The organism is Arthrobacter sp. ES3-54 (genome assembly GCF_029504395.1).
Lineage (GTDB): Bacteria > Actinomycetota > Actinomycetes > Actinomycetales > Micrococcaceae > Arthrobacter.
Genome location: NZ_JAQFIF010000013.1, coordinates 1 through 57,463, shown reverse-complemented (window position 1 = coordinate 57,463; position 57,463 = coordinate 1). Strand labels below are relative to the sequence as shown.

52 protein-coding genes, 1 tRNA gene and 2 riboswitches (2 of these 55 running past the window's edge) are annotated in these 57,463 nt (G+C 66.8%); of the genes, 21 read left to right on the top strand and 32 right to left on the bottom strand.

Features of this window, described 5'->3' with window-relative positions; all coding sequences use genetic code 11:
- On the top strand, positions 1–3 hold the final stretch of the coding sequence (locus M2428_RS18115; RefSeq protein WP_277527345.1) for a metalloregulator ArsR/SmtB family transcription factor. It extends 360 nt beyond the left edge of the window; only the last 3 of its 363 coding nucleotides appear in the window; its start codon lies beyond the left edge, outside the window; its stop codon occupies positions 1–3.
- Positions 1–482: the 3' portion of an SRPBCC family protein gene (locus M2428_RS18110; RefSeq protein WP_277527344.1), read on the top strand. It extends 1 nt beyond the left edge of the window; the window shows 482 of its 483 coding nt (coding positions 2–483); only part of the start codon is in view: it crosses the left edge, with 2 bases visible at positions 1–2; it ends in the stop codon at positions 480–482. Before M2428_RS18115 ends, M2428_RS18110 begins: the two co-directional genes overlap by 4 nt.
- A 177-nt stretch (positions 483–659) precedes the next feature.
- On the opposite strand, the gene sucD is transcribed toward M2428_RS18110, so the two are convergent.
- From sucD to M2428_RS18090, 4 genes are all read right to left on the bottom strand, one after another.
- The gene (gene sucD, locus M2428_RS18105; RefSeq protein ID WP_018776033.1) at positions 660–1,562 is read right to left on the bottom strand and encodes a succinate--CoA ligase subunit alpha; all 903 of its coding nucleotides are present in this window, start codon (positions 1,560–1,562) and stop codon (positions 660–662) included.
- 12 nt (positions 1,563–1,574) lie between these two features.
- Entirely contained in the window at positions 1,575–2,744 is a 1,170-nt protein-coding gene (gene sucC / locus M2428_RS18100) for an ADP-forming succinate--CoA ligase subunit beta (protein ID WP_277527343.1), read from the bottom strand.
- A gap of 391 nt (positions 2,745–3,135) precedes the next feature.
- Entirely contained in the window at positions 3,136–5,676 is a 2,541-nt protein-coding gene (pcrA, locus tag M2428_RS18095) for a DNA helicase PcrA (protein WP_277527342.1), read from the bottom strand.
- A 687-nt stretch (positions 5,677–6,363) separates the two neighbouring features.
- Complete coding sequence (locus M2428_RS18090) at positions 6,364–7,221, bottom strand: inositol monophosphatase family protein (protein WP_277527341.1); 858 nt, start codon at positions 7,219–7,221, stop codon at positions 6,364–6,366.
- Positions 7,222–7,412: 191 nt separating this feature from the next.
- On the opposite strand from M2428_RS18090, the gene M2428_RS18085 reads away from it, so the two are divergent.
- Positions 7,413–8,063: a hypothetical protein gene (locus M2428_RS18085; RefSeq protein ID WP_277527340.1), complete on the top strand. Its 651-nt coding sequence runs from the start codon at positions 7,413–7,415 to the stop codon at positions 8,061–8,063.
- A gap of 419 nt (positions 8,064–8,482) precedes the next feature.
- Here M2428_RS18085 and M2428_RS18080 read toward each other — a convergent pair whose 3' ends face one another.
- Positions 8,483–9,505, bottom strand: a complete 1,023-nt coding sequence (locus M2428_RS18080; protein WP_277527339.1) for a hypothetical protein — start codon at positions 9,503–9,505, stop codon at positions 8,483–8,485.
- 217 nt (positions 9,506–9,722) lie between these two features.
- On the opposite strand from M2428_RS18080, the gene M2428_RS18075 reads away from it, so the two are divergent.
- Positions 9,723–9,872 (top strand): hypothetical protein, encoded by a 150-nt coding sequence (locus M2428_RS18075; protein WP_277527338.1) that lies wholly within the window; start codon positions 9,723–9,725, stop codon positions 9,870–9,872.
- A gap of 93 nt (positions 9,873–9,965) precedes the next feature.
- On the opposite strand, the gene M2428_RS18070 is transcribed toward M2428_RS18075, so the two are convergent.
- Genes M2428_RS18070 through M2428_RS18060 form a run of 3 tightly spaced genes read right to left on the bottom strand, consistent with a single transcriptional unit; the run spans position 9,966 to position 14,036 of the window.
- Positions 9,966–11,504: an EAL domain-containing protein gene (locus tag M2428_RS18070; protein WP_277527337.1), complete on the bottom strand. Its 1,539-nt coding sequence runs from the start codon at positions 11,502–11,504 to the stop codon at positions 9,966–9,968.
- Positions 11,488–12,006: a hypothetical protein gene (locus tag M2428_RS18065; protein ID WP_277527336.1), complete on the bottom strand. Its 519-nt coding sequence runs from the start codon at positions 12,004–12,006 to the stop codon at positions 11,488–11,490. Before M2428_RS18065 ends, M2428_RS18070 begins: the two co-directional genes overlap by 17 nt.
- Entirely contained in the window at positions 12,003–14,036 is a 2,034-nt protein-coding gene (locus M2428_RS18060) for a glycosyltransferase family 2 protein (RefSeq protein WP_277527335.1), read from the bottom strand. The genes M2428_RS18065 and M2428_RS18060 overlap by 4 nt, the downstream gene beginning before the upstream one ends.
- A 519-nt stretch (positions 14,037–14,555) precedes the next feature.
- Here M2428_RS18060 and M2428_RS18055 point away from each other — a divergent pair.
- On the top strand, positions 14,556–16,163 hold the full coding sequence (locus M2428_RS18055; RefSeq protein WP_277527334.1) for a chitinase: 1,608 nt from the start codon (positions 14,556–14,558) through the stop codon (positions 16,161–16,163).
- Between the two features lie 38 nt (positions 16,164–16,201).
- Here M2428_RS18055 and M2428_RS18050 read toward each other — a convergent pair whose 3' ends face one another.
- Entirely contained in the window at positions 16,202–17,041 is an 840-nt protein-coding gene (locus M2428_RS18050) for a DUF998 domain-containing protein (protein WP_277527333.1), read from the bottom strand.
- An 87-nt stretch (positions 17,042–17,128) separates the two neighbouring features.
- On the opposite strand from M2428_RS18050, the gene M2428_RS18045 reads away from it, so the two are divergent.
- From M2428_RS18045 to M2428_RS18035, 3 genes are all read left to right on the top strand, one after another.
- A tRNA-Arg gene (locus M2428_RS18045) sits at positions 17,129–17,201 on the top strand.
- A 1-nt stretch (position 17,202) separates the two neighbouring features.
- Positions 17,203–17,787 carry a DUF6314 family protein gene (locus M2428_RS18040; protein ID WP_277527332.1) on the top strand — a complete coding sequence of 195 codons (585 nt, stop codon included), beginning with the start codon at positions 17,203–17,205 and terminating at the stop codon, positions 17,785–17,787.
- On the top strand, positions 17,784–18,194 hold the full coding sequence (locus tag M2428_RS18035) for an NUDIX domain-containing protein (RefSeq protein ID WP_277527331.1): 411 nt from the start codon (positions 17,784–17,786) through the stop codon (positions 18,192–18,194). The genes M2428_RS18040 and M2428_RS18035 overlap by 4 nt, the downstream gene beginning before the upstream one ends.
- Before the next feature lie 81 nt (positions 18,195–18,275).
- On the opposite strand, the gene M2428_RS18030 is transcribed toward M2428_RS18035, so the two are convergent.
- Positions 18,276–20,186, bottom strand: coding sequence for an ABC transporter ATP-binding protein (locus M2428_RS18030; RefSeq protein WP_277527330.1), 1,911 nt, complete (start codon positions 20,184–20,186; stop codon positions 18,276–18,278).
- A complete protein-coding gene (locus M2428_RS18025) occupies positions 20,183–21,850 on the bottom strand; it encodes an ABC-F family ATP-binding cassette domain-containing protein (protein WP_277527329.1) in 1,668 nt (555 codons plus the stop codon). Before M2428_RS18025 ends, M2428_RS18030 begins: the two co-directional genes overlap by 4 nt.
- A 277-nt stretch (positions 21,851–22,127) precedes the next feature.
- Here M2428_RS18025 and M2428_RS18020 point away from each other — a divergent pair, with 277 nt between their 5' ends.
- The 3 genes from M2428_RS18020 to M2428_RS18010 are packed head-to-tail and all read left to right on the top strand — an operon-like array spanning position 22,128 to position 24,387.
- The gene (locus M2428_RS18020) at positions 22,128–22,874 is read left to right on the top strand and encodes a hypothetical protein (protein ID WP_277527328.1); all 747 of its coding nucleotides are present in this window, start codon (positions 22,128–22,130) and stop codon (positions 22,872–22,874) included.
- Positions 22,871–23,602: a hypothetical protein gene (locus M2428_RS18015; RefSeq protein WP_277527327.1), complete on the top strand. Its 732-nt coding sequence runs from the start codon at positions 22,871–22,873 to the stop codon at positions 23,600–23,602. Before M2428_RS18020 ends, M2428_RS18015 begins: the two co-directional genes overlap by 4 nt.
- A gap of 41 nt (positions 23,603–23,643) precedes the next feature.
- Complete coding sequence (locus tag M2428_RS18010; RefSeq protein ID WP_277527326.1) at positions 23,644–24,387, top strand: hypothetical protein; 744 nt, start codon at positions 23,644–23,646, stop codon at positions 24,385–24,387.
- A 244-nt stretch (positions 24,388–24,631) separates the two neighbouring features.
- On the opposite strand, the gene M2428_RS18005 is transcribed toward M2428_RS18010, so the two are convergent.
- From M2428_RS18005 to M2428_RS17965, 9 genes are all read right to left on the bottom strand, one after another.
- The gene (locus M2428_RS18005; RefSeq protein ID WP_277527325.1) at positions 24,632–27,667 is read right to left on the bottom strand and encodes a glycoside hydrolase family 38 C-terminal domain-containing protein; all 3,036 of its coding nucleotides are present in this window, start codon (positions 27,665–27,667) and stop codon (positions 24,632–24,634) included.
- Between the two features lie 89 nt (positions 27,668–27,756).
- The gene (gene fdhD, locus M2428_RS18000; RefSeq protein ID WP_277527324.1) at positions 27,757–28,629 is read right to left on the bottom strand and encodes a formate dehydrogenase accessory sulfurtransferase FdhD; all 873 of its coding nucleotides are present in this window, start codon (positions 28,627–28,629) and stop codon (positions 27,757–27,759) included.
- 122 nt (positions 28,630–28,751) lie between these two features.
- The gene (locus M2428_RS17995; protein WP_277527323.1) at positions 28,752–30,374 is read right to left on the bottom strand and encodes a molybdopterin-binding protein; all 1,623 of its coding nucleotides are present in this window, start codon (positions 30,372–30,374) and stop codon (positions 28,752–28,754) included.
- Positions 30,371–30,658 (bottom strand): DUF6457 domain-containing protein, encoded by a 288-nt coding sequence (locus M2428_RS17990; protein ID WP_091563988.1) that lies wholly within the window; start codon positions 30,656–30,658, stop codon positions 30,371–30,373. The genes M2428_RS17995 and M2428_RS17990 overlap by 4 nt, the downstream gene beginning before the upstream one ends.
- 21 nt (positions 30,659–30,679) lie before the next feature.
- Positions 30,680–31,381 (bottom strand): NTP transferase domain-containing protein, encoded by a 702-nt coding sequence (locus tag M2428_RS17985; RefSeq protein WP_277527322.1) that lies wholly within the window; start codon positions 31,379–31,381, stop codon positions 30,680–30,682.
- Between the two features lie 73 nt (positions 31,382–31,454).
- Positions 31,455–31,955 carry an HNH endonuclease gene (locus tag M2428_RS17980; protein WP_277527321.1) on the bottom strand — a complete coding sequence of 167 codons (501 nt, stop codon included), beginning with the start codon at positions 31,953–31,955 and terminating at the stop codon, positions 31,455–31,457.
- Between the two features lie 219 nt (positions 31,956–32,174).
- Positions 32,175–32,933, bottom strand: coding sequence for an NlpC/P60 family protein (locus M2428_RS17975; RefSeq protein ID WP_277527320.1), 759 nt, complete (start codon positions 32,931–32,933; stop codon positions 32,175–32,177).
- Positions 32,934–33,228: 295 nt separating this feature from the next.
- A riboswitch (cyclic di-AMP (ydaO/yuaA leader) is annotated at positions 33,229–33,412 on the bottom strand.
- Positions 33,413–33,534: 122 nt separating this feature from the next.
- Complete coding sequence (locus M2428_RS17970; RefSeq protein ID WP_277527319.1) at positions 33,535–34,356, bottom strand: M23 family metallopeptidase; 822 nt, start codon at positions 34,354–34,356, stop codon at positions 33,535–33,537.
- A 4-nt stretch (positions 34,357–34,360) separates the two neighbouring features.
- Positions 34,361–34,573: riboswitch (cyclic di-AMP (ydaO/yuaA leader) on the bottom strand.
- Between the two features lie 150 nt (positions 34,574–34,723).
- Positions 34,724–35,419 (bottom strand): metal-dependent transcriptional regulator, encoded by a 696-nt coding sequence (locus M2428_RS17965; protein WP_277527318.1) that lies wholly within the window; start codon positions 35,417–35,419, stop codon positions 34,724–34,726.
- 346 nt (positions 35,420–35,765) lie between these two features.
- Here M2428_RS17965 and serC point away from each other — a divergent pair, with 346 nt between their 5' ends.
- Entirely contained in the window at positions 35,766–36,893 is a 1,128-nt protein-coding gene (gene serC / locus M2428_RS17960) for a phosphoserine transaminase (RefSeq protein ID WP_277527317.1), read from the top strand.
- 65 nt (positions 36,894–36,958) lie between these two features.
- Here the strand turns inward: serC and M2428_RS17955 are convergent, their stop codons facing one another.
- From M2428_RS17955 to M2428_RS17945, 3 genes are all read right to left on the bottom strand, one after another.
- Complete coding sequence (locus M2428_RS17955) at positions 36,959–37,639, bottom strand: MFS transporter (protein WP_277527374.1); 681 nt, start codon at positions 37,637–37,639, stop codon at positions 36,959–36,961.
- A gap of 63 nt (positions 37,640–37,702) precedes the next feature.
- Complete coding sequence (locus tag M2428_RS17950; protein ID WP_277527316.1) at positions 37,703–38,302, bottom strand: DUF3027 domain-containing protein; 600 nt, start codon at positions 38,300–38,302, stop codon at positions 37,703–37,705.
- 8 nt (positions 38,303–38,310) lie between these two features.
- Positions 38,311–38,694 (bottom strand): cold shock domain-containing protein, encoded by a 384-nt coding sequence (locus tag M2428_RS17945; RefSeq protein WP_090582694.1) that lies wholly within the window; start codon positions 38,692–38,694, stop codon positions 38,311–38,313.
- Between the two features lie 177 nt (positions 38,695–38,871).
- Here M2428_RS17945 and M2428_RS17940 point away from each other — a divergent pair, with 177 nt between their 5' ends.
- The 6 genes from M2428_RS17940 to M2428_RS17915 all read left to right on the top strand — a co-directional run bounded on the left by M2428_RS17940 (position 38,872) and on the right by M2428_RS17915 (position 46,005).
- Positions 38,872–39,105, top strand: coding sequence for a hypothetical protein (locus tag M2428_RS17940; RefSeq protein WP_277527315.1), 234 nt, complete (start codon positions 38,872–38,874; stop codon positions 39,103–39,105).
- A 10-nt stretch (positions 39,106–39,115) separates the two neighbouring features.
- Positions 39,116–41,611 (top strand): helicase-associated domain-containing protein, encoded by a 2,496-nt coding sequence (locus M2428_RS17935; RefSeq protein ID WP_277527314.1) that lies wholly within the window; start codon positions 39,116–39,118, stop codon positions 41,609–41,611.
- Positions 41,608–43,254, top strand: coding sequence for a DNA repair helicase XPB (locus M2428_RS17930; protein ID WP_277527313.1), 1,647 nt, complete (start codon positions 41,608–41,610; stop codon positions 43,252–43,254). Before M2428_RS17935 ends, M2428_RS17930 begins: the two co-directional genes overlap by 4 nt.
- Positions 43,255–43,355: 101 nt before the next feature.
- Complete coding sequence (locus tag M2428_RS17925) at positions 43,356–44,066, top strand: response regulator transcription factor (RefSeq protein WP_277527312.1); 711 nt, start codon at positions 43,356–43,358, stop codon at positions 44,064–44,066.
- Between the two features lie 2 nt (positions 44,067–44,068).
- Complete coding sequence (locus M2428_RS17920; protein ID WP_277527311.1) at positions 44,069–45,535, top strand: ATP-binding protein; 1,467 nt, start codon at positions 44,069–44,071, stop codon at positions 45,533–45,535.
- A gap of 182 nt (positions 45,536–45,717) precedes the next feature.
- On the top strand, positions 45,718–46,005 hold the full coding sequence (locus M2428_RS17915) for a WXG100 family type VII secretion target (protein ID WP_277527310.1): 288 nt from the start codon (positions 45,718–45,720) through the stop codon (positions 46,003–46,005).
- A gap of 13 nt (positions 46,006–46,018) precedes the next feature.
- Here the strand turns inward: M2428_RS17915 and M2428_RS17910 are convergent, their stop codons facing one another.
- The 6 genes from M2428_RS17910 to M2428_RS17885 all read right to left on the bottom strand — a co-directional run bounded on the left by M2428_RS17910 (position 46,019) and on the right by M2428_RS17885 (position 51,868).
- Positions 46,019–47,089 carry an RNase H family protein gene (locus tag M2428_RS17910; protein ID WP_277527309.1) on the bottom strand — a complete coding sequence of 357 codons (1,071 nt, stop codon included), beginning with the start codon at positions 47,087–47,089 and terminating at the stop codon, positions 46,019–46,021.
- Between the two features lie 144 nt (positions 47,090–47,233).
- On the bottom strand, positions 47,234–48,871 hold the full coding sequence (groL, locus tag M2428_RS17905) for a chaperonin GroEL (protein ID WP_277527308.1): 1,638 nt from the start codon (positions 48,869–48,871) through the stop codon (positions 47,234–47,236).
- Between the two features lie 295 nt (positions 48,872–49,166).
- Entirely contained in the window at positions 49,167–50,447 is a 1,281-nt protein-coding gene (locus tag M2428_RS17900; RefSeq protein WP_277527307.1) for an ABC transporter substrate-binding protein, read from the bottom strand.
- A 59-nt stretch (positions 50,448–50,506) separates the two neighbouring features.
- The gene (locus M2428_RS17895; protein WP_277527306.1) at positions 50,507–50,710 is read right to left on the bottom strand and encodes a cold-shock protein; all 204 of its coding nucleotides are present in this window, start codon (positions 50,708–50,710) and stop codon (positions 50,507–50,509) included.
- A gap of 159 nt (positions 50,711–50,869) precedes the next feature.
- The gene (locus M2428_RS17890; protein ID WP_277527305.1) at positions 50,870–51,511 is read right to left on the bottom strand and encodes a LytR C-terminal domain-containing protein; all 642 of its coding nucleotides are present in this window, start codon (positions 51,509–51,511) and stop codon (positions 50,870–50,872) included.
- 93 nt (positions 51,512–51,604) lie between these two features.
- Positions 51,605–51,868, bottom strand: a complete 264-nt coding sequence (locus M2428_RS17885; protein ID WP_277527373.1) for a DUF3263 domain-containing protein — start codon at positions 51,866–51,868, stop codon at positions 51,605–51,607.
- Positions 51,869–52,077: 209 nt separating this feature from the next.
- Between M2428_RS17885 and M2428_RS17880 the strand changes: the two genes are divergently transcribed.
- Positions 52,078–52,875 carry a uracil-DNA glycosylase gene (locus M2428_RS17880; RefSeq protein ID WP_277527304.1) on the top strand — a complete coding sequence of 266 codons (798 nt, stop codon included), beginning with the start codon at positions 52,078–52,080 and terminating at the stop codon, positions 52,873–52,875.
- Positions 52,876–52,925: 50 nt separating this feature from the next.
- Positions 52,926–53,765, top strand: a complete 840-nt coding sequence (locus tag M2428_RS17875; RefSeq protein ID WP_277527303.1) for a siderophore-interacting protein — start codon at positions 52,926–52,928, stop codon at positions 53,763–53,765.
- Between the two features lie 182 nt (positions 53,766–53,947).
- Here M2428_RS17875 and M2428_RS17870 read toward each other — a convergent pair whose 3' ends face one another.
- Both M2428_RS17870 and M2428_RS17865 read right to left on the bottom strand, forming a co-directional pair.
- On the bottom strand, positions 53,948–55,444 hold the full coding sequence (locus M2428_RS17870) for a threonine/serine exporter family protein (RefSeq protein WP_277527302.1): 1,497 nt from the start codon (positions 55,442–55,444) through the stop codon (positions 53,948–53,950).
- 60 nt (positions 55,445–55,504) lie between these two features.
- On the bottom strand, positions 55,505–56,578 hold the full coding sequence (locus M2428_RS17865) for a peptidoglycan bridge formation glycyltransferase FemA/FemB family protein (RefSeq protein ID WP_277527301.1): 1,074 nt from the start codon (positions 56,576–56,578) through the stop codon (positions 55,505–55,507).
- 114 nt (positions 56,579–56,692) lie between these two features.
- Between M2428_RS17865 and M2428_RS17860 the strand changes: the two genes are divergently transcribed.
- Positions 56,693–57,259, top strand: coding sequence for a TspO/MBR family protein (locus tag M2428_RS17860; protein WP_277527300.1), 567 nt, complete (start codon positions 56,693–56,695; stop codon positions 57,257–57,259).
- Between the two features lie 30 nt (positions 57,260–57,289).
- Here the strand turns inward: M2428_RS17860 and M2428_RS17855 are convergent.
- The coding region (locus tag M2428_RS17855) for an L-serine ammonia-lyase, iron-sulfur-dependent, subunit alpha (protein WP_277527372.1) at positions 57,290–57,463 on the bottom strand (174 nt) is incomplete at its 5' end.

Genomic DNA, 57,463 nt, shown 5'->3' with positions numbered 1-57,463 from the left:
TGAGCAACGCACTGACACTGACAGTCGCCGAGGGTCTGCCCTTCATCGATTACGAGCGGGAATTCGAGTTTCCCGTGTCCGAGGTCTTCCGGGCGCACAAGGACCCGGAGCTCATCGCCCAGTGGCTCGGGCCGCGGCGGTTGACCATGACCATTGACCACTACGACTTCAGGACCGGCGGCAGCTACCGCTACACCCACCTCGACCCGGACGGCACCTCGTACGGCTTCAACGGCGTGTTCCACACCGTCCGCGAGAACGACTTCGCCATCCAGACCTTCGAGTTCGACGGCTACCCCGACGTGGTGAGCATTGAGTACCTCACCTTCGAGGACCTCGGCAATGGACGGAGCCGGATCCGTGGCCATTCCGTCTACCCCACACAGGAAGCACGCGACGGCATGGCGCAGTCCGGCATGGAGGGCGGCATGACGGAAGGCTACGAGCGGCTGGATGAGCTGCTCAGCGGCGCGAAGGTCTAGGGCACACCGGACCGGACTCAAAGACTCAAAAAGTGCGACGGCGGCAGGCCGCCTGCCGCCGTCGTACTTAACGAAGCACGCTTTAACGAAGCAACGCGGGGTCACTCCGCATCCGTCCCACCGAGTGGAATGGAGGCAAGTGACCCCGCGTTGCTGTGATGCTGTTTTGCTGCGGACCTAGAGGGTCGCGAAGACCTCGCGCAGGAGCTTGGCGGTCTCGGACGGCGTCTTGCCGACCTTGACGCCGGCAGCCTCGAGGGCTTCCTTCTTGGCCTGGGCGGTGCCCGCGGAACCCGAGACGATGGCGCCTGCGTGGCCCATGGTCTTGCCTTCCGGGGCGGTGAAGCCGGCCACGTAGCCAACAACCGGCTTCGTGACGTGCGCCTTGATGTAGTCGGCGGCACGCTCTTCGGCGTCGCCACCGATTTCGCCGATCATGACGATCGCCTTGGTCTCCGGGTCAGCCTCGAAGGCCTCGAGGGCATCGATGTGGGTGGTGCCGATGACCGGGTCGCCGCCGATGCCGATGGCGGTGGAGAAGCCGAGGTCGCGCAGTTCGTACATCATCTGGTAAGTCAAGGTGCCCGACTTGGAGACGAGGCCGATGGGGCCCTTGCCCGTGATGTTCGCCGGGGTGATGCCGACGAGGGCCTCACCCGGGGTGATGATGCCGGGGCAGTTCGGTCCGATGATGCGGGTGACCTGCTTGCCGTTGGCGTCGACCTTGGACTGGGCCAGTGCCCAGAACTCGGCGGAGTCCTGGACCGGCACGCCTTCGGTGATGACCACGACGAGGCCGATGCCGGCCTCGATGGCTTCCACGACGGCGTCCTTGGTGAATGCCGGCGGCACGAAGACGATGGAAACGTCAGCGCCGGTTTCCGCCATGGCTTCCTTGACCGTGCCGAAAACGGTGATCTCGGTGTCGCCGTGCAGGACCGTGGTGCCGGCCTTACGGGCATTGACGCCGCCAACAACGTTGGTGCCGGCCTTGAGCATCAGGGCGGTGTGCTTGGTGCCTTCGCCGCCGGTGATGCCCTGGACGATGACCTTGGAGTCCTTGTTCAGATAAATAGACATAGTCGAGTCCCTCTACTTCGCTGCGTTGGCGAGCTCGGCAGCCTTGTCGGCGCCCTCGTCCATGGTGGCGGCCAGAGTAACCAGCGGGTGGTTGGCCTCGGCCAGGATGCGGCGGCCTTCCTCAACGTTGTTGCCGTCGAGGCGGACTACCAGCGGCTTGTTCGCGGAGTGGCCCAGCTCGGCCAGTGCACCGACGATGCCCTTGGCGACGGCGTCACAGGCGGTGATGCCGCCGAAGACGTTGACGAAGACGGACTTGACCTGCGGGTCGCCCAGGATGACGTCGAGGCCTGCTGCCATGACCTCGGCAGAAGCTCCACCGCCGATGTCCAGGAAGTTGGCGGGCTTGACGTTGCCGTGGTTCTCGCCGGCATAAGCAACGACGTCGAGGGTGGACATGACCAGGCCGGCACCGTTACCGATGATGCCGACTTCGCCGTCCAGCTTGACGTAGTTGAGGTCCTGCGCCTTGGCCTTGGCCTCGAGGGGGTCAGCAGCGTCCTTGTCTTCAAGGTGAGCGTGCTTGGGGTGACGGAAGTCGGCGTTCTCATCGAGGGAGACCTTGCCGTCGAGGGCAACGATGTCGCCCGCGCCGGTCAGGACCAGCGGGTTGACCTCCACCAGGGTGGCGTCTTCCTTCTTGAAAACGTCCCAGAGCTTCAGGATTACGCTGGCGACCTTGCCGCGCAGTTCCTCGGCGAAGCCCGCAGCGGCGACGATTTCGTCGGCCTTGGCCTGGTCGATGCCTACGGCCGGGTCGATCGCGATCTTGGCAAGGGCCTCGGGGCGCTCAACGGCGAGCTGCTCGATTTCCATGCCGCCTTCAACCGAGCACATGGCCAGGTAGTTGCGGTTGGCCCGATCCAGAAGAACGGAGAAGTAGTATTCCTCGGCGATGTCTGCGCCCTGGGCGATCATCACCCGGTGGACGGTGTGGCCCTTGATGTCCATCCCGAGGATGTTGGTGGAGTGTTCAAACGCTTCGTCAGCGGTCTTCGCGACCTTGACGCCGCCGGCCTTGCCGCGGCCTCCGGCCTTGACCTGCGCCTTTACGACAGTTACGCCGCCGATTTTCTCGGCAGCTGCCTTTGCTTCTTCAGGGGTGTGCGCCACGATGCCAGCAAGCACGGGTACACCGTGCGCCTCGAACATATCGCGCGCCTGATATTCAAACAGGTCCACGGTTTAGTGTCCTTCTACGTCGAAGTAGTTTCTGTACAGCCGGACCCCACGTACTCGCGGTTACCGGGCTGCGGAATAAACGCACCCTGCGACAAGCTTGGAAACGAGCCACACGGCGCAATGCTCCTCTGGGAACTCTAGTCCTTCGATCGGACCAGCCCGTTCCAGAGTACCGGTTATGTGAGTAAGGACACTATTCTATGGAGCGTAGAAAAACCGCTAGATTACGGGGTTTTTGGGGTGTCCGACGGCGTGGAGGAGGCCTGCGCGGCCGTGGCAGATGCGCTTTCGTAATGTACGCGGAAGCAGGCGGCGCCGGCAGCGTGGCGTGCCAGCGCGGACCCGTCTCCCGGGTCCGCTCCCTCCGCTATGCGGCGAGCTGCGCTGCCAGCTAGGCGTCCAGCTTGGTCAGCGGCGCGTAGCGCAGCAGCAGCCGCTTCTCGCCGACGTCGAACTTCACCTTGGCCACCGTTTTGTCCCCGGCGCCCTCCACCGCCAGGACAGTGCCGTTGCCGAAGGCCGTGTGGTTGACCTTGTCCCCCACGCTGACGGCGACGACTTCCTTCTGCGGCTGGACCCTGTTCTTGGCCACCGCGGCGGGTACCTCGGCGTTGAAGCCCGCGGACGGGCCGGCACCGGCGCCGCGGGCGGTCCCGGCACCCCAGAACGATCCGCCGTACCGGCTGGAGCCGATCCCGGCACCGCTCCCCCAGCCCCCGCTCTGGCGACTGGCGCCTTCCCGCTTCCATTCGACGAGCTCGGCCGGGATCTCCTCGATGAACTGGCTCGCCGGGTTGTACTGGCTCTGGCCCCACATGCTGCGCACCTCAGAGCGGGTCAGGTACAGCCGCTTCCGGGCCCGGGTCAGGCCCACATAAGCCAGCCGGCGCTCCTCGGCCAGTTCCTTGGGATCCGTGGCCGAGCGCTGGTGCGGGAATAGCCCGTGCTCCATGCCGGTGAGGAACACGACCGGGAATTCCAGGCCCTTGGCGGTGTGCAGGGTCATCAGGGTGACCACGCCGAGCCGCTTGGCTTCGGCGACGGCGGCCGCCAGGTCTTCAGCGTCACCGCCAGGCGCGTCCGGGATCTGGTCGGCGTCGGCCACGAGGGAGACCTGCTCCAGGAAGGCCCCGAGCGAGCCTTCGGGGTTATCGCGCTCGTATTCCCGGACGACCGCAACCAACTCGGCGAGGTTCTCCACCCGCGATTCGTCCTGCGGGTCCGTGCTGGAACGCAGCCCGGCGAGGTAGCCGGTCTGTTCCAGTACGGCTTCCAGTGCCGCGGCCGCGCCGGAACCGGAGGCCACCTCGGCGAGGTCATCGAGGAGTTTCACGAAGCCCAGCACGGCGTTGACCGAACGGGTCGCCATGCCGGGGGCCTCGTCGGCGCGCCGCGCGGCGGCCATGAAGGAGATCCGGTCCCGCTGCGCGAGGGAGGCCACGGCCCCTTCGGCACGGTCACCGATCCCGCGCTTGGGTTCGTTGAGGATGCGGCGGAGGTTGACGTCGTCGTCCGGGTTGACCAGAACCCGGAGGTAGGCGAGGGCGTCCTTGATCTCCTTGCGCTCGTAGAAGCGGGTGCCGCCGACCACCTTGTACGGCAGGCCCACCCGGACCAGGACGTCCTCGATCGAGCGGGACTGGGCGTTGGTGCGGTAGAAAATGGCGACGTCGCCGGGGCGCAGGTTGCCCTCGTCCTGGAGCCGGTCGATTTCCTTCGCGATGAACTGGGCCTCGTCGTGTTCGTTCTCGCCGACGTAGCCGACGATCTTTTCGCCGTCGCCCTCGGCCGTCCAGAGCCGCTTCTCCGGCCGGTTGGGGTTGCGGGAGATCACCGAGTTGGCGGCGCTGAGGATGGTCTGGGTGGAGCGGTAGTTCTGTTCGAGCTTGATGGTGCGGGCGTCCGGGTAGTCCTTCTCGAACTCCACAATGTTGCGGATGTCCGCGCCGCGGAAGGCGTAGATGGACTGGTCTGAATCGCCGACGACGGTGAGCTCGGCGGCGTCGGGGCCCTCGCCGACGATCTCGCGCACCAGGGCGTACTGGGCGTGGTTGGTGTCCTGGTATTCGTCCACGAGGACGTGCCGGAAGCGGCGCCGGTAGGAGTCGGCGAGCGCAGGGAAGGCCCGGAACATGTAGACGGTCTCGGCGATCAGGTCATCGAAGTCCATCGCGTTGGCCTGGCGCAGCCGCTGGGTGTAGCCCTTGAAGACCTCTGCGACGGCCTGCTCGAAAGGATCGTTGTAGTTGGCGCTGGAGGAATAGCTGTCGGCGTCGATCAGCTCGTTCTTGAGCGCGGAAATCTTGTGCTGGATGGCCTTGGGCGCGAAGCGCTTGGGGTCAAGGTCCAGATTCTTGGCGACCAGGGTGATCAGGCGCAGCGAGTCCGCGGAGTCGTAGATCGAGAAGTTGGAGTTCAGCCCGACATTCTTGGCCTCGCGGCGCAGGATCCGGACGCAGGAGGAGTGGAAGGTGGAGATCCACATGGTCTTGGCCCGGCCGCCGACCAGTGCCTCGATCCGTTCCCGCATTTCGGCCGCGGCCTTGTTGGTGAACGTGATGGCCAGGATCTCGCCGTGGTGCGCCCGACGGGTGGCGATAAGGTAGGCGATCCGGTTACTGAGCACGCGGGTCTTGCCCGAGCCCGCACCGGCCACAATCAGCAGGGCACTGCCGGCATGCTTGACCGCTTCTTCCTGCTGGGGGTTCAGCCCCTCCAGGAGTTCGCCGGCGCTCGGGAGCCGCGGACGGTCCCCCTCGTGGCCGCCCTCGTGGCGATCGCTGTCCGGGCGGTTGCCGCCGCTGTTTGGGCCCCAGCCGGGAGCGGAGCCCACCGCGGCCGCGCCTGTTCCGAGGGATGATTTTGTGGCTGCCGCCGTTCTGGAGGCAGTTTGGAAGGGTCCGTCGGCGTAAGGGTCAAACAACATATCCATGGTGTTAACAAGTCTAGGCGGTGCCACTGACGGCCGCGTCCGCCCCTCGGGACATGCCCTCCCTTGCCCGCGCCCAGTGGACATAATCCCCTTATGCCCAGTCCTAGCCGCGAAGAATGAGCATGTCCCACCGAGACTTCCCTGGGGAATGAGCATGTCCCACGGACACTGCACGGCGGAACGAGCATGCCCTCCCTTACCCGCGCTCAGTGGACATAATCCCCTTATGCCCAGTCCTGGCCGCGAAGAATGAGCATGTCCCACGGAGACTTCGCTGGGGAGTGAGCATGCCCTCCCTTGCCCGCGCCCAGTGGACATAATCCCCCTATTCCCAGCCCTAGCCGCGAAGAATGAGCATGTCCCACGGAGACTTCACTGGGGAATGAGCATGTCCCCCGGAGACTGTGCGGCGGAACCACCATGTCCTCCCTTGCCCGCGCCCGGTGGACATAAGCCCCTCATGCCCAACCCTGGCAGCGAAGAATGAGCATGTCCCACGGAGACTGTGCGGCGGAACGAGCATGCCCCACGGAGACTGTGCGGCGGAACGAGCATGCCCTCCCGTACCCGCGCCCAGTGGACATAATCCCCGTATGCCCGGCCCTGGCAGCGAAGAATGAGCATGTCCCAAGGAGATGGCAGCGAAGAATGAGCATGCCCTCCGGCCACGTCCAGCGGGCGGGAAGCCTAGCCGACGGCGCCGGAAGTGAGCGCGGCACGCAACTGCCGCACCGCCGTCGTGCCTCCCGCGATGAACCAGTTGAGTCCGTTAACGCGCACGACGTCGGTGGCGCCGCCGGCCGCCTCTACGATCGCCTTGCCGGGCAGCCAGTCCCACTCAGGGCAACTGTGTTGGAACCAGCAGCCGAGCTCCCCGTCCGCCACCCGGCCGAGGTCGCAGGAGCCGGACCCGAACATGCGAAGCGAGGCTGCCGACGTCGCTGCTGCGTGCCAGGGCATGGCACACATTGGATCGGCTAGCCAGGTCGGGTGGATGTATGTTGCCGCGCCGAGTTCAGACAGTGGCGTGTCAGAACGCACCGCGCCTCCGGATGCGCCGGGGAGGAACGAGACCAGTTTTTCGCCGTTGAGCGTTGCTGCCCGGGACGTCCCACCGAGCCAGAGTTTGTCCTCCTCCGGCTGGAAGATGGCACCGAGCCCTGCACCGGAGGAATCCTTCAGGGCAATGGCCGAGCACCAGTATGTGGATCCATGCAGGAAGTTGAAAGTCCCGTCGACGGGATCAATGACCCAGGTCCGGCCGCTGCTGCCCGCCACGGAGGCGCCCTCTTCGCCCAGGACGGAATCATCGGGCCGGCAGCGCCGAAGTTGTTCGAGCACATAGGACTCGGCGGCGTGGTCGGCCGCCGTGACCACGTCCGAGACCGACGTCTTCTGCCTGCCCTCAAGCCCCGCCTGCCGCATCAACAGCGCCAGCGTGCCGGCCTCACGGACCAGGGCCTCGGCCAGTTGGTAGTCGTCCAGCGACGGGTCGAGATCTGCGGTGCTATGCCGGCCAAGCCGGTGTTTTCCTAGTTCGGTCACGCGTCCCAGACTATCGGCGCCCGCTGGCAGTGAACAGCCGTGCACGAAGGCGGTGCAGGGCGGCCGTCAGAGAGTTTGTGCACGAAGGCGGTGCAGGGCGGCCGTCAGAGAGTTTGTGCACGAAGGCGGTGCAGGGCGGCCGGCAGAGAGTTTGTGTAGGGCGGCCGTGCAGGACGGGCGATAATGGAGCCATGGCCAAGACACCCGCGCAGCGGATCAAAAAGCACGGCGCTAACGCGGCGGTCCCCCAGCACCATCTCCCCCCAGTGATCAATCCGAGCACCAACCGGACACCGCAGAAGGCACAGAGCAACAGCAATCTGATTGTGATCGCCGGCGTCGTGGCCAGCCTGTTCCTGTTCTGGTACCTGCACCTCCTCACCCTCAACCAGCTCACACAATTGTCGGGCGGGCAGCCAATGCCGGACTCGTTGGTCGGCGGTTTTGACCAGGGGTTCGTGGAGCAGTTGCGCTCGGCCATGGACGCCGACGCCCGGGGCCAGCTGAACTACGTCCACAAGACGGCCGGCATGCTCTTCCCGTTGATCTTTGGCTTCACCTGGCTGCTGCTCATCGGAACCAACGTGGCCAAGAAATCCCTGCGCTGGGCGCTGTGGTCGCTGCCGCTGCTCTTCGCGGCGGTCAGGCTGTGGGGCAACACCGTGATCGATGCAATGATGTCCGCCGGCACCCTCGATGGCGGCCAGGTCGCGCTGGCGTCCATGCTCACCGTGGCCGGCTGGGCACTCCTGGCACTGAGCCTCGTCGCCGGCGGCGCGGCCGTATTCCTTGGTCGCAAGGCCGCCGCTGATTCTCCCACCGTGGGACATGTCCAGCCTTAGTCGCGACCACTGGACTCTTCCCTCGCACTCCGCCTCAAGCGCGGGACATGTCCAGCCTTAGTCGCGGCCGCTGGACTCTTCCCTCGCACTCCGCCTCGGGCGCAGGACATGTCCAGCCTTAGTCGCGGCCGCTGGACTCTTCCCTCGCACTCGGCCTCAAGGGCGGGACATGTCCAGTGTTAAGCCCGGTCCGGGGACATCTTGCCGTTATGTCCAGTCCTCACCGCCAGAGGAGGGCATGTCCACACCAGCCCTCAGACTGGGCAGGTCCACCCACCCGTGCGAGGGGCATATCGAGTCCTCACCGCAAAGGAGGGCATGTCCACGTCAGCGCCCAGACTGGGCACGTCCACCCACCCGTGCGAGGTGCATGTGCAGTCCTTAACGCCAGCAGAGGGCGTGTCCACGTCAGCGGACGTTCAGGCCATGTCCGCGATGAGTTCAAGGGCCTGCTCCGCACGCTGCGGGGCGCCTGCCTTTTCGAAGTGGTCGGCGGCCTCCAGCAGATATTTCCGGGCTTCGGCCCGGTGTCCCAAGGCGGCGTGGGACCGGCCCAGCAACAGATATGCCTCGCCCAGTATTTGCGGCGACGTCTTTTCGGGGACCGGGAAAATGTCATCAAGAGTATCGACCGCCGATTTCTGATCCCCAGCCAGGAAATTCCAGTGGCCGCGGTTCAGCTTGAGCAATATGTGATCCTCATCGGTGCCGCCAATGACATCTGTGGCCAGTTCTGCGCGTTCAATGCAACGCAGGGTGTCTGCGTCCGCAACATCGGCGGCGAGCCGCATGGCCGCGGAAGCCTTATTGAATTTCGCCCAGACAGTGAGGTTCCGGGCGGGTGAAAAGGTAGCGGCGGCGAGCTCGTGATAGTGCAGCCCCTCGGCTACCTTGCTGCAAAGAAAGGCGACATTTCCGATGACCCAGTACGCCTTGCCTACTAATTGATCATCGACTTCACCCGAAATGACGTCCGCCATTATGAGGCTTTCGGACCACGCTTCGTCGAGTCTCCCGCTGTCGGCGAGAGCCGCGATGAGCGCCTGCCGGGCTTTGACTGCTATCTCGACGTCGTCTTCGCCGTTCATGAGGTCGGCTGCAACCTTGGCCTCATCGGCCGCCTGTTCGAGCAGCCCCAGGCCCTGGCGGCTCTGAGCCAGCAGGATGTGCACCTGCGCCTGAAGCTGCAGGTTCCCGTCCCGGGGTTGAGCGACCAGCGCCGCCGCAACCTCCGCGCAGGCTTCGAAGTCCCCGGCGGCAAGGAGACTCTCGGCCCGGAACAACGTCATGTGCCACCACGAGGACGAATCACCTTCGGCACTGGCAATGTCCGCGGCGACCTGTGCGGCGTTCGCGGCCTCGCGGAAGTCGTGACTGGACCGGTGTTCGCGCGCCTGCAGCTCTGCAGCGGCGTACGAGGGTGAAACGGAGCTTTGTTGCATGTCTCAATTATCCGTTGCCGCGGGAGCGGAAACGAACAAACCGCGCAAGCAAGACCTGCGCAATATTGACTCAGGACTTCCGCAGCTTCGCGCGAATAACACGAAACCGTTCATTGCGGAACGAATCGTTACACAACGGCGTGTCGTTTGGCCCTATACTAAATCTGCACCATAAGTCACATGAGTCACATCAGCCTCTTACGTATCAGGAGTCCTAATGAAGAAGACCCTTGCAACACTCCTCGTCGCCGGTGCGCTGGCGGTCGCAGGAATGTCCGCCTCCGCAGCCATTTCTGCTGCAGCTGGCACTTCCAGCCAGAGCTCAGTCGTAGCCGTCGGCTGGTGGCCGGACTCCATCAAGAAGTAGCGGAGACTGCTTTGACAGGCGGCGGGTGCAGGAAATGATTCCGGCATCCGCCGCCGCTTTTTAACTTCCGAAAATATACATCAAGACCTTGCACTAAGAACCGAATTTACCCCGGCCAATCAACACCATAATCTCCGCTGCCGGGGCCGGCCGGCCGAAATAGTAGCCCTGGCCACTGCCGCAGCCCATCTCCCGGAGAACGTCGGCCTGCTCCGCCGTCTCGATGCCCTCGGCCAGCGCCTTGAGTCCGCAGGCGTGGATCAGATGCAGCACCGCGGCCACGAAGTCCCGCTGCTCCTCGTCGTCGCCCAAGCCGCTGATCAGGCTCCGGTCGATCTTGACCACGTTCACGGGCAGCTTGCGCAGGTAGCTGATGGAGGAGTAGCCGGTCCCGAAGTCATCGATCTCGAGCTGCACACCGAGGCGCCGCAGGCCGTTGAGCGAATACTGGTCCACGTCCCCGCCGTTGACCGCCATCGACTCCGTGAGTTCCACGATCAGGTTTGATGCATCCACGCCAGTCTCCCTGAGGATGTCGCGCACATGTTCGATCAGTTCGAGATTCTGAAGTTCGGTGGTGGAAATGTTGACGCGGACGTTGAACGTGCTGTCCACCTGCTGTTCCTGCTGCCATTTGCGCAACTGACGCACTGCATTGCGCAGCACCCAATGGCCCAGGTCAACGATCATGCCGGTTTCCTCGGCCAGGGGAATGAACTGGTCCGGCATGAGAAGACCACGTTCCGGGTGGTTCCACCGGACCAGCGCCTCGACGCCCTCGATCCGGCCCGAGGCGAGGTCCACCACCGGCTGGTAGTGCAGGGTCAGCTGGTCCTGCAGGATGGCTTCGCGCATTTCGGTAATCATGACGCTCTGCAGCCGGCGGGCGTACAGCAGGGCGGGTTCGAACACTTTGATGCTGCTGTGCGGCTGTGCCTTCGCCGCGTACATCGCCGTGTCGGCCTCCATGACCAGATCGTCAACGGACTGGCCGGGTTCCGCGATCCGCAGGCCGATGCTCGTTCCGCAGGTGATTTTCAGGTCCCCGACGTCGAGGCTCTCGCTGAGCGCCGTGAGGATCCTATTCGCCACTCTGCGTGCCCGGACCAGATTGGACTTCGGCAGCATGACGGCGAATTCGTCGCCGCCGAGGCGCGCCACGGTATCCGTTTCGCGGACGGCGTTCTGGAGCCGGCGCGCGATGACGCGCAGGACGTCGTCGCCGGCGCTGTGCCCCAGGGTGTCGTTAATGCCCTTGAAGGAATCGAGATCGAGAATCAGCAGTGCCGGCGGCATCTCGCCGCGCGAGGACTCCGCCAGGGCATGGCTCAGGACCGAGTTCAGTGCCGTCCGGTTGGCGAGTTGGGTCAGGGGGTCGGTGAGCGCCATGCGTTCGAGTTCCACCTGCGCCGCTCGCAGCATGGCCGTGCGGCTTTCGACCCGGTCCTCCAGCTCCTGGTAGATGGTCTGCAGGTCATCGGCCATCAGGTTGATGCCGGCAATGACAGCGGCGACGTCGTCGCGCGCACCCGAGTGCGGGATCCTGGTGCTCAGATCGCCCCCGGCGATCCGCACGATGCCTTCCACGAGGGCGTGCAGCCTGGGGTCCGGCGCCTCATTCTTCACGGACATGCTGCCTTAGCCATTCGACGGCCGCGGACTCTGAGGTGAAGAACTGCGCGGGGATGGTCTCGCTTCTGGACCGAAGGAGGTAGTGGGCAATGACCCGGTCCACCGGGCTCTCGCCTACCAGCGCGAACGCTGTCGCCGCAATGGAACCGCTGTAGACCTGCCGCGCCTCCATGCTGACACCGACGACGCCGGTGATCACCAAAAGCACCGGCATCCGCCGTCCCGCGGCGAGGGAACGGACGGTTTCACCGGCGATGCGCGCCTCGGGACCTTCGATCTCCTGATTGGCCGGCAGCAGGACCTCGATGATTCCGCCGTCGATCATCCGCACGCCGATGGCACGGCCGGCAATGCCATCCGCGACGGCCCCGTCGATCGCCCGGGCCGCTGCAACGGGCGCCGCGCCCAGGACGGCGCCGGCCGCCTCCTCCGGCAACCGCTCGTCCGGCAACGCCTCCTCCGGCAGCCGTTCGTCCGGCCCGGCCAGTGCCTCGAGCGTCATCGGACGGCAATCCGACGGCGGCGGTCCGCGGAGCCACGGAGATCACGGTTCAGCCGTCGGTCGCCGTGATAGAGAATCGTTTCCCAGTCGACTTCCTCTGCAGTCTTGGCAATCACGGGGCTCTCCTGCACTTTCTTGGGCCGGGGACTGACATACAGCCAGTTAACCATCCCGAGGAAGACATCCACAGCGGAGTTGAAGACTCCGATGTAGGCCCGGATCGCGCCCGCGGCCAGGACGGCGTTGATGGTGGCGAAGGCCACGTTGCCCCAGTTCCCCACTTGCGCGTCGCGCCAGACGGTCAGCAACGAGAAGGCGACGATCGCGTACGGCGTGAGGACGTAAATTGCCGGGGCCGCGGTGCGGTCCTTGACCTTGGGGGTGCGGGCGAAGGGAATCTTGTCACCGGTAACTGCCTGTTGCAGCGACTTCAGCACGCCCGCCAGGTTGACCGGCAGCAGCACAAGGTTGAAGCCATAGATCCGGAGGATGTCGCTGAAGCGGTGCCCGCAGTCGCGCAAGTCGCTGCCCATGGCCAGGAAATACGGCAGGGCCGCGAGGAACACGATCGGGCTCAGCAGCCGGCTGTCATAGGGGTACGCCAGCAGGAAGACGAGGCCGAAGCTTGCCCAGGCGATGGACGCCATGTAGTTCACCCGGAGCAGCACCTCCCGGAACAGGATCGCGCGGCGCTCGGACCTGTGCTGCCGGAGCTGAACCCACAGCTTGGGCAGGATCAGCAGGCCGCCATTTGCCCAGCGCCGGCGCTGGACCACGAGGGAGCCGAAGTCCGGGGGCGTGGCGCTGTAGCTGAGCCGTTCCGGATAGTTCACCAGGGTCCAGCCGTGCTGACCGAGGTCGATGCTGGACTCGGTGTCTTCGATGACGGTCCGGTCCTGGATGTAGGTCCGGATCTCGAAGCCGCCAGTGGTCTCCACCTCAACGATGTCCTCCAGAGCGCGCTTGCGGATGACGGCGTTAGCGCCCACCCAGAAGGTCGCACCGTAGTAGCTCATGCCCTGGTGGAGGATGTGCTGGAGGTCGGTAGTGGCTCCGGCGACCCGCTCGATGCGGGTGGGGGCGCCACGAAAGGAAGAGTACGGCGTCTGGGTCACCGCGACGCGCTCGTTCCCGGCCGATTCCAGGAAGTAGACCAGCCGGAGGCAGTAGTCGCGCAGAAGCAGAGAATCGGCGTCGAGCGTCAACAGATAGGTCGTATCACGGACCTCCATGATCTCGCCGTCCGTGGCAGGAACGACGCCGTCCGCCACCTTGCGCAGGACCACGCCGTCGGCGGTGGTTTCCTTGTGCCAGGTGTGGCCCATCAGCGAAATGTAGGCGTTGAGGTTCATGGCCTTGTTCGCCTCGTGTGAAAGGCTGGCGTACTTCTTGCGTTCGAACGTTTCGGTGGAGACGTTGAAGATCCAGGTCAGCCGGAGGTACAGCTCTTCGATCCGCGAGCGCGGCGGCGAGGTCTGCTGGGCCAGTGCGCCGTTCAGTCCCAGGAGCACGAGCCTCAGCTCGCGGGCCAGGCCCATCAGGACGAGGTCGACAAAGAATTCGTCGACGTGGTCCTCGACTGTTTCGCCGGCAGCCATCGATTCAAGCCATGCGGCGGCTGCCTCATATTCGGCGATCAGCAGAGCCACCTCGGCCGCCTGGCCGGGTCCGTCCGGCTTACCCCGGCGCCGGAAATCGGCGAGGGCGGCATTGAAGCGGGCGGCCGGGACGCGGAGCGCGGCGGCGATCTCCGCGGTCAGCGCACGGGTTTTGTCCAGCCGGGCCGCATCGCCGAGGTCCGAGGGGTGCGGCGGATCATCGAGGAGGAGGACAACCTTGAGATCCGGGAACTCTTGCAGAGCCGCGGACCACAGCGTGGCGCGCACCACCTGGGGTTCTTCCGCGTAGGAGGGCACCAACACCGTAATGCCCTCGGAATAATCTGCGAAGTGCCGGTCCAGCTCGCCGCGCGGCACCCTGGTGTGGTCGCGGAACCGATAAAGGGCCCCCTGCCGGGCCAGGAGATACATGAGGGCGGAAAACGTCAGGAATGTTACGACGACAAGATAGGAAACCGTCTCAAACTGAAACCTGAAACCAGCATTGGGGTTGTCAGCGAGCTCTTTCAGAATTGTCGAAATGACGTAGGTTATCCAGGCCGCCAGCGTCGTGAGAATTCCCAGTCGGCCAAGGATTATTTTGCGACGGGACGGTCTCGGATGAACAATGGACAGCGGCTCGGAACGCCGCTCGGCCCCCCATTGACGGCGCCGGACCGCACCCTTTTGTTCGGTGGTAACGCTTTCCGCTTCTACGCGCGGCAAGACAAGCTGATCTGGCATTAGTCCCCATAAGACTGCAAAGTCGGCAGATTGGCGCACGCCTACGGCAAAACCCGCACGCCGCACCGGAATGTTCCGGTGAGTGCCCTTATGATAATGCAAGGTCAGACGCTTGCCGGACATCAGACACCCCGGAAATTACACAGGCTTATACCGGCAGCGGGCGCGTGTCCGGCTGTCCAACTAAAGACGCACAAGGGGGGCCCTGTGTCCGAACGATTCCCAGGCCGCAAACTATCGGCAGTCCGGCTGGCCGTGCTCATTGGCGCCGTGGTGGCTGCCGCCGCCAGCGGCGTGGCTGCGTGGGGCAACTTCCAGGACGTAAGGGCGGCCGAGGCCATCCCGTCCGTTTTCTCCGGATATGTGGACGTCACGGCCACCCCGCGGTACGCCTTCGAGGCCCCGGTCTCCAAGGAAGCCCAAAACGTCGTGCTGTCCTTCGTTGTCGCCGACCCCAAGGATCCTTGCGCGCCTTCCTGGGGCGCCGCCTACTCGCTCTCCGACGCCGCGTCCTCGCTGGACTTGGACCGGCGCGTGGCACGCCTGCAGCAACTCGGCGGCACCGTGGCCGTATCCTTTGGCGGTCTGACCAACCAGGAACTCGCCGTGAGCTGCACAGATCCTGCCAAGCTGAAGTCGGCCTACGGCACCGTCGTCGACCGCTACAACGTCAGCAGCATCGATCTGGACGTGGAAGGCGAGGCCCTGTCCAACGCGGCAGCCCTTGATCGGCGGTCCACCGCCGTCGCCGCGCTCCAGAAGGACCGCCAGCGCGACGGCAAGTCCCTGAGTGTCTGGCTGACCCTGCCGGCGGATCCCAATGGCCTCACGACGGCGGGCACAGACGCCGTGAAACGGATGATTGCCGCAGGCGTCGACCTCGCCGGAGTGAACGCCATGACCATGGACTACGGCGGGAGCAAGTTGCCGGGCCGGTCCATGTTTGAGAACGCGGCGTCCGCCGCGGAAGCCACCCACCGGCAACTGACCGGCTTGTACCAGGCGGCCGGCAGCGAACTCGGCAGTGAAACCGTATGGCGCAAGGTCGGCCTGACGCCGATGATCGGCCAGAACGACATCGCCGGCGAAATTTTCACACTCAAGGACGCTCAGGAGCTCAGCGCGTACACAAGCGCCCACGGAATCGGCCGGCTTTCCATGTGGTCCCTGAACCGTGACCGCACATGCAGCCAGAATTTCCCCGACGTCACAAAGGTCTCCGATGGCTGCAGCGGCGTGGACCAAGGAAGCTCATCCTTCGCCACGATCCTCGGCGCGGGCGTCATGGCCAGCCCGTCGGCGTCCCCGGCCGCTGCGGCTGCCCAGACCCCGGTCCCGGTCGTCAGCGACAACCCCTCCACCAGCCCGTATCCGGTGTGGTCAGAAAACACCGCCTACGCCGCTGGCGAGCGGATCGTGTGGCATTCAAACGTGTACGAGGCCAAATGGTGGACCCGCGCCGACACTCCGGATGATCCCGTCCTCCAAGGCACCGCAACCCCCTGGCGCATCATTGGTCCGGTCCTGGCCGCAGACAGGCCGACGCCGCAGCTGACGGCACCCGCCGGCACGGCCCCGGCGTGGCAGCCGGCCAAGGTCTACCGCAAGGGCGACCGGGTGCTGTTCGAAGGCCGGGTCTTCGAAGCAAAATGGTGGACCCAAACCGACAGCCCCGAGGCTGCGCTGCAGGGATCGCCGGAGTCGCCGTGGTCCAAGCTGCGGGACGACGAACTCATGAAGATCATGGCCAAGGCGACGGCGACGGCGACTGCTGCAGCGGTTCCCAGCGCGACGGCATCCGCGCCGGCTCCATAAAAGCCCGGTTCCATTCGGCAAACGTCAGCGGGCCTGCGTCAGCGGGCCCGCTGACGCGCGTCAGGCCCCGGACCCGGTCCCGCGGGCCCGCCTCCGCGGGCCTGGGCCCGGGCGAGCTTGCGCACTGCGCGTTCGTGCTGGACCCGCTGGGCGATGACGAGGCCGGCAGCGGCGACGCCAACTGTTATGGGGTAGCCCATGAGCCGCTCCAGGGTGCCTGGTTCCGGCACGTGCATGCCCGTCAGCCCGCCCGCAATGATCGCCGCCAGGGACACGGTGCCGCAGGCCAGGATGAACCACCCGAGCGGCGTCTGCCGCAGCCAAAGCCAGCCGAGGACCAGGAGCGCCAGGGCCCCGGCAACGAAGTACATCAGGGCGCCGGCCACGTGCCAGGCCGATCCCGTTTCTTCTGGCACCAGCCCCACGATGATCGTTCCTGCCCCGGCGGTGCCGGTCAGCAGCCGGGCGGCGGCCGTTGCCACCACCCCCGCGCCCCAGCGCGCCCGGCCCGGCACCCGGCCCTGCCTGGTTGGCACGCCGGGCCGCGCGGCACAGCACATTAGCGCCGAGCCGAGCAGGAGCGCACCGACTGCCATGCCGAGGCCTTGGACCACAAAGGACGCGTTCATCAGCAGATGCGCCGGCGAGCAGACGTCCCGCCCGTCGAAATCCCCGCACGCCAGGGCCCCGAGGTCGCTGATGTAGCCCGTGCGGCGGCTGTAAGGTTCCGCTCCAGCCCACGCGCCGATCACAGCCGCCTCCGCCACGAAATACTGCAGCACGCTCAGCTTCGCCAGGGCCCCGACGTAAAAGCGGGTCGCGGCCACATCCGGGTAGTAGAGGGCTCCGGCGGAAAGCTCGGTGGTTCCTGCAGTCATGCCAAGAGCGTAGTACGCGCGCTCACCTTGTATGCTTATATCCGTGTCCGACCGGACCGGCCCCTGGCCGCCCGCACGCGGATGCCCGCCCTCGTAGCTCAGTGGATAGAGCACGGCTCTCCTAAAGCCGGTGTCGTTGGTTCGATTCCAATCGAGGGCACTTGAACATTCCTGCCCCGGACGAAAACCCGGACACGGGTCCGGACTTTGACCTCCGCGCCTACCTGCGCGGCTCCTGGTCCGTCCACCGCACCCTGCTGGACCGCAGCTCCGGGACCAGCGGAACCTTCACCGGCGTCGTCCGCTTCACGGCCCACGACGACGGCGGCCTGGTGTGGCGTGAAGAGGGCACCGTGCGCTGGGCATCCGTGGGCGGGGCATCCGTGGGCGGTGCGCCGTTCACCGGGCCGGCCAGCCGGGAATATCTGTTGCAGCCGGTGGACACGCCCGATGTCCTGGACGTGTATTTCCCGGACGGCCGCCCTTTCCACCGCATGGGCTTTGCCGGGCAGGCCAACCATGACGTGCACTGGTGCGATCCTGACACGTACCGCGTGACGTACAGGTTCCTCGGGCCGGACGAATGCGGCTACCGCTGGGACGTCACCGGGCCCGCCAAGGACCAGCTGCTGGAGTCCGTCCTCCACCGGCTGGAAGCAGGACCAGGCCCGGCACCCGACGCATCGCACGATGCAGCACAGGATGCAGCTCTAGACGCAGCTCAGGGCGCAAGGCGCGCGGAGTGAACCCGCGCATAGTCGTTTCTGCCGTCTGCGTCTTCGATCGCTCCGGACGGCTCCTGACCGTCCGCAAACGGGGCACGGACAAGTTCATGCATCCTGGCGGCAAACCCGAGCCGGGCGAAACGGCGGCCCAGGCAGCGGCCCGTGAGCTCCAGGAAGAAGTCGGGATCGTGCTGGCCCCGGACCGGCTGGACCTGCTCGGCTGCTGGCTGGCGGATGCCGCCAACGAGGCGGCCACCCAGATTGAGGCCACCGTCTTCACGGCTCCCGGGGTGTGGAGCGCCCGGCCGTCGGCCGAAATCGCCGAGATCCGCTGGCTGGACCTCGCCGCCGAGCTACCCGGCGACCTCGCCCCGCTGCTGACGGACCATGTGCTGCCAGCACTGTCCGCCAAACCGTCAGCGGTCTAGGACCGGCACCGCACGGGCCCCCACAAAAACGGCCCCAGGTAGCGGCCTTCAACCACTGCGGCCTGGAGCACCCCGGCCGAGTTACCCGGGCACAGCCTCCTCGGCGACCGCGCTGGCCTCGGAGAACTGCGTCCGGTACAGCTCCGCATAGCGGCCCTCGGCTGCGAGGAGCTCCCGGTGGGTACCGCGCTCCACAATCGAGCCGTCCTCCACCACGAGGATCGCGTCCGCTGCGCGGATCGTCGAGAGCCGGTGGGCGATCACGACGGCGGTGCGGCCTTCCAGCGCGGCGCCCAGCGCCTCCTGGACGGCGGCCTCGTTGGTGGAGTCCAGCGCGGCGGTGGCCTCGTCCAGGATGACCACCCGCGGCTGCGCGATGAGCAGCCGGGCGATCGTCAGGCGTTGCCGCTCGCCGCCGGAGAGCCGGTAGCCGCGCTCCCCCACCACGGTGTCCAGGCCATCGGGCAGGGAACGGATCATGTCTTCGAGCCGGGCGCGCCGCAGCGCATCCCACATTTGCTCCTCGGTGGCCTCCGGCCGGGCCAGGCGCAGGTTGGAGGCGATGCTCTCGTGGAACAGGTGACCGTCCTGCGTCACCATGCCGAGCGTCGCGCGCATCGAGTCGAACGTGAGGTCGCGGACGTCCACGTCCGTGCCGGGCGTGGTGCCGCCGAAGCGGATGGCGCCCGAGTCGACGTCGTACAGGCGCGAGAGGAGCTGTGCGATGGTGGACTTGCCCGCTCCCGAGGAGCCGACGAGGGCCACCGTCTGCCCGGGCTCCACCCGGAAGCTGACGCCGTGCAGCACTTCCTCGCCGCCGCGGGTGTCCAGGGTCAGCACGTCCTCCAGGGAGGCCAGCGAGACCTTCTCCGCCGAGGGGTAGGCGAACCGGACATCGTCGAACTCCACCGAGAGCGGACCTGGCGGCGAGGCCACGGCGTCCGGCTTCTGCTGGATGAGCGGCTTGAGGTCCAGGATCTCAAAGACGCGCTCGAAGCTGACCAGGGCGCTCATGACTTCCACCCGTGCGCTCGAAAGTGCCGTGAGCGGCGCGTACAGGCGGGTCAGCAGCAACGCGAGCACCACGACGTCGCCCGCGGCCAGTTGCCCGGCGAGTGCCAGCGAGCCGCCCAGTCCGTAGACCAGCGCCAGAGCCAGGGCTGAGACCAGCGTTAGCGCCGTGACGAAGGTGAACTGCAGCATGGCGGTGCGGATGCCGATGTCCCGGACCCGGCCGGCGCGGAGGGCGAACTCGCGGGATTCCTCGTCGGGGCGGCCGAAGAGCTTGACCAGGGTGGCGCCGGGCGCGGAGAAGCGCTCGGTCATCTGGGTGCCCATGGTGGCGTTGTGTTCGGCGGCTTCGCGCCGCAGATCGGCCAGTTTGGAGCCCATGCGGCGGGCCGGGATCAGGAAGATCGGCAGCAGGATCATGGCGAGCACCGTCACGAGCCACGACTTGTTCAGCATCACCGCAAGGGTCAGCGCCAGGGCCACGACATTGCTGACCACGCCGGAGAGCGTGCCGGCGAAGGCCGACTGCGCGCCAATGACATCGTTGTTCAGCCGGCTGACCAGGGCCCCGGTCCGGGTCCTGGTGAAGAAGGCGATCGGCATCTTCTGGACGTGGTCGAAGACCTTGGTGCGCAGGTCCACGATCACGCCTTCGCCGATCGTGGAGGACAGCCAGCGCGTCACGAGGCCCAGCCCCGCCTCGGCCACGGCGACGACGGCGATCAGGACAGCCAGCCAGATCACCGTTCCGGTATCCGCGTGGGCGATGATCTCGTCAACCACCTGCCCGGCGAGGACCGGGGTGGCGACAGCCAGGAAGGCCATCACGATGGACAGCAGCACGAAGGCGATCAGCTTGCCGCGGTGGGGGCGGGCAAAACTGAAGACGCGCTTCAGTGTCTCCTTGGAGAACGGCTTGGACCCGCTGGAGGCGCGGGTGATGTTGTAGAGGGAACTCCAGGCGACCCGGTCCATGCTCATTTGGTGTTGCCTTTCGCGGCATCGGCGTGCAGTTCGGTGACGACGCCGTTCGTGACGTTCCAGCGCGCGTCGAGGCGGACGTTTTCCAGCAGCCGGCGGTCGTGGGTGACCAGCAGCAGCGCGCCGTCGTAACTGTCGAGGGCTTCCTCGAGCTGTTCAATGGCCGGCAGGTCGAGGTGGTTGGTGGGTTCGTCCAGCACCAGCAGGTTCACGCCGCGGGCCTGCAGCAGCGCCAGGGCTGCCCGGGTCCGTTCCCCCGGTGAGAGGGAGTCAACGGACCGGTTGGTGTGATCGGCTTTGAGGCCGAACTTGGCCAGCAGGGTGCGCACCTCCGCCGGGGTCTGCTCCGTCAGTACGGCTTCGACGGCGTCTGACAGCAACAGCTCGCCGGCCAGGAGGCCGCGCGCCTGGTCGATCTCCCCGACGGCCACGGACGCACCCATGGAGGCGTCACCGGAGTCGGGCTGCTGGACGCCGAGGAGGAGCCGGAGCAGGGTGGATTTGCCGGCGCCGTTGGGGCCCGTGATCCCGATCCGCTCCCCCGCGTTCAGCTGCAGGTTCACCGGGCCCAGGGTGAAGTCGCCCTGCTGTGCGACGGCGTCGCGCAGGGTGGCCACGACGGCGCTGGAGCGGGGGGCCGCCCCGATGCTGAACTGCAGCTGCCATTCCTTGCGCGGCTCTTCAACTTCTTCGAGCCGGGCGATGCGGGACTCCATCTGCCGGACCTTCTGGCCCTGCTTCTCGGAGGACTCGGTGCTGGCGGCGCGCCGGATCTTGTCGTTATCCGGGTTTTTCTTCATGGCGTTCCGGACGCCCTGGGAGCTCCATTCGCGCTGTGTGCGGGCCCGGGAAACGAGGTCGGCCTTGGTATTGGCGTATTCCTCGAAGCGTTCCCGGGCGTGCCGGCGGGCGACAGCGCGTTCCTCCAGGTAAGCCTCGTAGCCGCCGTCGTAGACCGCCACCGAGTTCTGGGCGAGGTCCAGTTCCACGATGGTGGTGACGCAGCGCGCCAGGAACTCGCGGTCATGCGAGACCAGGACGGCGCCGCCGCGGAGGCCCTGCACGAAGGCCTCCAGCTTGGCCAGGCCGTTCAGGTCCAGGTCATTGGTGGGTTCGTCCAGGAGCACAACGTCGAACCGGCTCAGCAGCAGGGCGGCGAGCGCCACGCGGGCCGCCTGGCCGCCGGAGAGTCCGGTCATTCCGGCGTCGGGCCCCACCTCGAGGCCAAGGTCCGCCAGGACGGGCGGGACGCGGTCCTCCAGGTCGGCGGCGCCGGAGGCCATCCAGCGGTCGAAGGCCAGGGAGTAGGCGTCATCGGAGCCGGGCGCGCCGGAGCCCAGCGCCTCTGCGGTGGACTCCATCTCCAGGGTCGCCTGCGCGCAGCCCGTGCGCCGGGCGATATAGCCGCCGACCGTTTCGCCGGCAATCCGTTCGTGTTCCTGCGGCAGCCAGCCCACGAAGGCGTCGGCGGGGGCCAGGCTCACTGTGCCTTCCTGCGGATCGTCGACGCCGGCCAGCAGCCGCAGCAGGGTGGATTTGCCGGCACCGTTGGCGCCGACGACGCCGACGACGTCACCGGGCGCTACGGTCAGGGATAACTTTGAGAAGAGTGTGCGGTGATCGTGACCACCGGAAAGGTCCTTGGCAACAAGGGTTGCAGTCATTAGTTAATCCTCTCACTGCGGCCCAAACGGACCGCCCCGACGGGCAGAACCCGCCCGTCCCGGCGGGCCGAAAACCGGCCGGGCATAGAAGAACCCGCCGGTCCGGACTTGGGGGGTGTACGGACCAGCGGGTTCGACCATTTAGCATAGTTGAATTAGGACCTCACGTAAAATCCCAGCCCACACCGCCACACCGCTTCCATTACCCGCCCCAATCTCCACTGCCCCACCGCATGCCAGTAGCCATACTGCCCATCGACTCCGCAGGAAGCCCTAGATGCCACTACCCGCAAAGGCGTTCCAACTCTGGCTTCATCGGGTTGCCCCGTCCGCGAGCACAGCCGATATCTGCAGGATCTCCGGGATCAAGCGCACCACCTTTGCGCAGCAGCTGGTGCGCGGGAAAGTGGCCGAAACCACTCTGGTCAGCATCAGCCGGGCCCTGGATTTGAGTCCGCTGGCGGAACTCGGTTCCTTTGACCACTATGCGGAACTCGCCGCCCCGCCGCAGCCGCCGACCCCGGCCGAACTCGTCAGCCAGGTTGCCACCATGGACCTGTTGCGCGCAGTCATTTCCCGTTCCTCCCCGGCCTACGGTGGCTACGGTGACCATGGCAACTCCATGAACCCGCCGCTGAGCCCCGCCCCGCACGCCACTTCCGTCCGGAACTGGGTGGACGCGATTGACGACGGTGAGTTGCGTCACCGGGTTTCGGCTGCCACCGGCGTGGCACCGCAAAATTATTCGGCCCAGCTCACGGCCAACAGGCTGTCCCCCGAGCTGGCGGTCGCGACTGCCCGCGCGGCGGGCGTAGGCTTCACGGGCGGGTTCGTGGCCACGGGCTTGATAACCGAGGCCGAGGCCGGCTGGACGGCAGGGGCGAAGCAGGCCGCGTTGGATGCCCTCTCCGTCGGAGAACTTAGCGCCCTGGCCGGGGAGCGGCTACAGGCGCTCGGCAAAGCACTGCGGCGCCACGAACAGGAGCAGGCACAAACAGAAAAGATTTGGGAGAACCTCGGATGATCGCGACCCTGCAGTGGACCACGCTGGCGGTGTGCGGCGTCGTCACGCTCGCCCGCGTGCCCAGCGTCCTCCGGGGTGAGAACCGGTCCTTGTTCGCCATCTTTGCGCTAATGACCCTGGCGATCCTGCTCAGCATCGATGCCCCGTATTTGGCCGTGGACCAGACCCTGGGAGGCATGAACATCGCCAACCTGGTGCTGCGCTTCGTCATTTTCGCCGCCATCTTCTTCCTGGGAGTCCGGGTGGCCCGGGGCTTCAGCGCAGACGACGCCCTGCGGCTCATCACCGGCCCTGTTGGAATTGCGGTAGCCGCAGCCGTCTCGGCTGCGGTGGTGGCAGTCTTCCTCATGATGGACACCGCCGGCTCCTCGGCGGGGCTGGTCGCCGTGTTCGCCAAGGATGACCGCAATGCCGCCTTGGTGGAGTATTACGGTGCCGCAGGGCGCCTCTATCCGGCGTTCATCACCGTGGCCCTGTTTCCGGCCATGGTGCGGACCCTGCGCAGCGGCTTCCCAGTCCTCGTCCGGTCCAGCGCGGCGTTGCTCGCGCTGGGCACCGTAGCCATCTCCCTGAGCCTGCTCTCCCCGGTCATTCCTCCATCCCTCGGATTCATGCGGTTCGTCTTCAACTACTCGGCCGTCCTGTGCCTGGTTCTGGGGCTGTCCCTGATCTGGTTGGCCAAGACGCTTGCGAAGCGGGCGCCGAAGAAGCAAGCTGGCATGACCTGACCGTCTTGGGGCTGAGCAGGAGTGATGTGGGAGAACCCGGAATGATTGCAACCCTCCAGTGGGGCACGCTGATCATATGCTCCGTGGTACTCCTCCTCCGCGTTCCGGATGCGATCCAAGGGCGCAACAGGACCGTTTTCTGGATACTGGTTCTGGCCACCCTGTGCAGCCTGCTCTCAGTGCCCGGCCCCTACGAGGCGATCGACGCGGCGCTGGGCGGATGGAACCTAACCCACCTGATCTTGCGCTTCCTCGTATTCGCCGCGGTCCTGCTGGTCGGTCTGCGCGTGGCGCAGGGACTGGCAGACGAGCGCGGCTACCGCCTCATCGCGGGGCCGCCCGGACGCTGGGCCCTGGCCGTCAGTGTTGCCGCCGTAGCGGTGACCTTCTTCCTCATGGACACCCGCGGGTCCTCGGCCGGCATGCTCGACATCACGGACAACGGTGGACGCAATGCCGTCCTGGCGCCGTTCTACGCCGCGGCGGGCCGCACCTATCCTGCCTTCGTCTCCCTCGCCCTGCTGCCGGCATTGCTGGCCACCACCAGGAGCCAGTTGCCGCGGCTGGTGCGTGCCGCGGCCCTCCTGACGTGCCTCGGCGCCCTCGCCACCGCTTGCAGCGTCCCCGCCTCCTTTGCACCGGAGAGCTGGATCCTCGCGCAGCAAACGGTCAACTATTTGGCCGTCCTGGGCTATGTCCTGGGCCTGGGAATGTTCTGGGCTTCCGGGCGCGTCGCCAAGGAATCTGGCAACGCGCGCGCAACATTTCGCAAGAATCAAGGGTAGGCATTCACAAAATCATTAGATCGTGACAGAATCATGAATGTGTGAAAGCGGCAATCGCTTCGTGTACGGAAGTCAGCCGTGCGAAGCAGAGGCAGTCGTCCAAGCGCCATTGGGGGGATGAGTGGTAGCGGTCCGCAAGGACCGCTCCCACTCAGCCTGTTTAAGGGTGTTTTCCGGTTTCCCCTGCGGTCGTTGTCCCTGTGGTCTTGTCCCTGCGGTGGTCGTGGCAGACGGCCCCTACCTGTCAGCGGACAAACCTCAGCGTGACCAGCTGGAACGGCCGCAGCGTGAGCTCGGCGGAGTCGGGGCCCGCCGTCACGCCCGGGGCGTCGACGGGCCGTTCCAACAGGTCCACGGCGTGCAGCCCGCGGACCGGGAAATTGGCCTTCAGGAGGCCAGTGGACCGTTCCCCCAGCGATTCGTACAGCCGGACAATCACGTCGCCGGAGCCGTCTTCAGCGAGTTTGACCGCTTCAATGACGAGGGCCGGGTTGACCACGGTGACCAGCGGCTCCACCCCGTGGGACCCTTGCACCACCCGCGGGGCCAGGTTGGTGCGGTAGCCCTCCTCGACGGCGTCTGCGATGGTGGCACCCGGCCGGATCGTGACGTGAAGCTCGTGTCTGCCCTGGTCCGCGCCCGGATCCGGAAACTTCGGTGCCCGCAGGAGCGAGACCCGCACTGTGGTGGTGGTCCCGCCGTCGTCCTCCCGGACGTTGCGGGTGACGTCGTGGCCGTAGCTGGAAGCGTTGGAGATGGCCACCCCGTAGCCCGGCTCGGCGACGTGGATCCAGCGGTGGGCGCAGATCTCGAATTTCGCAGCCTCCCAGGACGTGTTGACGTGGGTGGGGCGGAACACGTGCCCAAACTGCGTCTCCGCCGCCGAGCGGTCTGCCCTGACGTCCAGGGCAAAGCCCAGCTTGAGCAGTTTTTCGCTCTCCTGCCAGTCCACAAGCGTGGTGATCGCGAGCGAGCCGGCGCCCGCGGCGAGCGCTATCCGCTGGGTCACGGGCGAGGAGCCGGCCATCCGCTCCACCACCACGACGGCGTTCGGGCTATCCCCCCCGGGGTCGCGCTCCAGTGTCACGGAACGCGCCTCGACCAGCCGGACAACGTTCCTGCGGTAGAAAGCGTCGATGTCCCACGCGTCCCATTCATTCGGCGTGTCCCGGTGCAGCTCCAGGAGGTTGCCGAACTCGCCGGGAGCAATCGCCTCGCGTCCGGCGGCACGGTCTGTGAGCGAGGCCAACAGTCCGTTGGCATCCACGACGGCCCGGATGATGCCGTTGTCCAGGATGTAGCCGCCGTCCGCCTCGGTGACCTCTACCGGCTGCCCGGGCTGGACCGGCTCGGCAGCGGCCAGGGCAGGCACGCCCTGGCGCTCCTGCGGGGCGGCGTTGAGGAGGAATTCCCGGCTGCCGGTGCCGAGTGCCGCGGCCGCGGCGTCCGTGATGATCGCTTCCAGCCCCCGTTCGACGGCGGCGTAGTTCCGTTCGGCGTCCTGGTGGACCCACGCGATGGAACTCCCCGGCAGGATGTCATGAAACTGCTGCAGCAGGACCAGCCGCCAGAGGCGGTTGAGCTCCGCAGCCGGGTAGCTGTGCCCGGCACGCACTGCCGCGGTGGCGCTCCAGAGCTCCGCCTCCCGGAGAAGGTGCTCGCTGCGCCGGTTTCCCAGCTTGGTCCTGGCCTGGCTGGTGTAGGTGCCGCGGTGCAGTTCCAGGTACATCTCCCCCACCCAGACCGGCAGGGGCCCATACTCGGCCTGGGCCTGCCCAAAGAAGCTGGCTGCCGAGCCGATCCGCACCTTCGGGGATCCTTCCAGGTCCGACGTGCGCTGCGCCGCGGCCAGCATCTCGCGTGTTGGCCCGCCGCCGCCGTCGCCGTACCCGAACGGAACCAGCGAGGTGCCTCCGCGTCCGTGGTCCCGGTAGTTCCGTTCTGCGTGCGCCAGGTCCCGGGCGCCGAGATCGGAGTTGTAGCTGTCCACCGGCGGGAAATGGGTGAAGACCCGGGTGCCGTCGATTCCCTCCCAGTTGAAGGTGTGGTGGGGCATCCTATTGACCTGGTTCCACGAGATCTTCTGGGTCAGGAACCAGCGGCTGCCCGCAGCCTTGATGATCTGCGGCAGCGCCGCGGAATACCCGAACGTGTCCGGGAGCCACGCTTCCTCGCATTCCACCCCGAATTCGGCCAGGAAAAAGCTCTTGCCCTCGAGGAACTGCCGTGCCATGGCCTCGCCGCCGGGCATGTTCGAGTCTGATTCGACCCACATGCCGCCAACAGGAACGAACTGGCCGGCGCGGACCTTGTCCCGGATTCGTCCGAAGAGCTCCGGATAGTACTCTTTCATCCACGCGAGCTGCTGGGCCGAGGAACACGAAAAGATGAAATCGGGATACTCGTCCATCAGCGCGACGACGTTGGAGAACGTCCGGGCGCACTTGCGGATGGTTTCCCGTACCGGCCACAGCCAGGCCGAATCGATATGGGCGTGGCCCGTGGCCACGAGCTGGTGCGCCGAGGCGTAGGCCGGCCGGGACAGGACGTCGGTGAGGGCCGACCGTCCGGCCTCTGCGGTACCGGCCACGTCGTCGGGATCCATGATGTCCAGCATGCGTTCCAGCGCCCGCAGGATTTCGTGGCGGCGGGGCAGCTCCATGGGCAGCTCGTGCATCAGCCCGGCAAGGGTGAGGATGTCCTGCTGCAGTTCCCAGACCGTCTGGTTGCGTTCGGCGATGGCGATCCTGCCGAGACGGTACTTCGGTTCGCTGCCCGACGTCGCTTTGTCGCCGTAGGGGGTGGCGGCGAATGTCCAGTTCTGGGACAAGTCGGGGTTGGCCGCGGCTTCGACGTAGAAGTCGACCGCCATGCCTGTGCCCAGGAGCTTGAGCGGGATGTACTGGTTCCGTGGCGAAATGGCTTTGATGATGGTCCCGTCGGACCGCCAGGCGATGCCTTCGCACTGGAAGCCCGGGAGCTCGCCCCTGAAACCCAGGTCCACGAGGACTTCCACCGACGTGCCGGCCGCGGTTCCCCAGGCCTCCGGCACCTCGCCCCGGAGCCGGAGCCATTTGGTGCTCCACGGGCGGCCCCACGCCGCGCCGTGTTCCTGCGCCGTGAACTCCTGCCGCAGGGCCTCCAGCACCGGCACGGGTTCGTCCGGCGCGTCCCAGCTGCTCAGTGCCAGCGGGATGCTGCGCGGGTAGACGGCCGGGGCGATGCGGTCACGCAGAAAGCGGTCCAGCCGGACTTCCGTAAGACGGCGGTCGTCGTGCAATGTGATCCTCTTCAGCGCTGGTGGTTCGATTGGCTCCAATCGATGGATAAAACTTACGCCGTGGGGAACCTGTTGGCCAAGTGTTGCCGTTAGCCGGCCGCGGGGGCCGGAACCGCGACGCGCTGCTGGCCTGCATACACGTTCAGGCTGGTCCGGCGGCTGAAGCCGGCCAGGGTCATACCGCTGGCCTCGGCCAGCTCGACGGCCAGGCTGGAGGGGGCACTGACGGCGGCAAGGACCGGGATTCCGGCGAGGGCCGCCTTTTGGACGAGCTCGAACGATGCCCTGCCGGACACCTGCAGCACGGTGCCCCGGAGCGGCAGCAGGCCTTCGCGGAGCGCCCAGCCCACCACCTTGTCCACCGCGTTGTGCCGTCCGACGTCTTCGCGGAGGCACAACAGCTCGGCCGAGCCGTCGTCGGAAATCCTGAAGAGTCCGGCGGCGTGCACGCCGCCGGTGACGTCAAAGACCTCCTGGGCGGACCGGAGGGTGTCCGGGAGGGCCGCGAGCGTTTCCACCGGAACTGTCAACGGATCCTGTGCCGGGCTGTAGTGCGAGGACTTGCGCACGGCGTCGATCGAGTCCGTCCCGCAGATCCCGCAGGAACTGGAGGTAAAGACGTTTCGTCCGGTCTCGGGCCGCACGACGTCGGGCCGGAGTTGGGCCTCCACGACGTTGAACGTTTGGATGCCGTCGGCGTCTTCGCCGGCGCAGAACCTGAGCGAGACCAGCTGCTCGGGAGCCCAGATGATCCCCTCTGAGACGAGGAACCCTGCGACGAGGTCGAAGTCATTGCCCGGTGTCCGCATCGTGACGGAAAATGACATGTTTCCGAGCCGGATTTCCAGCGGTTCCTCGACGGCTAGGACGTCCTCCCGGTGCCGGACCGGGAATTCGAGGGCCTGCGGGGACCCGTCCAGGACGATCTTGTGCACTTTGCGGCGCTGCGTGACACGGCCCATCCGGTGCTCCTATGCAACATGTTGTGCGGTTGTCGTGATTCTTTGGCTGGTTCCATCATTGTAAGTGCCTGATCCTGAAGCCAGCGCAGCGGGCCAAGGCTCAACCAGAGGTCAACCACGGCTCAGTCCAGGAGGGCGCTCCAGTCCACCGGACCGTCGCTGGCCGTGGTTTTCCTGGCGGTCCGCTTCGCCGCCGGCTTCTGCGCGGCGGGCGCGGCCGCAGGGTCAGGCAGCGGCGCACCCCAAGGGAGTGCGAAGGCGGGGACCAGTTCCCCCAGCTGCACGCCGTGGGGCGGGACCACCAGCACGCCGTCGGCGGCGGCCAAACCCCGCATCATGCCCGGGCCGGTGTGCTGCGCCGGCGACGCCATCCCATAGAGCAGCCGGAAGGGCATGAGCCGCGTCCGGCCCGGATCGGCGTCAATCGTTGAGCCGCAGGGCACCTCACTGAGCGGGGGGATGGGTCCGTGCCCCAGGGCCGCGAGGAGTGGGGCTCCGATCGTGGACAGTGCCATCATGGCCGCGAGCGGGTTTCCCGGTAGGCCGAGAATGTACCGGCCGTCCGGCAGCTCGGCCAGCACGGCGGGGTGGCCGGGGCGCATGGCCACCCCGTCGATTAGCAGGCGGCCGCCGAGCTCGGCGGCCGAACGCCGGAGGTGGTCCGTTCCGGAGCGGCCCGTGCCGCCGGTGGTGATGACGACGTCGGCAGGCAAGCCGTCTGCGGCAGGATCGGTATCCTCGAGCGCGGCGAGCCATTCGGCGTAGGTGTCGCCGATTTTCACTTCTTCGGTGCAGATCCCGCCGAGCATTCCCACCACCGCCGCCAGTTGGGGTCCGAAAGTGTCCCGGACCTGCCCGGGCGCCGGCATCCCGGACGCCACGACCTCCGAGCCGGTGAAGACGAGCCGCACCACGGCCTTGCCGAGCACCGGAAGGGCGTCGCTTCCAGCCAGCGCGGCGAGGGCCAGGTGCGCCGGGTTCAGGACGGTGCCACGTTTGATCAGGACGTCTCCGGCCGCGGCTTCCTCCCCCGCTTTCCTGATGTGGTCCCCGTTCCGAGGGTCGCCAGGTTTCGCGGTACCGCCCAGTTTCAGGACGGGCAGGCCGTCCTCGTCGGCGTCGATGACGCCGCTTTCGCTGCGCAGCACCGCCTTGGCCCCGGCCGGAATGAGGCCGCCGGTGGCAATCGGGCTTGCCTGATGCGGTGCCAGCCGCTGGTTGGGTTCGGCCAGGATCCAGGGACCGCTGCCGTTGACGGCCCAGCCGTCCATGGCAGAGGAGGCGTAATGGGGCATGTCCTGCAGGGCAACGACGTCCGCGGCGAGGGTCCGGCCCAGCGCCTGCCGGAGCGGGACGGGGGCGGCCGGGAGGGGAGCGGCACAGTCGAACGCGAGTTGCCGGGCCTCCTGCCACGAGTGGGCCAGGTGCCTGTGCGGCTCCTCTGCCGCGCCTTCGTCACCTGTGTCCTGGCCGGCAGTGTCGGCGTCCACTGCGTCCTGGTCCGCCGCGTCCTGACCGGCAGTGTCCTCGTCCGCTGTGTCCGGGTCCGCCGCGTCCTGGCCGGCAGTGTCCTCGTCCGCTGTGTCCGGGTCCGTCTGGATGCGGGGCTCTATGGGGCCGACTTCGAGGCCGTCTCTAATGCCGCCTCGGACTCCATCTCCACCGCCATCTCTGACTCCATTTCCGCCTGCATCTCCATCTGCGGCGGCGGGGGGTCCGCTGCCGTCCGGGGCCGTAGCCGTCATGCCCCGGAAGCTTCGGCGGCTGCGTAGTCCTTGGCGAGCCGGCGCGCCACGGCCATCGCGGCCTCCATGGACACGGAATCCGTGGCCTGCCCCGAGCCGGAGGCCAGACCGGCGGCAAAGCCGGCAATGAACGTGGTCAGCGGCGCCGCCGGGCGCACCACGGAGTGGGCGGCCACCCCGGCCAGGGCGAGGACCTCGTTCACGTCAATCTCAACGTCTTCCAGCTCCAGGGCCTGGAGCAGAGCACGGCACCAGTCTTCCAGCGTTTCATCCTGGCTTTTCACCGTTTGCCTCCATGGTCGAGTTCAGCTGCGGAGTTCCGGACCGGGGCCCGGACCGTGGTCCGGAATCCTCCCGGATACCCCCAATGCGGACGCGTCATCCCAGGTGTCAACATCATCCGTGGAACCGGGGGGAACGCGAACTTCCCGCACGTCCAGCCTAGCAAGAAGGGCGAAGACCGACGCGTTTTCCAGGCTGCCCCTGCCTGCGGCGTCCGCGACGCAACGTTGTAGCGCGGCCGTGCCATAAAACCCCGCGAGTGGTTGCTTCCGGCCGTCGGCCGAGACGGCCATGACGCCGTCGCCGCCTTCCCGTTCTGGCGCCCGTTCCGGTGCGACTGCAACACTGGCGGCCAGCGATTCGCCCAGTGCTGCGGCCAGGGCGCGGACCGCCTCGGCCGAGCACGGCATGTCACACGCAAGGACCAGGGTGAACGGTGCCGGCGCGGCTGCTTGGTCCCCGCCGGCCTGGTTGGCGGCCAGCGCGGTCAGGCCTGCGGCGATGGCCGCGGCGGGCCCCGCGAAGGGCGGGTCTTCCCTGCAGGTCAGCACGCCTTCGGGCAGGTCCCCGGGATCGGGTCCGACGACGACGGTGCGCCCCGCTGCGCCCGCGGCGCGCAGTGACCGCTCAAGGAGGGTGGCGCCGTCGTAGATCAGCCCGGATTTGGGCACGCCGCCCAGGCGGGAGGACCGCCCCCCGGCGAGAATGATGGCATCGAATTCCACCGGTTCAGCCTAGCGCGGTGCCCGCTGCCGCCGAATCAGGCGTGGCCAGCCAGGCAGCAGTACAGGCAACAGTTCAGGCAGCTGATTCAGGCAGCAGGAACGGATCCCAGGCGGGCGTTGGCTTCTCGAGTTCCTTGATCTGCCAGATGGCGCCCTTGGGCGGGCCCGGAACAAATCCGAGCTTCCAGCCCATCTCCGCCGGCGTGTGGTCGCTCTTGGCGTTGTTGCACCGCAGGCACGCCGCCACCAGGTTCTCCCAGGAATCGGCCCCGCCCCGGGATTTTGGCTGGACGTGGTCGATGGTGTGGGCAGCCTTGCCGCAGTAGGCGCAGCGGTGGGCATCGCGGCGGAGCACACCGCGGCGGCTCACGGCCGTCATGGTGTTGTATCTCGGCCGGATGTAGCGGTTCAGCAGGATCACGGACGGGCGACCCAGAATGTCCTGGGGTCCGACAACGGGGTCGTCCCCTTCGGCCACCACGCTGGCCTTTCCGGTAAGGACAAGGACCAGCGCCCGGCGGAAGGTGATGACCGCCAGGGGTTCATATCCAGCATTCAGAACGAGAGTGCGCATCCGCATACCTCTTCACGGCCGCACCCGCCAGCGGCACGAGGGCCGGCTGCCCTCTGCATGGTCGGGCTATGGATCGATTACACAAGAGTAAACACTCAGGTGCCGGATCACCGAATATTTTTTCACCGGCGATGTCCTCAGCGCGGAAAGTTCACTGCGCGGCAACGCAAAAGACCCCCGCCAAGAGGCGGGGGTCTTTCGAAGGTGCTGGGGTCTTGCCTAGCCGCCGACGCGGATGAAGACCGGGCCGGAGCCGACGTTTACGCTGTACAGCGCGGTGGTGCCGCCGTTCCAGCCGCCGTGGACTGCCATGCCGTTGCCAACGTAGACCGCGATGTGAGCCATGCCCACGCCGCCGTTCTGGTAGTAGGCGAGGTCGCCCGGGCGTGCCTCGCCGGCGCTGACGGTGCGGCCGAGGGACAGGTAGCCTGCCGGCCAGCCGTGGTAGTGGATGCCGGCCGCGGCCAGGGCGTTGGTGGCGAGGGCGGTGCAGTCCTGCGCCACGCCGATCTGTGCGTAGGCCGCGGCGGCGATGGTCGCGCCGGAGCCGCTTCCGATGCCGGCGGGAGCCTGGGCAGCGACGCCGCCGCTGACGCCAGCCTCGGTGCCACCGGCGCGGGTGGCCGTGGAATCCTGGACCTTCACGACGGGCTTGGGAGCCTCGACGACGGGAGCCGGCGACGTGGTCACAGCGGGCTTCTCGTAGGAGATCGCGATGGTGGACGCGGCCGAGATGGTGGCCGGGGCGGCGGACTGGACTTCCAGGGCCGAAGCGGAGGTGGATTCGCGCTGAACATTGGTCTCAGCAGCGTTGGCTGCGATTCCGCTGGTCAGAACCAGACCGGAAGCTGCGGCGATGACCGCGGCCTGACGGCCCATGCCGCCGGCGTTGTCGCCGACAGCCTTGGCAATAACAGCCAGCGAGTTGGTCTTGGTGACCTCGGCGCGGTGCCGTGCAACGGTTGCACGAGTAGTCATTAAGTTCTCTCTTTCGTGATCCTTGGACCGCGCGCTTTCGGGCACGGTTTGAGGACGCTCCGGCATCTTGGGGGTACGCCGGATCGCCCCGAAATGGGTTACTTAGCGAAGGGTGTACTGCGAAGACGCGCCAAAAGCGGAAACTGCATGCTGTCCGGACTCGTTAGAGATTGAGCCTGCGGAACGTGATCCAATCCGGGCGCCGGCAAGGGCGGCACGTGATGTGGATTCCAGCGGGCTCGAAAGAGCCTCGCCGGTGCGCATGCGCGCAGAATTGTGGCGTGAAGACACGAAAGTAGCCTCTCCCAATGCCTACGAGGTGAGCTGTCGGATTCGGATGGGAGTCACCCGGCCGCGCTGCTTCCTGGGAAGCTTTGCGACTTAACCCCAAGGCCTTCTTTCGAAGGCCAAAATTGGTTCCCCCGCCCCTGCCAGACGATGTAATGCGAACGGACCTTGAGCGGTGGCAGAGCTAGGCAATCCACTCAAGAGCGCCAACTTCGGAAAAGTTGGCGTGCTTCAAACCCTACAGGAGTCCGGACCCAATGTCACATTCAGATCACGGCGTGTCACAAGCACTTGAGAGCGGCCCATCGTCTATTTAGAGCCAGCCGAGGGGGTCAACGACGTCGCCGTTGACCATCACTTCAAAGTGGAGGTGGCAGCCCGTGGACGCGCCGGTGGTCCCGCTCATCGCGATGACGTCACCGCGCGATACCTTCTGACCAACCTTGACCGAGGCCGAGGACAGGTGGTTGTACGTCGTCTCCAGGCCGTTACCGTGGTCAATGACTACCCGGTTTCCACCGCCGAACGGATGCCACCCGTTGAAGGTCACGGTGCCGCTGGCAGCTGCATGGACCGCCGTGCCGCACTGGGCAGCGAAATCCTGGCCGCGGTGGAACTCCCCCGCGCCCCCAGTGATCGGGCTGACACGGTAGCCGTAGGGCGAAGCCGTGACCAGATGATCCAGCGGCGCGCCAAGGGTGCCTGCCGAAGCCGCGCGAGTGATACTGCCCACAGACTGGGCGCTGAGCAGCTGCTTGAGCTTCCCATCCGGATCGCCCTTGGTGGTGACGGCGGTGCGGCTGAAGTCGACCTTTGCGGCCGCGGCGGCCGTGACATCTGGCTGCACGGCAGCGGACAGAGCGCCGGATCCGCCGGCGTTGGAGGCCATCACCGGGCTCGTGACGGGGACCGTCACGGTAAGAACCAGACCCGTTGCGGCCAGGGCGATCCCGGCCTTCTGGCCGACCCCGCTGGCCGAGGCAAACTCCGTTACCTGGCGGAACGGACTGCGCCGGCGACGCCGTTCATCGCGGTGCGCGTCGCGCGGGCGTTCGGCCATATGCGCGACGGCGGGACGCGGCTCCGGAGCGGGACCGGTCGCGCGGCGACGGCCCCTGGCGGTCTGGGTGGTCAAGAACGGTTCCTCTCTGGATAGCCTGCGAAGTTAGCTGTCGGATTCGGGTCAGAGAGATCAAAGACCCGGTCCGCCGTTGCAAGCAGCCAGGCACAGGGGCATCCCGGGGGATCCTTCGTGGAAGCTGCTTGCCGCTGACGGACTTCACCCCAAGGCTGCTGAAGTAGCAACCAAAAGTGGTTCCCCCGCCCCTGCCAGGAGGTGGTTCCGCGACTGATCCGCTGGCAGGGCTCGGCTTCGGATCAGGTAACGCTTTGGTATCGGTAGTGGCCACTAACTATAGGCGATTAAGCCGCCCGGTAATAAATCCGTGATCGCAACTGTGCAGAACTGATGGGTCGTCCCATGACCGGTGCGTTGTGGCTGGTCAGGCGACTGTTACGAAGACATGCGCTGCAACCTCGGGCGGCAGCTCCAGGGCGCCCTCGATATCGGGGACGCGGACCGAGATGTACTCCCCCACCCGCTCCAGCGAGAGAAGGGCACCGGGGCGGATTCCCCCCTCGTCGAGCTGGGTGAGAAGCTCCGGCTCCACTTGGATCGGTTCAGCGAGCCGGTTGACCGTGATCCGCGAACCAGCACCGTAGCCGGCCATGGCCTCCAGCAGATTCACGGCCCTGTCCGCGGGGGCACCATTGGGCACGCCGCCAAGATCCGCAAGCCCCGGAATGGGGTTTCCGTAGGGCGAAACTGTCGGATGGTTAAGCATCTCGAAGATTCTGCGCTCGACACGTTCGCTCATGACATGCTCCCAGCGGCACGCTTCCTCATGGACGTAGGCCCAGTCGAGTCCGATCACGTCCGCGAGCAGGCGTTCCGCGAGGCGGTGCTTGCGCATGACGCCGATTGCACGTTTCCGCCCCGTTTCGGTCAGTTCAAGATGCCGGTCGCCCGAAACAACCACAAGCCCGTCACGTTCCATGCGGCCGATGGTCTGGGAAACAGTGGGGCCGGAGTGGCGGAGCCGTTCGGCGATGCGGGCGCGGAGGGCAACGATGTTTTCTTCTTCAAGTTCCAGAATGGTCCGAAGATACATCTCCGTGGTATCGATCAGATCCGTCATTCAGCTCAGCTCCTCGAGCGCAGTCCTAGCGTCATTCCCACCGTACCGCGTGCGGGCTGCATGCAGGATGCGCCCTGGCGAGAACCGCCGTACGTTCGCATGCCAGCCTAGCCTATTTTGAATTACTCCGGATAATTTTTCGGTCGGCCTGGGACTGCCCTCCCGGCGCTGCAGTCCGGCCGTTCCCGGGCGTCTCAATGACCGGACTGTGACAGGGCTTTTTCCGTATCGCCGGGGGCTGTCAGGCAGAATAAAACAGGCAGAATGAAAAGGGGTGTCCGTTGTAGCCATCCCTGCCAGGCCACCTCCCAGCCACGCTACGAACCAGCCGAATATTGGAGCCACTGTGAGCGACACCAGCATCACGATCCCCACCAACCTCCTGCCCAAGGACGGACGGTTCGGCGCCGGTCCGTCCAAGGTCCGACCGGAACAGATGGACGCCCTCGCCGCATCGGCGAAGCTGCTGGGGACCTCGCACCGCCAGGCACCGGTGAAGAACCTGGTCGGCTCGGTACGCAGCGGCCTCAGCGAATTCTTCCGCGCGCCCGAAGGCTATGAAGTGGTACTCGGCGTGGGCGGATCCACCGCGTTCTGGGACATTGCCAGCTTCGGACTCGTGGAGAACAAGGCGCAGCACCTGTCCTTTGGCGAGTTCGGCTCGAAATTTGCCTCGGCCACCAATAAGGCGCCATTCCTGGCCGAGTCCTCCATCATCAAGGCCGAACCCGGCACCCGCCCCTCCGCCCGGGCGGAGGCCGACGTCGACGTCTATGCGTGGCCGCAGAACGAAACTTCAACCGGCGTGGCCGCCCCCGTCCAGCGCGTGGCAGGCGCCGACGAGGGCTCGCTGGTGCTGGTGGACGCGACCTCGGCCGCGGGCGGGCTGGACGTGGACGTGGCGGAGTCGGACGTGTACTACTTTGCGCCGCAGAAGAACTTCGCATCCGACGGCGGCCTGTGGCTTGGCCTGTTCTCCCCCGCGGCGCTTGAGCGGGCGGCCCGGATCAAGGCCGGCAACCGCTGGATCCCCGACTTCCTGGATCTCCAGACGGCGATCGACAACTCCCGGCTGAACCAGACCTACAACACCCCCGCACTGGCCACCCTGGTGACCCTGGATGCCCAGGTGCAGTGGCTCAATGCCAACGGCGGCCTGGAATTCGCAGCCGGCCGGACCGCGGATTCCGCCGGCCGCATCTACCGCTGGGCCGAGGCATCCGGCTACGCCACGCCGTTCGTGGCCAAGGCCGAGGACCGTTCCAACGTGATCGCCACGATCGACTTCGACGAATCGATCGACGCCTCGGCCATCGCCAAGGTGCTGCGCGCCAACGGCGTCGTCGACACCGAGCCGTACCGCAAGCTGGGCCGCAACCAGCTGCGCATCGCAACCTTCGTGGCGATCGAGCCGGACGATGTCTCGGCACTGCTCGAGTGCATCGAATTCGTCGTGGCGGAACTGAAGAAGTAGCCTCAGCGCCCGGCGGCGTCCTCACGGCCTATCAGAACGCAGGCCGTGGCGGCGCCGCCGACGTTTCAGGCAGGTCCGGCCGGCTGCGCACCCTGCGGCTCGGCTTGCTGGGAACCCGGGCTGGCGGCGCCGGTCCCGCTTTCGACGCGGAAGTACCGCAGCCCGTGTGCGCGGCGGTTGAAGTGGAGCCGCAGATGCCTGGCCCGGATGATCCACATCAGCCCGATCAGGGCCGCCAGCAGGCCGGCGCCCGCCGCAACCGCCATGGACCAGCGGGGGCCGGCGGTGTTCGCCACCCAGCCGACCAGCGGCGCCCCAATGGGGGTTCCGCCCATGAAAATTGCCATGTAGAGCGCCATCACCCGGCCCCGCATAACGGGGTCCGTGGTGGTCTGTGCGTCCAGGGCGGAGACCACCCCGAGCATGAGGGCAAAAGCGTAGACGTGCCAGAGTTGGGCTGCGCCCGAGACCACCAGGATGCCCAGCCCGGCGCTCAGCAGCGCCATGGCGGACTGGGTCAGCACCAGGAGCCGCTTACGGTTGAAGCGATCGGCGAGAAGCCCGGCCACGGGCGCCAGGAACAGCTGCGGGCCCAGCTGCAGGGCCATGGTGATCCCGACCGCCCCGGCATCGTGCGCCGTCAGGTGGGCGAACACCAGCCAGTCCTGGGCGGTGCGCTGCATCCAGGTGCCAATGTTGGAGATGAGCGCACCGAGGAACCAGATGCGGTAGTTCAGGATGTGCAGGGACTTGAAACGTGGACATCAGCCCCAGCCCTCCCCAGACACGCTCCCGGACGCTGTCAACCGCTAGTCGGCCTCGTCCGCGGAGGGTTCCCCCTCGCCGTCGTCGTCGGTCTCGTCGTCGTCGGTCTCGTCGTCGGCCTCCGCGTCGTCGGTCTCGGCTCCGTTCTGTGAGTCGGCGTCGGACGCCTGCGCCGGCGTTTCGGACCCGGACGCCTCGTCGGCGGCCTCGTCAGCTTGCGCGTCTTCCGGGCGGACCCGCTCAGCCCACGGAATCCAGGCCGGTGCCAGGATGGAGTCTTCGGACGGCAGGAGGCCGAGTTCGTCCACCGTGACCACCTTGGACCGCGAGTTGCGGGTCAGCACGGCGTACCACTGCCAGCCCAGATACCCGGGCAGCCTGGATTCGAAGAGGTGGGTCACCAGGCGGTCGCCTTCGCTGCGGGCGCCGATGTGCTCGCCGATCTGCTCTGCGGGGGCAATGCTTTCCACCGCGGTGCGGGCGACGTCGACGGCGGCGGCCAGGAAGGCGTCAGGCTTGCCGGTGCGCCAGACGGGCACGCCGGCGCGCGGGCGGGTTCCCTGCTTTGAGCCGGTTCCCTTGGATTCGGCGGGCAGGGTGGATCCGGCATCCGGCGCCGGCAACTGATCAGGTTCCTGAGTCATCAAGAGCCTTATACATCCAGCTCGTCGGCAACCTTACGGAGGGCCGCTGCGATCGCCTTGCCCTTGTTGCCTTCCGGGTACTTGCCCGCGGACAGGGTTCCGGACAAGTTGTCCAGCACGCTGACGAGGTCCTGCACCAGCGGGGCAAGGTCCCTGGCACTGGGCCGCTTTGCCTTGGCGATGGACGGCGTCTTGTCCAGCACGCGCAGGCCGAGCGCCTGGGCACCCTTGCGGCCGTCGGCTACGCCAAATTCAACGCGCGTTCCGGCCTTGAGTTCCGTGACGCCCTCGGGCAGCGCGGACTTGGGCAGGAAGACTTCCTGGCCGTCCTCGCCCGCGAGGAATCCGAAGCCTTTTTCCTTGTCATACCACTTGACCTTGCCGGTAGGCACGTAATCAACCTTCTTCGTTCTGCGGGTACACGGCCGGCGGTCACCGCATCCGCATGGATACGCGGGTTCAGGGTATGACTGCCCGGACCGTGTTGGTCTGTATCTCCAAGGTTATCCTGCCTGGTTCAATATAGCGGCTTGAGGCGCGGGCGATGCCGGACTGTTAGCGTTGCCCACATGACACTCATGCGATACCGGCGGCCTCTGATGATCATCGCGGCCACGCTTGCTGTGCTGTCCCTCGTTGCCGTCGGCGCTGTCATGGCCATGGCGTTGAACAATGTCGTGGCGCCCGCCTGGATTACCTCAGCGGCCCTCTACGGGCTCCCGGTGGCATTCCTGCTCATGCTGGCGCTCGTTGTGGACGCGGTGGCAGCACGGCGCCGCCCGCAAAGGCCCGGCGAAAGGTAACGTTGGAGCGATGTCCCTCATCCGCGCGCTGAGCAAGGAACTTCAGGCACGAAGCGACGAATCGTTGCGGGCCCTGTTCTCCGCGCGGCCGGACCTGATTTCTCCCGGCGTCCCGGACTTCGCCGCCCTCGCCGCCCGTGCCAGCGGACGAGTCAGCGTCCAGCGGGCGCTCGAGCGGCTCAACCGTCCGCAGATGCAGGTCCTGGAGACCCTGCACCTGTGCACCAACTCCGATACCGGGCACAGCGCCTCGGCGGCGATGCTGAAGAAACTGATCAGCGGCTCCTCGGCTGCCGCCATCGACCGGCTGCTCCACTCCCTGCAGGAACTGGCCTTGGTCCACCGCGCCGATCCGCCGCACGGCGCCGCTCCCGCCGCCGCCAAGCAGCGCCACTACCTTCCGGTGGGCAGCCTCAAGGATGTGATCGGCATCTACCCTGCGGGGCTGGGGCGCAGCTACACCGAACTCGTGCGGCTCCAGCCGGCGTTTGCGCAGCGCGTGGTGCAGCTGGTGGGGGAACTGCACCGCGGCGGGGCGTCCATCTCCCCCGCCACGACGCCGATGGAAGCGGCTCTGTCGCTGCAGCACTGGACGGCAACACCGGAATCGCTCCAGCAAATCCTGACCACCGCGCCGGATCGGACGGCCGCCCTGCTGGCGCGGTTCGGAAACTGGGCCATGGGCGCCGTCCCACAGGCGCAGCGCCGGGCTTCTGTGCTCCACGAAAGCTCCGACGTCGGCCCTGTGGACTGGCTGCTGGCCCGGGGGCTGCTGGTGCCGCTGGACGCCGCACACGTCGAACTTCCCCATAGCGTCGGAGTGTCGCTGCGCGGCGGGTTCGTCATCGAGAGATTTTCCCTGGTGCCGCCCCTCCCCCACCTTGGCCACACGAGCGCAGGGCTGCGCCGGAACGCCGCGTTGGGCGCTATTGCCGAGACGCTGCGGCTCGTGGGCGAAGTGCTCTATGCCGTGCGCGAACAGCCCCTGGCGACGCTGCGCAGCGGGGGCGTCGGGGTCCGGGAGATGAAGCGGCTGGCAGATTCCCTCCGGATCGACGTGCACGCGGCCGGCGTTCTGGCGGAGTTCTGCGCAATGGGCGGCCTGCTGCGGCTGGACGTCGACAGTTCTGCATGGGTGCAGCCGCAGCAGCTGGAGTGGCTGGCGTTGCCGCGGCAGGAACAATGGCTGTGGCTGGTCAATGCCTGGCTGGCCAGCGAACGCGCGCCGTCCCTCGTGGGCCAGCCCGTGAGTGCTGCTGTCCCGGGCTTGGCAGGCCACCGGGGCGCGGCCGGGACCACCATCAATGCGCTCTCCGCCGAGGCGCAGCGGCCTGACGCGCCGGTGGTCCGCAAACGGGTCCTGGAAATCCTGCATGAACTCACTCTCGAAGCCGCGGCACCCGACGGGCAGGCCCCCGTTCTCAATGCCGCAGCTGTGCTGGAGCGAGCCGAGTGGACGCAGCCCCGGATGGCCCGGCGTTTCAGCTCGCTGATCCGCGGCATCCTCACAGAAGCCGAGATGCTGGGCCTGATCGGTTCCGGGGCGCTCAGCCAACTGGGTGCCGCGATCGCCGCCGAACAGCCGGATGAGGCGTTGGGGATCCTGGGTGAGCACCTGCCGGCAGCCCTGCAGCATGTCTTGCTGCAGGCGGACCTGACGGCGGTGGCGCCGGGCTACCTCGACCCCGAACTGAGCGAACGGCTCCTGACCATGGCCGCGGCCGAAGGGCAGGGACCGGCAACCATCTACCGTTTCTCCGTCGCCTCCGTCCGCCGGGCCCTCGACGCCGGCCAGGACGCCGCGGCGATCCTGGACTTCCTGCGCCGGCATTCGGCCACCGCCGTCCCGCAGCCACTCCAGTACCTCATTGAAGACACCGCCGCGCGCCACTCCCGGCTCCGCGTGGGGGCGGCCGCCAGCTTTATCCAATGCGAGGACGAGACTGCCCTGCTGGAACTGCTCAACGCCCCGGCCGCCGCCGCCCTCGGGCTGGTGCGCATCGCACCCACCGTGGTCGTCTCACACGCCGCATTCCGGGAAGCCGCCCAGATCCTCAGGGGCCTGGGCCTCGCCCCCGTCCTGGAGGAAGCAGCACCCGCCGTCGTCCGGCTGCGGCGCAGCACCCCGGGTGCAGGCAGCGGCCGGCCTGTCTACACCGCCCCGCGGACCGCTCCGCCGGAGGCCGACATCGACGCCCAGCTGGCCGTGCTGCGCGGTGACGGGTCCCGGGCACCTGGCTCCGGGGCTCACTCGCCGGCGGCTGCCCCGGGCAGCGAGGAAGCGACCCAGCTGGGGCTGGAGACCCTCCTGAAAGCGATCCGCCTCCGGCAGCGGGTGGTCATGAACGTCGTGGACAGCATGGGGAATGCCAGCCGCGAGACGGTTGTTCCGGTAGCTGTGAATGGCGGGCGGGTGCGGGTGTTCGATCCGGTCAAGGAGATCGAGCGGGTCCTGTCCATCCACCGGATTATCGACGTCGAAGCTACAGAGGAATTGTTCCAGTGAATGACGGGCCCCTGATCGTCCAGAGTGACAAGACCATCCTGCTGGAGGTCGACCACGAACTCGCAACCGAGGCCCGGCACGCCATCGCGGCCTTCGCCGAGCTGGAACGGGCCCCGGAGCATGTGCACAGCTACCGGTTGACGCCACTGGGGCTGTGGAACGCCCGGGCGGCCGGGCTGGACGCCGAAAAGGTACTGGACACCCTGCTCACGTACTCCCGGTTCCCCGTGCCGCACTCCCTGCTGATCGACGTCGAAGAAACCATGTCCCGGTACGGCCGGCTTCGGCTGGAAAAGGACCCGCAGCACGGGCTGGTCATGCGCACGTCCGACTACCCGGTGCTGGAAGAAGTCAGCCGCGCCAAGAAGATCGCCCCGCTGCTCGGGCCGCGGATCGACGGCGAGACGGTGGTGGTGCATTCCTCCCAGCGCGGCCAGCTCAAGCAGCTACTGCTCAAGATTGGCTGGCCGGCCGAGGACCTGGCCGGTTACGTGGACGGCACGCCGCACCCCATCATGCTCAACGAATCCGGCTGGAAGCTGCGGCCCTACCAGCAACTGGCCGCGGAGAACTTCTGGGCCGGCGGCAGCGGCGTCGTCGTCCTTCCCTGCGGCGCCGGTAAAACGCTGGTCGGGGCGGCCGCCATGGCCACAAGCTCCACCACCACGCTGATCCTGGTGACCAACACCGTCGCCGCGCGGCAGTGGAAGGACGAGCTCATCAAGCGCACGTCACTGACCGAGGAGGAGATCGGCGAGTACTCCGGCTCCGTCAAGGAAGTCCGTCCGGTCACGATCGCCACCTACCAGGTCCTGACCACGAAGCGCGGCGGCCTGTACCCGCACCTGGAGCTCGTGGACGGCAACGACTGGGGCCTGATCATCTACGACGAGGTCCACTTGCTGCCGGCGCCGATCTTCCGGATGACGGCGGACCTGCAGGCCCGGCGCCGGCTGGGACTTACGGCCACGTTGGTGCGGGAGGACGGACGGGAGGGCGAGGTCTTCAGCCTGATCGGCCCGAAGCGCTACGACGCGCCGTGGAAGGACATCGAAACCCAGGGCTACATCGCCCCCGCTGATTGCGTGGAGGTCCGGGTGGACCTGCCCCGCGACGAACGGGTGGCCTATGCCATGGCCGAGGACGCCGACAAATACCGCCTGTGCGCCACCTCCGAGACGAAGACCCGGGTGGTGGAAGAACTGGTCGCCGAACACGCCGGCGAGCAACTCCTGGTGATCGGGCAGTACATCGACCAGCTCGACGAGATCGGCGAGCGCCTCAACGCGCCGGTCATCAAGGGCGACACGTCGGTCAAGGAACGCCAGAGGCTCTTCGACGCCTTCCGCGCGGGCGAGGTGCAGACGCTGGTGGTGTCCAAGGTGGCCAACTTCTCCATCGATCTGCCCGAGGCGTCGGTGGCGATCCAGGTCTCCGGTTCGTTCGGTTCCCGCCAGGAGGAGGCCCAGCGCCTTGGCCGGCTGCTGCGTCCGAAGAAGGACGGCCGCTCCGCCCGGTTCTACTCGCTGGTGGCCCGGGACACCCTGGACCAGGACTTCGCCGCGAAGCGACAGCGTTTCCTCGCCGAGCAGGGCTACGCCTACCGGATCATGGACGCCAAGGATGTCGGCACCGCCGGCTAGGCAGAAGGTGCCGTGCCCCGGTGCGCCCGCAACAGACACGGCCCATGCAACACCCATCCGACGTTCAGAAAACTCCCAGAGTCTGGGAGCATCATGGGAACATGAAAAAGAACGGACCCGAAGCCAAGCTGCTCGTCGTCGATGATGAACCCAACATCCGCGAGCTGCTATCAACGTCCCTGCGCTTCGCTGGTTTTGAAGTTGTCTCGGCCGGCAGCGGGCGCGAAGCCCTTGCCGCCGCGGAACTGCACGCCCCCGATCTGGCAGTGCTGGACGTCATGCTGCCGGACATGGACGGCTTCACCGTCACCCGCCGCCTGCGCGCCGCCGGCAAACACTTCCCCGTCCTGTTCCTCACGGCCAAGGACGACACCGAGGACAAGGTCACGGGCCTGACCGTGGGCGGGGACGATTACGTCACCAAACCCTTCAGCCTCGACGAGGTGGTGGCCCGCATCCGCGCGGTGCTACGGCGCACGCAGCCCCAGGGCGAGGACGACGCCGTGATCCGGGTCGATGACCTTCAGCTCGACGACGACGCCCACGAGGTCCGCCGCGGCGGCACCGTGATCGAGCTGTCCCCCACCGAGTTCAAGCTCCTGCGCTACCTCATGCTCAACCCGAACCGGGTCCTGTCCAAGGCCCAGATCCTCGACCATGTGTGGGAGTACGACTTCAACGGCGATGCCTCCATCGTGGAGTCCTACATCTCCTATCTGCGCCGCAAGGTGGATATCGATCCCGATGCCCCGGCACTGATCCAGACCAAGCGCGGCGTCGGCTACGTTCTGCGGACCGCCGAGAAGCGCTGACCTTGCTGCACCGCTGGAAATCGGCCTCGCTGCGGTCGCAGCTCGTGGCCATCATGATGGCGCTGATGCTGGTGGCCCTCACGGCCACTGGTGCGGGCACGCTGACGCTGCTCCACAGCTTCCTGCAGGGACAAGTGGATGACAAACTCCGGGCCGCCGTCGACTCCGTGCGGCTGGAGAAATCCTTCACCCAGCTGCAGGAGGCCAGCTCCACCGTTCCCACCGACTACTCGCTGATGCTCCTCAGCCCCGGCCTGCCGCCCATTCCATTCGGCGGCGACAAGGACTCCCACCCCGCCATCAGCACCTTTTCCACGGTCGAGGCCCGGGAACGCCAGCAGGTACCCTTCCAGGTCCGCGGGACCGAGGGCGGCAACTGGAGGGTCGTGGCCCTAAGCGTCGTGGACAACAACCAGCGCAGCGCGGTGGTTGTCATCGGGCTGCCGCTGGACCCCGTCGATTCCGTCATGGAACATGCCGCCCTGGTGGTGGTGGGGGTGGGCCTGCTGACGCTCGTGCTGGCGTTCTTCATCGCCACGTGGACCGTCTCGCGGTCCTTCCGGCCGCTGGCCCGGGTGGAGAAGACGGCCGCCGCGATCGCCGCCGGAGACCTCTCCAGACGCGTGGAAATCGAAAACCCCAACACCGAAGTGGGGAGGCTGGGCAGTTCGCTCAATGCCATGCTCGCGCACATTGAGACAGCGTTCGCCGCCCGGATGGCGTCCGAGGAACGGATGCGTCGCTTCGCCGCCGATGCCTCGCACGAGCTGCGCACCCCGCTGGTGACCATTCGCGGGTTCTCCGAGCTGTATCGGCACGGGGCGCTGTCCACCCCGGAGGACGTGGCCACGGCGATGGGGCGGATCGAAAGCGAAGCCAAGCGCATGGGAGCCATGGTGGAAGACCTGCTGCTGCTGGCCAGGATCGATGAGCAGCGCCCGCTGCAACAGAAACCCGCGGATCTGCTGCTGCTGGCCAACGACGCCGTGGTGGACACCCAGGCGAGCGACCGCAGCCGCACCATCACCCTCACCGGGCTCGACGGCGCGGCCCCCGCGCCCGCCCCGGTGCTGGGGGACGAAGCCAAGCTGCGTCAGGTGGTCAGCAACCTGGTCGGCAATGCCCTGCGCTACACGCCGGAGGGCACTCCGATCGAAATTGGCGTCGGGACCCGGACTGCACCGGACGGAGCACGGCAGTCCGTGATCGAGGTCCGGGACCACGGACCGGGCGTCCCGGATGACGAAGCGGCCCGAATTTTTGAGCGCTTCTACCGGGCGGACACCTCCCGGACCAGGGAGACCGGCGGCAGCGGACTTGGCCTGGCGATCGTGGCCGCCATCGTCAGCTCGCATTCCGGGTCCGTGCGGGTCGGTGAGACTGACGGGGGCGGTGCCACGCTGGTGGTCAGCATCCCGTTCCTGGACGAAAACGCCACGGAACTGTCCACAGCTGATTTGTCCACATAGGAGCCGGCGGCGGTGTCCGGCCGGTGCGCTGCCCGCCTACGCTCGAGGTGTCCGGAAGATCCGGACGAGGCAGCCGCTCCCCCACATGCCTTCACCGCAGACTCCCATCACAGACCCCCGCTGACGATTACCGTGCTCCGCCGGGCTGCGGCTGCCTCCCGAACATTTCGAGAGGCATTCCCATGAGCATCATTTCCGTCGATACGGAGCTCCTCCAGCTAAAGTCCGCCAACGTGCAGGCCACGGTGGAGCGGATCAGCGCCGACGTCCAAGCCATGAAACGAGGGTTGGACGAACTCCAGGGCAGCTGGCGCGGCTCCGCGGCGACAAACTTCCACACCCTGGTCGCCGAGTGGACGCTGACCCAGGGCAGGGTCGAGGCTTCCCTGGCGTCCATAAACCTCGCGCTGAATTCCGCCGCCGCCACCTATGCGCAGGCGGAACTGGGCAATGCGCAGCGGTTCACGTGAGCCTCACGGGGCGTCAGGCCTCGGGTGTGCCCTGGTGAAAGCGCAGCCGCCATTGCGCGCCTTCAAGGACCCATAGGGAGCTGCGCAGGGCTGATCCCTCGCGGGTGTGACTGCGGTAGGTCAGGAGCATAGTCTTCTCGCCCAGCCGGTCCGCGCCCAGAAGCTCCAGCTCTACGGGTCCGCCCGGGTTGTCCTCAAGCGACATCATCATGGCGTCACGGGTCCAGAGCCGGCCGGAGCTGCCGATCTCGGTGAAGTCCGGATGGAGCAGGACGCCTGTGCGGCCCAGGTCCGCCCGGGTTTCCGGGCGGAGCAGTTCCCGCTCGAGGGACTCGACGACGGCTTCGGGGCTGGTCTCCGCCAAGGTCACTGTCGGTTCCTCTTCGAGTTCGCTGAAGAGGTCCGGTTCGTCGTAGGCCCCTGGTGCGCCAAAGAGTTCCTGCTGGCCGGAAGGCGCCGGGGCTGGCTGCGCCCGGGTTGCGGCCTGAGGTGGAGCGGTCCTTGGGGCCGTCTGCTGGGCGGCCTGCGGCATCGCGGAACCGGCCTGGCCTGCCAGCCGCGTCTCGCTCTGCCGTGTCTGGCCCTGCTCGGTCTGGCCCTCCGGCTGCTGGCCCTCGGGCGTCTCGAACCCGGGGCCCTGCCGGACCGCCACGCCCTGCTGGTACGCCGTGGCCGCTGCCCGGGCACGGACGTCGGCCGCTTCGTTGAGCTCGTGCCCAGCATGCCCCCGCACCCACTCGAAGGTGTACTTGCGGCCCACGAGCGCCTGGTCGATTTCCTTGAGGAGGTCCACGTTCAGCACCGGCTTGCCGTCGGCCTTGCGCCAGCCCTTGCGCTTCCAGCCTGGCATCCACTTGGTCACCGCGTTGATGACGTACTGGCTGTCACAGAGGATCAGCAGGTCCTCCCCGGGCACGTGCGCCGTCGCCCGGAAAAGGTCCAGCACCGCCATCAATTCGCCCTGGTTGTTCGTGCCGTGGGGCCATCCACCGGCCCGCCAGCAGTCGTCATTCACGTACCAGGCCCAGCCGGCCGGGCCGGGATTTCCTAGGGCCGAACCGTCGGCCGCTGCTGTAATCGTCACTGACCTATCCTGCCAGACCCTGCCGACACCCAGCACAACAACGGAAGGAGCCTGTTGGGCGTGGACTGCGTTAACGCCAACGGCGGCCCCACCCGAAGGTGGGACCGCCGTCGTCGAACAGCCGGTGGAGGCTAGCGCGGGTGGTTAGAAACCGCCCATGCCGCCCATGCCGCCCATGTCGTCGCCGCCGCCCATCTGGGCGCCAGCCTTCTCGGGCTTGTCGGCTACAACGGCCTCGGTGGTGAGGAACAGGCCGGCGATGGAAGCCGCGTTCTGCAGGGCAGAGCGGGTGACCTTGACCGGGTCGTTGATGCCAGCGGCCAGCAGGTCGACGTACTCGCCAGTGGCTGCGTTGAGGCCGTGGCCTGCGGGCAGGCCGCGGACCTTGTCCACTACGACGCCGGGCTCGAGGCCTGCGTTGAAGGCGATCTGCTTCAGCGGGGCGTCGATGGCAACGCGGACGATGTTCGCGCCCGTTGCCTCGTCGCCGGAGAGCTGCAGGTTCGCGAACGCCTTGGCGCCGGCCTGGATCAGGGCAACGCCACCGCCGGCGACGATGCCCTCTTCGACAGCAGCCTTGGCGTTGCGGACAGCGTCCTCAATGCGGTGCTTGCGTTCCTTGAGCTCGACCTCGGTTGCGGCACCGGCCTTGATGACTGCAACGCCGCCGGCCAGTTTGGCCAGGCGCTCCTGCAGCTTCTCGCGGTCGTAGTCGGAATCCGAGTTCTCGATCTCGGCGCGGATCTGGGACACGCGGCCGGCGATCTGGTCGGCGTCGCCGGCACCCTCGACGATCGTGGTCTCGTCCTTGGTGACAACAACCTTGCGGGCCTTGCCAAGGAGTTCGAGTCCGGCGGTCTCAAGCTTGAGGCCGACTTCCTCGGAGATGACCTGGCCACCGGTGAGGATGGCGATGTCGGCCAGCTGCGCCTTGCGGCGGTCGCCGAAGCCCGGAGCCTTGACGGCGACGGACTTGAAGGTGCCGCGGATCTTGTTGACGATCAGGGTGGCCAGGGCCTCGCCCTCGATGTCTTCGGCAATGATCAGCAGCGGCTTGTTGGACTGCATGACCTTTTCGAGGACAGCGACCAGTTCCTTGACGTTGGAGATCTTGGAGTTGACGATCAGGATGTACGGATCCTCAAGGACCGTTTCCTGGCGCTCGGCGTCGGTGACGAAGTAGGCGGAGATGTAGCCCTTGTCGAAGCGCATGCCTTCGGTCAGCTCCAGCTCGAGGCCGAACGTGTTCGACTCCTCGACCGTGATGACGCCTTCCTTGCCGACCTTGTCGAGGGCTTCGGCGATCAGGGCGCCGATCTCGTTGTCGCCAGCGGAGATGGACGCGGTGGCGGCGATCTCTTCCTTGGTCTCGATTTCCTTGGCGGAGGCCAGGAGCTCGACGGTCACGGCGTCAACAGCCTTCTCGATGCCGCGCTTGAGGGACAGCGGGTCAGCGCCGGCCGCGACGTTGCGCAGGCCTTCCTTGACCAGGGCCTGTGCGAGCACAGTTGCCGTGGTGGTGCCGTCGCCTGCGACGTCATCCGTCTTCTTGGCAACTTCCTTGACCAGCTCGGCGCCGATCTTCTCGTAAGGGTCGTCCAGCTCGATCTCCTTGGCGATGGAAACACCATCGTTGGTGATCGTGGGGGCGCCCCACTTCTTTTCGAGGACGACGTTGCGTCCCCGCGGGCCGAGGGTGACCTTGACGGCGTCGGCGAGGATGTTCAGGCCCCGCTCAAGACCGCGGCGTGCCTCTTCATCAAATGCAATGATCTTGGCCATAACGGCAGTAGTCCTTTCGGGACAGTCGTTAAGAATGAACCTTCGCTGTGGTGCCCGCGACGGACGATCCCAACCCCGCGGCCTCTGTATGCCGCCGGGTCCGGGATCTCACCCCAGCAAGGTGTTCCTTTAACTCCTGGACCGGCTGCCCCACTTCGCGGCCGGGCGGACCGGGCGTCGTGTTAGCAGTCAGTGCGCTGGAGTGCTAAATCAATAATTAGCACTCCCCCGGGGAGAGTGCAAGCAGTGCCCGGCCCGAACCGCCCGCCACGCGGGCACAATACGCTAGGAGCGATCAGCCGCCGCTGCTGCTGGCGCTCTCCGTGCCGGTCATTGTGGGCAGGTTGTCCTCGCCGTAGGTGTAGACCATGTAGTTCGCTTCGGTGATGTCCCCGTGAGAATCAAAGTTGATCCGTCCGGACTGGCCGTCATAGTCAGGGCGCTTGCCCGCATGGAGCACGTCCACGCAGTCCTGGTAGCTCGTGCACGACTCACTCGGCGGCTGGCCAGCGGGCTGGCCGCCGCCCGCGGCATTTCCGCCTGCTGCCGCAGTTCCGCCGGAAACCCCGACGAGGGATGCCGCAATGGAGGTTCCGGCGTCGTCTTCTGCCGCGGCGGCCGCGATGGCGGCGAGGATGACGGCGTCGTACGTCTCGGCGGCAAACACCATGTCCTTCAGGCCGGGGTCAACGGCAACAAGGTCCTTCTGGAAGGTGGCGGAGGGGAACACGCCGGGCAGGACCCCGCGTGCGCCCTCGAGCGCCCGCGTGCCCACGCCGGAGCCATACCGGCTGACTGCCGCGTCGCTGAGGACAAGTTTTTTGCCGGCCAGGCCGGCGTTGTTCAGTTCGGCGGTGGCACCCTGCGCGCCGTCGCGCGAGACCAGGACCACGGCGTCGGGGTTTGCGGCCTTCGCGGTGGCGGCAGCCTGCTGTGCCTGGCCGGGAGTGAACTCCGCGTCCGCCACGACTTCCAGCCCGGACTGTTTCGCCGCACCGGCGACGGCGGAGGCTACATCCTTGCCGTAGCCGCCTTCCTCGTGCAGCACGGCCAGGGTCTTGGCGCCGCCGTCTTGAGCCAGCTTGGCGAGGACGGACGCCTGGGCGACGTCGGCCGCCGAGGTGCGGAAATAGTAGCCGCTGCTCTTGTAGTTGCTGAGCCCGCTGGCAGAGTTGGCCGGCGAGATGACGGCTACCTTGGCGTTGGCCAGCACGTCGATCGCGGCAGGGGCGCGGCTGGAATCGGTCGGACCGATCACGACGTCGGCCTTGGCGGCAACCAACGCCTTCGCCTGCGCAGCGGTGTCAGTGCTGATGTTTTCCGGCAGGAGTTCCACCGGCTTGCCTTTGTGGCCACCGGCCGCGTTGATCTCCTTGACGGCGAGTTGGGCGGCCGCGAGCTGTGGGGCGTTGAGGAAGTTCTGCCGCCCCGTGTTGTCCAGGATCAGGCCGATGCGCAGGGTGCCGTCACCGCTGGCGTCGGCGCTGGCCACGCGGGCGCTACCAGCGGGTCCCAGGCAGCCCGTCAGGGTCACGGCCGCGAGTGTGCCCGCCGCCAGGGCGCGGCGCAGCGGCAAAGTTCTTCCTGGGCGACCTGCCGCGTCCCGCGGGGCGTTCTTGACGAAAGCAAGTGCCACTAGGTGGGCCGGACGCTTTCAGCCTGCGGGCCCTTTTCGCCCTCGCCGACTTCCAGCTCCACCCGCTGGCCCTCGTCCAGGGCGCGGTAGCCTTCCCCGACGATCGCGGACCAGTGCACGAAGACGTCGTTCTCGGAACCGTCCACGGCGATGAAGCCGTAGCCCTTTTCGGCGTTGAACCATTTGACGGTTCCCAGTGCCATGGCGTCCACACTTTCAGCTAGCTTGCGTGCGGCCCACCTCGATGTGCGCCGCGGACTGCGAAGAGAAATCCGCAGATACTGTACCCACAGCGTCCCTCAAGAACGCCGACGGCGGGCAGGTCCGCCGTCGAATAGTTATTGAGGCGTAACCGGAATTGACTACTGGAAGCCGGGTCCCAGCACAACGACAAGGGGCAAGTTGAACTCGGTGGAGTCCACGAGGGTGTCGATGCCCAGGAGCGTTCCGAGCGCCTCGGCGTTGCCCTTCTGTTCCACGCCGCTGTAGAAAATCACTGACGTCTGCTGCGGGACACCGCCCCAGTTCCCTGTCTGGTCCACGGTCCAGCCGGCGGAGCTGACGGTGCCGCCGACGCGGGTGGCGAGGCCAGCGGTCGTGGTCCCGTTGTAGATCGTCACCGGCTGCGTCTTGTCCACACCGGCGGCTGTGGCGCTGGGCGTTGCTGAGGGCGTTGCCGACGGCGGTGCGGCAGCGGGTTCCGTGCCAATCGGCCCCGGGCTCGTCTGCGTGGGGCTGGGGCTCGCGGAGCTCGATGCGGACGCGCTACTGCCGGCGGATGCGGACGCGCTGTCACCGGCTGTCACGGCCGCGGCCTGGCCTCCGGAGAATCCAAGCTTCGGCAGGATCAGGAAAGCCACCAGGCCAATGGCCAGCGCTACGAAGCCAGCCGCCAAGATGGGCGTCAGGCTCCGGCGGCGCGATCCGGCGACGGCCCGGTGGACACCCTGCCGGGTAGAGGTCTCCGGGACCCGATCAAATTCATCCCGAGCGTATTTGGTCATGGTAAAACGACGTCCTTGCTGATTTCATACGGGGTGCCCGAGGCCGGAACGGACGCAACAGGACGTGCGCATCCGACTGCTCGTGACGCGACTTTACGAATCTGTTCCCAGACGACGGGCAGTGCGGGCACGTTGGCGTGATGTACGTAGTCTACGCAATCTCTTGACCAGCATGGGATCGTGGGCCAGGGCTTCCTCGGTATCGATGAGGGCATTGAGGATCTGGTAGTAGTGCGTGGCGGACAGATCGAAAAGCTCGCGGATGGCTTGTTCCTTGGCCCCCGCGTACTTCCACCACTGCCGCTCCAGAGCCAGCATCTGCTGGTCGCGGGCGCTGAGCGGAGACTCCGCGGACACCCCGCCGAGGTCCGCACCGGCAGCGGGGAACCCTGCGGAATCCTCCGCGAGCACGTGCTCTTGCGCTGTTTCGGCCACGACACACTCCTGGTTGATTCCGAAAAAACTGGCTGGATCCGGTAAAAGTCAGTCCCATGCTACGGCCGAATGACGGGGTTGTCATTTGGCGGGGTGCCGGAGCGGACGCCGTCTGCGGAAGAATGGGGGCTGTGTCCAATTCCGAACTTCACTCCGAGTCAGATTCCGACGCCTTGTTCGAGCTGGAACCCGTAGCCGCCGACGACCTCAGCTTCGCGGACCTGGCGCGCCGGCCGCTGAGCGAGCTGGTCGCTCCGGACTGGGCGGAAGCGCTGGCGCCGGTGGAGGCGCAGCTGCGGGAGGCGCTCACCTTCCTCGCCGGCGAAGCGGCCGCCGGGCATGGCGTGCTGCCGGCGCCGCCAAACCTGCTGCGGGCCTTCCGCCAGCCGCTGGCCGGTGTCCGGGTGCTGGTGGTGGGCCAGGACCCCTATCCGACGCCGGGGCACGCCGTGGGGCTGTCCTTCGCCGTGGACGGCGCCACCCGGCCGATCCCCCGCAGCCTGGCAAACATCTACAAGGAACTTCAGGCCGATCTCGGCGTCCCGCCGCGTGTCCATGGGGACCTTAGCCGCTGGGCGGAACAGGGCGTATTGCTGCTGAACAGGGTGCTCAGTGTCCGGGCCGGCGCGGCGGGCTCGCACCGGAACAAGGGCTGGGAGTCCGTCACGGCGACGGCCATCCGGGCAGTCGCGGACCGCCCGTCCGCCTCCGGCACGGGCCATGCTCCCCTTGTGGTGATCCTGTGGGGGAAGGATGCCGAGTCCGTGCGGCCGCTGCTGGGGTCCGCTGCGGTGATCGCCAGCGCCCACCCCAGCCCACTCTCGGCCTCGCGCGGATTCTTCGGGTCCCGGCCCTTCAGCCGGGCCAACGCCCTGCTGCAGGAACAGGGCAACGGGACGGTCGACTGGGAACTGCCGCCGCTGCCGTAACAGGCATTCGTCCGGAGCTCCCGGCCAGGGTTCTTCGTTAGGCTTACCTCATGACCTCCCTCCCCGCCGCCACTACCGCAACCCGGAACTCGCGTCCCCAGACCGACCTGACGGTCCTGCGCAGAGAACAACTCTCCCCGCACATGGTCCGGATCATCGCAGGCGGTCCTGGCTTCGCCGGGTACGTCAACAACGACTATGTGGACCGGTACGTCAAGATCGCCTTTCCCCAACCAGGCATCCAATACCCGCAACCGCTGGACCTGTGGGCCATCCGCGAAGCCATGCCGCGCGCTCAGTGGCCGCATACCAGGACCTACACGGTCCGCTGGGTGGACGAGGCGGCGCAGGAATTGGCCATCGATTTCGTGATCCACGGCGACGAGGGCCTCGCTGGCCCCTGGGCGGCCTCGGCCCAGCCCGGCGATCGCCTGACTTTTACGGGCCCGGGCGGCGGGTACAACCCGGATCCGGCGGCGGACTGGTACGTGTTTGCCGGTGATGAATCCGCCCTGCCGGCCATCGGCGCCGCGATCGAATCCCTGCCGGAGGATGCCCGCGGCCTGGCCCTGCTCGAAGTGGACAGCGACGCCGACATCCAGGCCATCGCCGGACCGGCCGGCGTCGAACTGCGCTGGCTGCTGCGCGGCGGCGTCCCCGCCGGAGAGAGCGAACTGCTGGTCACGGCCGTGCGCGATGCCGAGTGGCCTGAGGGACGGGTGCAGGTCTTTGCCCACGGCGAGCGGGGCTACATGAAGGACCTGCGGGAGGTTTTCTATGTGCAGCGCGGGCTGGAGCGGGCGCAGGTTTCCCTGTCGGGCTACTGGGCCAAGGGCCGCGTGGAGGACGATTTCCAGGCGGAGAAGAAGCTGCCGATAGGCCAGATCTAGAAGCGCAAGATCTACCGACGGGTCCACCCGGGCTTACGGGCGGGTGGCGCTGCGGAGTTTCCCCATCTTTGCCACCACGACGCCGGGACACGCCGGCGCGGCGGGCTGAGACGCCGTCGTGTCCCCGCAAAAGTGGGGAAACCCGGCGCCTCGGGTAGCCAGAGGGGCTGTCCTCTCAGGAGCTAGCGGCGGCGGGCCCTGCGCCGCTCGTTGCTCGCCAGGCTCCGCGTCAGGGGCCGCGCCAGGGTGTCACCGAGCACGATGCCGGCAGCGACTCCGAGCACGATCGCGCCGGCGTTGAGCATCCCGCCGGCCCCCATGAGAATCTCCGTTTCCTCGATGGTCAATACATACATGGACCGGAATATAGTGAGCCCCGGGAGCAGGATCAGGGCTGCGGGGACGGCCACGACCAGCTGGGGAGCGCCCATCCGGAGGGCCACCACGCGGGCCAGGAGGCCGATCACCACAGCCGCGAGGGCCGGGGCGAAACGGGACCCGATGCCCAGCGAGTCACCCCCGATCAGAACCAGATAACCGACCACGCCCACGGCCGCCGTCGGCAGCAGAAGCTTCCAGCTGGTCTGTTCGGTTATGCCGATCATCAGCACTGCAATGGCGATCAAAATGATGAGCACCCACAAGTCATACTTGGGCGGGAATGTTTTGGTCACGTCTATTGGGTCCATGCCGGTCATGTCTCCCACGACAAACCCGACGGCAATGCCGGCCACCAGCGCCCCGAAAGTCAGCATGGTGGACAGGAACCGGCCCGCGGCCGTGACCGGGAAGCCGTTGATCGCATCCTGCACCGAGGACACCAGGCGTCCTGTCGGCAGGAGCAGCAAGATCCCACCGACCACCACGATCTCGGGGGCAATCTGCACCCCCAACGGGGTGCCAAAGCGCCACAACAGCAGGGCGACGATAGTCACAAGAAACGAACACGAGGCCGTGATGAAGAAGTCCGGCGTACGCCAGCGGCCCAGCTGGCGGGCCAGCAGGCTGACCAGCAGGTTGGAGAGGAACGCGACAATTGAGGCGCCCGGCCCGCCGCCAAGGACGCCGACGAAGACGGCAGAGAACACGCCGAAGGCCACCGTGACCATCCACCGCGGGAACGGCTTGGGGCTGCGGGTAATGTCATCGAGCCGGCGCGCGGCTTCCTCGCGGCCGACGCCGCCTGCCACAATGTCCGTGACCAGCTGGTGCACTTGCGAGAGGCCCGCGTAGTTGTTGGTCCAGGACCGTACGACGCGCAGCAGTGAGATGGGCGTCTGGTCCCTCGGGGCATAGTTGATGGCCACCGACTGGTTGGTGATGTCCACTTCGATGTTCTTGAGCCCCAGCGCGGCGGTGATCGCGATGATGCTGGTCTCAACTTCGAGGGCGCCTGCCCCGTACCGGAACATGGATTCGGCCAGTTTCAGGGCGAAATCGATGGTCTTGCGGGCTGCGGCATCCACCCCGCCGACCTGGATCATCGGGTTGGCGTAGGGGCTGCCGGCGAGCCGGTCCACGATGGACATCGGCGCAGTCGGCGGGTTTTCGCCCTGGACCAGGCGGCGCAGCATCCGCTTGGCCGCGGCGTTCTGGCGCACCTGCATGGCCGACATCGGCTGCGTCCGGGGCAGGCCGTCCGTGGGCGGCCTGCGGTGGCCGTCGATTCCGTTGTTCATTCCGGCCTCCTCACTGTCCTTGACTGTCCTTGCATGTCCTTGCCTGTCCTTCTCGACAGGTCAGTAGAACTGTTTGCCCGTGCGCCGGGTGTAGAGCTGGCGTGCCACGCGCTCCCCCGCCGTCATCCAGGCTTTGTACTTCAGCGGGCTCAGGACCTGGTCGTAGCAGCCGACGAAGTCGGTCACGGTCTTGCTGAAGCTGGTCTTGAATAGGCCCAGCCCATGGAACGGGTTCGATGTGTCCTTGAGCTTGTCGCTCGGCGGGGTGCCGCAGAAGTCGTATTCGGTGCAGCCGAGTTCCTTGACCTGGTTGATCGCGGTCCACTGCACGAGGTGCGAGTCGCCGTACTGGCCGCGCTTCTGCAGGGAGCCGCCGTCCTTGTAGGTTCCCTTGCGGCCGTAGTTGATCACGAACGCGCCAACCGAGGGCACGCCGTTTTCGTACACGAAGAGCAGCCTGCCCTGGTCACGGGCCAGGAAGTTGGTCCAGAACTGGCGGTAGTACTCGTACTCGCGCACCCGGACCTGGGATTTGGCTTCGACCGTGTTGGTCATCAGGGCATACATGGCCCGGAAGTTCTCTTCCGTGGGCTCGACGTTGTGGACCTCCACGCCCTCACGGATGGCGCGGCGCACGGCGTTACGGCCCCGGGAGTGGAGATTGCGCAGCAGCTGGTTTTCCTCGGGCGCAATATCGAGCAGCGCCGTGGAGTCGTTGGGCTGCAGGTTGTGGGTCTTGACCAGGGCCGCCCCTTCGAGGATCTGGACGGCGTCGTCCGAGAGAACGATGTCCGGCTCGATCTTGATCGCGAAAACGCCCAGCCTGGCCCTTTTGACGAAGTCCGCGTTTGCTGCGGCGATTCCCGGGATGTCCTCGACGGACGCCACATCGGGTCCCTTGATCAGGTACCAGAGCTTGCCCAGAAGCGGAAACGACTTCTCGAGGACCAGGTTGTAGCTCGTGTAATCGGCCGATTCATAGACAAGGTGCAGGGGCCTCCAACCAAAGTGCTGCTTGACCTCGGCGAACGCTTCCGATTGCAGGAGATTGCCGCCATTGGGGTTCGCGGTGACGAGGGCATCCCAGCTGGCAATCTCCTCGGCAGAGGCAAAGCGGGCAGTGAATTCACGCAAGGGTGCGGTATCCAATCATTGCGGTACGAGCTTCGGCGGCATGCTGACATGCAGCCCCAAGTCTATCGGTCTGTACCCTGCCGCCAGTCCCGGCAGGGCGGTTACGCTGGTCTCATGCAGGCTCAGCAACAACCGCTGGATGGCCGGCCCGGGGCGCCCGGCGGCCACTCTAAGGGCGTCGGAAGCGGCGCCGGCAGCGGCTCCCAGGTGATCGCGCTGCTCCTGTTCCTCGGCGCGTCGGCGCTGGTCGCGGCCCTCGGCGGCCTGGCCACGGCAAACCACGTCAACGGCTGGTACGCTACGGCCGACACAGCACCCTGGTCCCCACCCAACTGGGTCTTCGGGGCGGTCTGGACGGTCCTGTACGCCGCCATGGCAGTCGCGGCGTGGCTGGTCTGGCGCAGCCACGGCGAGGGATCCAAGAAGGCCCTGACGGCCTACGGCGTGCAGCTGGTGCTGAACCTGCTCTGGACCCCGGTCTTCTTTGCCCTGTACCCGGTGCTCGGGACGCCGGCGCTGTGGATCGCGTTCGGGATCATCGTGGCATTGGCTGTGGCCATGGCCGTGACGGTGGTGCTTTTCGGTCCGATCAGCCGGACGGCAGGACTGCTGATGCTGCCCTACCTGTCCTGGATCGTGTTCGCATCCTCGCTGAACCTGTGGGCGGCGCTGCACAACTAGGGCACTTGCCGGCCAGCCTCAGTCAGCTCCCTAGCACTCCACGACGTTGACGGCGAGGCCGCCCATCGCGGTTTCCTTGTATTTGGAGCTCATGTCCTTGCCGGTTTCGCGCATGGTCACGATGACCTCGTCCAGGGAGACCCGGTGGGTGCCGTCGCCCCAGAGCGCCATCTTGGCGGCGTTGATGGCCTTCGCGGCGGCGAT

Coding starts and splice junctions, on each gene's coding strand:
- M2428_RS18025 (WP_277527329.1), bottom strand. CDS start 21,850: ATGACTGCAACCCTTGTTGCCAAGGACCTTTCCGGTGGTCACGATCAC.
- groL (WP_277527308.1), bottom strand. CDS start 48,871: ATGGCCAAGATCATTGCATTTGATGAAGAGGCACGCCGCGGTCTTGAG.
- M2428_RS17980 (WP_277527321.1), bottom strand. CDS start 31,955: ATGCGCACTCTCGTTCTGAATGCTGGATATGAACCCCTGGCGGTCATC.
- M2428_RS17995 (WP_277527323.1), bottom strand. CDS start 30,374: ATGACGGCTACGGCCCCGGACGGCAGCGGACCCCCCGCCGCCGCAGAT.
- M2428_RS17940 (WP_277527315.1), top strand. CDS start 38,872: ATGACACTCATGCGATACCGGCGGCCTCTGATGATCATCGCGGCCACG.
- M2428_RS18030 (WP_277527330.1), bottom strand. CDS start 20,186: ATGAGCATGGACCGGGTCGCCTGGAGTTCCCTCTACAACATCACCCGC.
- M2428_RS17875 (WP_277527303.1), top strand. CDS start 52,926: ATGACCTCCCTCCCCGCCGCCACTACCGCAACCCGGAACTCGCGTCCC.
- M2428_RS18010 (WP_277527326.1), top strand. CDS start 23,644: ATGATTGCAACCCTCCAGTGGGGCACGCTGATCATATGCTCCGTGGTA.
- M2428_RS18080 (WP_277527339.1), bottom strand. CDS start 9,505: ATGCAACAAAGCTCCGTTTCACCCTCGTACGCCGCTGCAGAGCTGCAG.
- M2428_RS17895 (WP_277527306.1), bottom strand. CDS start 50,710: ATGGCACTGGGAACCGTCAAATGGTTCAACGCCGAAAAGGGCTACGGC.
- M2428_RS18070 (WP_277527337.1), bottom strand. CDS start 11,504: ATGTCCGTGAAGAATGAGGCGCCGGACCCCAGGCTGCACGCCCTCGTG.
- M2428_RS17860 (WP_277527300.1), top strand. CDS start 56,693: ATGCAGGCTCAGCAACAACCGCTGGATGGCCGGCCCGGGGCGCCCGGC.
- M2428_RS17890 (WP_277527305.1), bottom strand. CDS start 51,511: ATGACCAAATACGCTCGGGATGAATTTGATCGGGTCCCGGAGACCTCT.
- fdhD (WP_277527324.1), bottom strand. CDS start 28,629: ATGGGCCGTGTCACGCAGCGCCGCAAAGTGCACAAGATCGTCCTGGAC.
- M2428_RS17975 (WP_277527320.1), bottom strand. CDS start 32,933: ATGACTACTCGTGCAACCGTTGCACGGCACCGCGCCGAGGTCACCAAG.
- M2428_RS17870 (WP_277527302.1), bottom strand. CDS start 55,444: ATGAACAACGGAATCGACGGCCACCGCAGGCCGCCCACGGACGGCCTG.
- M2428_RS18060 (WP_277527335.1), bottom strand. CDS start 14,036: ATGTATCTCCTGGCCCGGCAGGGGGCCCTTTATCGGTTCCGCGACCAC.
- M2428_RS18075 (WP_277527338.1), top strand. CDS start 9,723: ATGAAGAAGACCCTTGCAACACTCCTCGTCGCCGGTGCGCTGGCGGTC.
- M2428_RS17915 (WP_277527310.1), top strand. CDS start 45,718: ATGAGCATCATTTCCGTCGATACGGAGCTCCTCCAGCTAAAGTCCGCC.
- pcrA (WP_277527342.1), bottom strand. CDS start 5,676: ATGGATATGTTGTTTGACCCTTACGCCGACGGACCCTTCCAAACTGCC.
- M2428_RS18050 (WP_277527333.1), bottom strand. CDS start 17,041: ATGACTGCAGGAACCACCGAGCTTTCCGCCGGAGCCCTCTACTACCCG.
- M2428_RS17925 (WP_277527312.1), top strand. CDS start 43,356: ATGAAAAAGAACGGACCCGAAGCCAAGCTGCTCGTCGTCGATGATGAA.
- M2428_RS18065 (WP_277527336.1), bottom strand. CDS start 12,006: ATGACGCTCGAGGCACTGGCCGGGCCGGACGAACGGCTGCCGGAGGAG.
- M2428_RS17935 (WP_277527314.1), top strand. CDS start 39,116: ATGTCCCTCATCCGCGCGCTGAGCAAGGAACTTCAGGCACGAAGCGAC.
- M2428_RS17965 (WP_277527318.1), bottom strand. CDS start 35,419: ATGACGGATCTGATCGATACCACGGAGATGTATCTTCGGACCATTCTG.
- M2428_RS17950 (WP_277527316.1), bottom strand. CDS start 38,302: ATGACTCAGGAACCTGATCAGTTGCCGGCGCCGGATGCCGGATCCACC.
- M2428_RS18020 (WP_277527328.1), top strand. CDS start 22,128: ATGCCACTACCCGCAAAGGCGTTCCAACTCTGGCTTCATCGGGTTGCC.
- M2428_RS18015 (WP_277527327.1), top strand. CDS start 22,871: ATGATCGCGACCCTGCAGTGGACCACGCTGGCGGTGTGCGGCGTCGTC.
- M2428_RS18085 (WP_277527340.1), top strand. CDS start 7,413: ATGGCCAAGACACCCGCGCAGCGGATCAAAAAGCACGGCGCTAACGCG.
- sucD (WP_018776033.1), bottom strand. CDS start 1,562: ATGTCTATTTATCTGAACAAGGACTCCAAGGTCATCGTCCAGGGCATC.